We start from the raw sequence: 47,396 nt of genomic DNA, 5'->3' as shown, positions 1-47,396 counted from the left end.
CCATCCTCCCCATCCTCCCCATCCTCCCCATCCTCCCCATCCTCCCCATCCTCCCCATCCTCCCCATCTCCCCCATCTCCCCCATCCTCCCCATCCTCCCCATCCTCCCCAAGACCCCAAAAAGATTTTTTTAGAAAACAGTTGACAAAACCCGGTGGGTATCTGTTAGTATGTTTAAGGTCAGAGAAATGGGGCGTCGCCAAGCGGTAAGGCACCTGGTTTTGGTCCAGGCATCCGGAGGTTCGAATCCTTCCGCCCCAGTTGACTAAAGCTCTATTAATTTAGAGTTTACTTAAAAAAATCACTGAACTAAGGCGTCTGCTATCAGTGTTAACGCGTCTAAATAAAAGACCTACTTTTTAATAAAAAGTGGGTCTTTTGTTTTGGGAGGAAGCGGGACAGGCTGTCCCAATTCATGGGAAAATCGGCAAGGAGATTCTCTACCCTCAAATCCGATTGTGTCTAACCCTCCGACAATTCTAGCCCTTGATTTTGATGGCGTCATTTGTGATGGATTAATCGAATATTTCCAAACCACTTGGCGATCGTATTGCCAAATTTGGCCCAAGGCCGATCGCCTCCCCCCGGATGAAATAGCGCCCTTGTTTTATCAACTCCGACCGGCGATTGAAACAGGATGGGAGATGCCAGTCCTCGTGCGATCGCTCCTTCTAGGAACTAACCCCGAGATTATATTACAAGACTGGCCTGCCATTTGTTCGCAAATCGTTACCGCTGAAGGATTAGACCCGACGGATGTAGCGGCGATCGTCGATCGCGTCCGAGATGAATGGATTGCCGACAATCTCACCGATTGGTTGAGTTTGCATCGGTTTTATCCCGGAGTTATTGATCGCCTACAAACCTACCTCGCCTCCCATCAGCAACTGGTGATCATCACCACCAAAGAAGAACGCTTCGTGCGATCGCTGCTGCAAGAACAAGGTATCCAACTCCCAGAAGACTGTGTATTTGGTAAAAATGTCAAGCGTCCTAAACACCAAATCCTCAGAGAATTACTCGGAAAAATTACCCCAACCCCAACTATTTGGTTTGTAGAAGACCGCTTAAAAACCTTAGAATCAGTCCAAAAACAACTGGATCTGACTGGGGTCAAATTATATCTCGCCGACTGGGGATATAATACCCCAAGCGATCGCGCAGCAGCGAATAACAATTCTGGGATAGAACTCTTATCCTTGTCCACCTTCTGCCAAGATTTTTCACTGTGGCCTTAAATCGGTCCTAAATCATCCAAGGGTCCGGCCCTGGGTTGTAAAATAATACAGAGCAAAAGCAACAATGGGCTATTTGATACCCAGGGGGAACGGATGCTAGATTTGACCAAAATTGCAAGGCAAATGCAGGGAATCAGCGAACATCTTTCCAAAGAAGCGGAACAATCCCGTCAGCGGTTGGAAGTCGCCCAAAAATTGCGGAAAAAAGCTCAGGGAGAGCAAGAACAGTTGATCCAGGAACGAGAAATTTGGCGCGATCGCATGGGATTTCCCGTGGCTATTCCCGCCGAACCCTTGGACTTTACCCCCTACATTCCGACTCCCCCCAACGTCCAAACCGTAATCGCGACGGATGGGTCTCAGATTGCACCGTCCCATCATGAAATTGCCTACTGTTACTTAATTAATGTCGGGCGAGTGATTCTCCATTATGGTCAAAGTCGCCTCCCCTTGTTAGATAGTCTGCCGGAGGTATTTTATAAACCCGAAGACCTGTATATTTCTCGGCAATGGGGAATTAAAACCGAAGAATGGATGGGGTATCGCCGGGGGGTTTCCGAGGCGATCGCCCTCGCAGATTTAGCCATTGCCTTGCGAACCCCAGGCAGCGGTCAAATTGCTCATCCAGAAGCGCCTATTTTAGGCATGGTTGATGGGGCCTTAATTTACTGGTTTCTCGAACCCTTACCTACCGATGCTCGTCAGCTCATTCTCGGGGCTATTTTAGAAGCTTGGGAAAAAATGCGGCAAGTCAAGGTCCCGATTGTCGGGTATATCAGTGCCTCCCGCAGTAGTGAATCCCTCAGTTTCTTACGGTTAGCCGCCTGTCCCCATCCTCACCCCGACTGTTTTACCCATTGTCCCATTGAGGCAGATTCCGTCCTGCGTCCCTACGACCAAAAAGCGCCCTGCCAAGTCTTTGATCCTTTACGGGATACTACATTATGGGCTTCTGTACTTGAACCGGGTCAACGGAGTCCCCTCTGGCGGAGTTGTTCTCGAATTTTGGATTTATATCCCTCAGAACATCAAGTGTATTTCTGTTACCTTCATGTCGGTCCAGAAATTGCCCGAATTGATATGCCTGCCTGGGTTGCTCAAGATCCCTCTTTGTTAAGCATGGCATTAAGTATGGTTTTGTCCCAAGTGCAAAAAGGGTATGGCTATCCGGTGGTGTTAGCGGAGGCCCACAATCAAGCGGTAGTTCGGGGAGGCGATCGGGCTCGTTTCTTTGCGCTTCTCGAACAACAAATGATTAAAGCAGGATTGCAAAATGTCGGCACCTCCTACAAAGAAACCCGCAAACGCGGCAGTATTGCTTAGGAGGTAAGGCTTAAAAGCAAGATCAAGGGGGAGAGCGTTCCCATAGCCTATTCTCAGGGACAGGCTATGGGAACACCCTTCCCCTCCCGGTTAAGTTTTCCCGAGGATCATCCCGTTGAAATGCCTCTTTCAGCTTTACCCTCACCCCAAATTAAGTCCTCCTTTCCCCCTGATTCTTCAAAACTCAAAACTCACCTCATCCAGAGTTTCCAGTAATAAATTGACCTGTTGCTGTCGTTGAGAGAGGAACGATTCGCACTGGCGCAAATACTCAACAGCGATCGTGAATTGGTCGAAAACCTCTGCTAATTCCAGTTCCCCCGATTCGACCCGTTCAACGATCGCTTCAATTTGAGCTACCGTCGTTTCATAGTTCCAGTCCGGTTCGGGGGTAAAATCCTTGTTTTTAGAAATCGGAACTCGCCCTGAATTACTCATCTTCTGTTCGTCTGAAGGGACTCTTAATAAAATCTGCTTAATTTTAATAGATTCCTGAGACAAGTGCGAGCAAGGGACAAATTTCATCCCCATTATTCGTGAATTTTCGCTCAAAAAGGGTGATTTTTTTAGTGATATATACTCAATTTTTCCGGTTTAATGGCGGATTTATTCCTCAGAATAGAGATTCGGTCATGTTGCTTGATTTTGGGGACCTCTTGACGATCCAGCTTGGGTAGGCTAGGGTGGAATTAAAAAGTTTTATGCTATCTGTGCATGGAATTAACCCATGAAATCAACGGAATGGGGCTGAAGCGAGAAATTTATACAAATGGCACGAACTCTCAACCTAGAAATTAAGGAATCTTCAGAAGAACTGAAACACCTGCTAGACAAGCAGACCAGTGTGCAAATGAAAGAAAGACTGCAAGCATTGTACTTACTAAAAACAGGAACTCTCTCTAGTTTACAAGAGTTATCCTCAGTTTTAGTCAGAGACCCTTCAACCATTTATCGATGGTTTCAGAAGTACAAAGAAGAGGGATTAGAGGGATTACTTAAACCCTACAAAAGCCCGGGGAAAACCACAACTATTCCTTCAGCAGCAATGGGGAAATTAAAGCAATATTTGGAAGAGTATGAGGGAGTTATCAGCTACGGAGAAATTCAAACTTGGTTAAAGGAAAAATGTGGAGTTGATGTGAGTTATCACGTAGTTTATAGAGCAGTGTATCAGAAACTAAATGCCAAAATAAAAGGGTCTAAACCCCCAAAAAGAATTAGAAAAAAGAGTGGGATGGGAGAACCAAACCCATTCACAGAAAAGTCAGGGGAAGTGGAGTGGGAGGCGGAAGAACAGTCACCTGTTTCAAAGTGTTGAGTCTTAATTTAATTGAAAATTGGGGGAGAACCGGGCTTTAACCTTCATCATCAGGGAATCATCTGTGACCGCATCAGACCCCGGAGCTATTTTTTTGCCAAGCATGAAGCGATCGCCCCTTCTAGGTCCGGTTGACTTAATTCCGTAATGATAAAAACTTCTTGCACCGTTTTTCCCTGTCTGGCAATCACTTTATATCCGCCCAAAATAGGAACTGATATTTTTAACTTCATCTGGGGACAGTGACCTTTGGCGCGACCAATCACCCCGGGAGTAATCGTTTGAATGCCGAGGCAACCCGTTAACTTTTCCAGGATGGCGATTAAACCCGGAATATGGGTGGAGTGATTTAGAACCAAGCGACCGCCAGACGGTTTTCCCATGAGATGTTTACCAAATAGAATAGTGTTTCCTGGATAGTGGGGAACCAATCAGAGGCTAAGTACAGCCTAAAAATCAGCTTGGATACCCTAGACGCCAAATTTCGCGCCTGTCGTTCAGTATGCAACCTACTGGTTCATCTTAAGGGTAAATGGTTAACTCCTCCTCTTGAACCCTCAACTTAGACGCCTGATTCTGGTAACTGGATTAGGCTTTTTCTAAAGGAGCCATCGTTAATCCAGCGCGGCTGAGTTGCTGATGGTACAATTCCGCTTGCTCTAGGGGCCCCACCCAGACTGTGGCTTGTCCTTCAAAGTGAACTTGATTGGTGAGTTCCCAAGCTAGATCGCTCGTCATGTTGGGAATGTACTTCATTAAACAGGAGGAAACGTGCTGAAACGTATTAAAATCATCGTTCAGCACGATTACCTTATAATTCGGGTATGGTTGTCGGGTAACTTGACCAACTTTGTCCGGCGCAATAGTCGGCGCTGTCGCCATTGATCGAATGTTTACGGAAACTCCCCTAGTCATAGCCTTAGCCTTACCGAATTAAGTTAACAATAATAGTTCTGTACAGCGATTCTCAGTTAGTTTAACAAGGAACTGTCCGATCATCAATCCATTGAGTCAGAATAGGCGATAAATTGTCAAGGGCTAGGCTAATTTTTATCCCCGGGGGATGAACCTGGTTAAGGAGCGATCGCCTCTCAATCCCTCGGAATCCTAGCACTAATTTGAGGGAAACCGGGGACTGTACCGGATATTCTGGAAAGGGAAGAATCAGGGCGATCGCCGGGTCCAGAGGCTCCGGTTTGGGAGGCGATCGCCCCTGCAACCGCTTGAGGTCAAGAGCCGGAGCATCTCACCCTTGAGCGCGCAGTCACCCAGGAGAGGAAGCCGATGGATTTCGGGCTTTGATTCATCGCTTTAAAACCTAGAAAAACCTGATGGGTTTTAAATAATTATCAGCTTGAATTAAACTAAACAATAGGTTTTTTACCCATCAAGAGATAGGTCAACATTTCTCCTTTGCCTTTGACGGGAATCAGGCCCCGGTGTTCAAATAAAAAATCATTAGCCAGACATTCATAAGTGGAAGTTGTGACTTGAATCCGTCCAGGAATGCCATGAGATTCCATTCTTGAAGCCGTATTGACCGTATCCCCCCATAAGTCATAACTAAACTTTTTAGTGCCTATGACACCAGCTTCCACTGGGCCGGTACTGATCCCGATTCGCATAGCGATGGTTTCGCCATGATTCGTCCTTAATTGGGTTGTTGCGTCGAGCATATCGAGAGCCATTTGAGCGATCGCCTGGGCATGGTCCGGCCTAGGCATAGGTAATCCTCCGACTACCATATAGGCATCCCCAATGGTTTTAATTTTTTCCAAGCCATATTTATCCGCCAACTCATCAAACAACGAGAAAATATGGTTGAGAAACTCCACCAATTCCGGGGGAGACAAATGAGAAGAAAGCTGGGAAAAGCCGACAATATCAGCAAACAGAACCGTCACATCGGAAAAATTATCCGCGATCGTCCGTTCCCCAGCCTTCAGCCGTTCCGCGATCGGTTTCGGTAAAATATTCAACAAAAGCAGTTCAGATTTAGCCTGTTCATCTTGTAATTTTTGTAAAACCGCTTGTTCTTGGTCGCGTAGGCGTTTTTTCTCCAAAGAGGCACTAATCCGAGCTTTTAACAAGACCGGGTTAAACGGTTTAGAGAGATAGTCTTCTGCACCCAATTCAATGCATTTGACCACACTATCAATATCATCCACAGCGGAAATCATAATCACGGGGATATGACGCAGACTGGAATCAGCCTTAATTTCCTCTAAGACTTGATAGCCATTAAGATGGGGCATCATAATATCGAGTAGCACGAGATCGAAGGGCTCGGCTCGGATTAATTCGAGTGCCTTCAGTCCATCTTCTGCAATTTGGACATGGTAGCCTTGCCGCTTCAAGCGGCGGCAGAGGAGATCGCGGTTGGCTTCAACATCATCAACTACCAGCACCGAGGCTTGGTCAAGGTTCATGGCATCGACTCTTTAAAATCTAGCAGGCTCGAAATAGCAATCGGGCAGGGGTTTAAGGGGGTTAACCCGTGAGGAACCGGCGATCGCCTCTAGGAGACGATGGGGTTCCGTTAGCCCTGGGATCCTGGAGATCCGGCAGGAGGTAGAACGGATTGATACCAAATCCGGGGGTCAACGTTCTGTATTGAGGGTATCCCTTATCAGAGGGGCTTTGTCTGTGTCGTCCCACCCGGCATTGAGTCTAGGGGGGGTTAGACAAACCAGAACCGACGGGAATAGGAGAGGAGTTTTGGGCGATCGCATCATGGCATTAGTGTCCGCATAGCTGGGTTTACTGAGAGTGAAGGAGCAAATCAACCCCTGATGGCGTTTGCTCTCTTGCCGTGGTGCAAGTGATTCGGCGACATCCCGTTTCTCGATGGAAACTTCCTAGGATTCTACCTATTTCTTGGAGTTTCTATCCCCGGGCCCGAGAATTTCCCAGAGAAAATACTTCGTTGGACCATTTAGGGCTGAGGCTGAACTGAGACAGTCCGCAGACGGACTGTAAAAGTGGAACCCACTCCTACTTGACTGCTAACGGAGATTTCACCTCCCATCATCTCGCAGAATCGCTGAGAAATAGCTAATCCTAAACCTGTGCCGCCATACTTGCGCGTCGTAGAAGGGTCCGCTTGGGTAAAGGCATTAAAAATTTGATTCATTTGTTCCGGACTCATGCCAATTCCTGTATCCGTCACGCGAAAGACAATACAGGGAGACGGAGGCCCCAGGGGGTCTGGGGTGACCGGGGGGGGAGAATCGGTCCACATCCCATCCCCAGACTCCCCGAGACATGAATTTAAAGGGGTCTGAGGAATCCAGCCGAGGTCCCGGGAGACCTCAAAAGTAATGGTGCCTTGGGTAGTGAATTTAGCAGCATTACTCAATAGGTTTAATAACACTTGTCGGATTTTTGTCAAGTCTGCATATAAGGTTCCGATATCAGGGGGACAGATTGATTCTAAGGTATTGTTATTTTTTTGAATCAAGGGTTTGGCGGTAGCAATGACATTTTCAAGGAGGGTTGGAATCTCGAAGGTTTCTAAATAGAGTTCCATCTTACCCGCTTCGATTTTGGAAATGTCTAAAATATCGTTAATGAGGGAGAGTAAGTGTCTTCCAGCCAGTTGAATTTTTTGCAAATCGGGGATGAATTCTTCAGACCCTAAATCTTCCGATTCTTCGAGGAGAATTTCGCTGTAGCCGATAATGGCATTGAGGGGGGTTCGCAGTTCGTGGCTCATGTTGGCAAGAAAGGCACTTTTAGCGCGGTTTGCTGCTTCGGCGGCGGCTTTGGCTTCTTGCAATTGTTGGGAGACTTTCTTGCGATCGCTGATATCGTTGAGGGTTCCAGCCATGCCGATAATAGTTCCATCGGGAGAAAGTCGCAGTCTGGCATAAACATCCATCCAGCGGCGATCGCCTGTTTTGGTCAGATAACACGCCTCATGGCGGCAAGAGTCAGTCTGCCGCTGGACCAATTTCTGGAATTTTTGTTGAGTCTCTGGGTGCTCGTCGGGATGAATATAGTTTAAAAATGGCGTCCCGAGACTTTCTTCAATACTGTATCCTGAAATTTCAGTCCAAGCCGGGTTTAGGAAAGTCCAGCATCCCTGGGGATCAGTTTGAAAAATGACTTCTTGAACCGTATTCACTACCGAGCGATATTTTTCTTCACTTTCTTGTAAAGAGGCGATTAATTGCAGTTTTTCCGCCTCTGACCGTTTGCGGGCGGTAATATCTCGGACGATCGCTAATGCTTCCTTATCTCCACTGGCAACCACTCGGCTTTCATAACTATAGACCTCTTCATTAATGGTTAAGTTATACTCAAATATTTCAATTTCATGACTGGCTAAAGTTTTTTCCAAGGCATCAATACAATCGGCAACAACGTCTTCAGATAATAAATCACTTAATTTTTTTCCTAAAAATTGGCCGGTTAAGTTGCCAAAATCAATGCCTTTGACGGGTTTAAAGTCCAGAATGGTTTGTTTGCGATCAAAGCGAAACATTAAATCAGGCATCGCATTGAGCAAGGCGCGATTTTTGGCTTCACTTTTGCTCAATAAAGACATCGCTTGTAACATTTGGAACTCGGACCGCTTGCGATCGCTAATATCCTGCACCGACCCCAACACCTTCTTCCTCGGTTCTTCCCCTTCATTTTCAACGGTTCGTGCGGAATCGCGCAACCAACAAATATTACCGGATTTGGTAAAAATTCGGTATTCTAATACGGCCCCATTTTCCCCTAACATTTCTCGTTCAAATTGGCGAAACTTCGGCAAATCTTCGGGATGAATCACCCGATGCCAGCCGCCTTTTTGATTGATTTCCTCTCGGGTATAGCCGGTGATCCGTTTAAAAGATTCAGTAACCCATTCCGCGATCGGTTCACCGTTATCATTGAGGGTCATGGAATAGACAAAATCCGAAGCCAGTTCAGAAATGGTCCGATAGCGGGCTTCACTGTGACGCAAGGCTTCTACCGATTTCGTCCGTTCAGTGATATCGGTGAGGTAACCTTCTAGGGCAAATAATTCTCCAGTAACTGAAAAAATCCCTCGTCCTTGTTCCCAAATCCATTTGGTTTCTCCAGTCCGAGTGATGATTCGGTAAGCACATTCAAAGGGCTGTTGGTTTTGTAGACTGGCTTGGACCTTTTCCCATAGTTTTTCTTGGTCATCGGGATGGATAATTTTGGAAAAAGAAACCCGGCGATTCCCGATGATATCCTCGGGATTATATCCGGTTAAAGTGACACATCCATCGCTGACGAATTCCATTGTCCAATCTCGGTCATTTTTACAGCGATACACCATCCCAGGAAGGTTACTCATCAGGGTGGCTAGGGTTCGTTGATTTTCAGTCACCGTAGCAATCAGTAGTTTTTCGAGGTCTTGGGACCGTTTGCGATCGCTAATATCTCGCACCGCTGCCACTCGAACCCCTCCCCCGGAATGTAAAATCTCTTTCCCTTGAATTTCTACCGCCAAAATTGTGCCATTTTTTGTTAAAATTTGGACTTCATAAGGGGTTTCATCCCCTAAGTTAATCATTTTTAACGCAATTTTTTTAGAGTTATTTGTTAAAAAATCTAAAGCATTTTTGCCAATCAGTTCTTCTTCCGAATAGCCACTCATAGTCACGAGGGCTTGATTGACATCGAGAATTTTTCCTCGGATATGAATGATGATGCCTTCAAAGGTCGCTTCTGAGAGTCGGCGTAATCGGACTTCGCTATCGCGTAAAGCCGTTTCGGTTTGCACCTGCTGAGTAATTTCGCAAACTAAGGCAGCGACTCCGATGAGTTCACTTGACTGATTGAGGAGGGGAAGAACATTCCATTCACAAGTTAGGGTTTTGCCGTCGCGGGTGCGATTTTCTAACCGCCAACGTTGTTTACAGGGGTGGGTTAAGAACTGATTCCAGTGGTTTTGGAAATCAAGACGGGTATTTTTCGTGATGATTGCTGTCAGTAAAGGGGAGGCGATCGCTTCGCTGGCATGATAGCCAAAGAGGGTTTCTGCCGTGGAATTCCAAGTTTGAATCTCACCCTTGAGGTTCAATTCAATCACGGCGATGGGAAGATGATTCAGGTAACGTGCCAGTTGGTCTGCGGTGGGGGTTCCCAGGCAGGGAAAGCCAAAGCCGTCCCTTGGGACGGGACTGAGGAGTAAAGAGGCGGGGGGGGTTGTTTTCTGGGCGATTTTTAATTGTCCCAAGGTCCACCCCATCCAGCCGAAGAATAGAGGATTAAGGTCTAGGATCCAGTGTAGTGGATTGATAGTATGGACCTGGGCGATCGCCCCTAAAGACCAGTCTACCTCTTGAATTATGATATCCAGAATCCATGCACCGAATGGGATCGTGCAACCCAAGAGGATTCCCACCAGGGTGTAAGCTTGAATTAGCCCTGCCTGCTGATGTTCAGGGTTAGAGTTCCCCTCTGGATTGGGCTTCAAATTCTGGGCTGATAAATTAATAGGCATCTTGATGAGATCTCTTTGGCGAAGAGGGTTGGTTTGACTTGAACTGTCCTGTTTAGAGTTCCTGTCTTGTCATCAACGGGATAGTATCCACGACTTTCCTAACCGCTATTTTTGATTCTCGATACTAGACCATTTTAAGGAAGTGAAGCGCTGACCTAAATTTCCGACAATCGGCGGCAGTTAAATTTTCGTTTTTGATCACTAAAATTTCTGCCTAAACGGGCAGGTACATTGCATCATGGACTCACCTCTGTTTTCGCCTGATTTTATGACTCATGGATATTGATTAAAATTAGGGTGGAGATTAACCCAAAACTCAGGAAATAATCCAGACTCGCGGAGGGGGATGAATGATCAGAAAAAATCGAAGGTTGACGGATGAGGGCGGCTGCCCTTTGATTCAGATCTCTTGATTTTAAGATTGACCCAGAAACCCCCTCCCTTAAAAATCCCCAATTCGCGTCTGGAGAACTTGGACTACTTAAAAATATCGCTCAAAACTTATGTGGACTAATAGAAATCCCATGTATTGCTGTTCAAGCGTGAAGACATTGACCCCGTGGCGATCGCACCCCTGAAATTTTTCTGATCCCTTCTCCCCCTTCAGCCTCAGAATGCAAGCAGCATCCTAAACTGTGGGTTGCTTGGAAATATGTAACTGAATTTTCTCCAACAACCGAGGAAATTCCACGGGTTTGGTGTCATAATCATCGCATCCTGCCGCCAGACATTTCTCGCGATCGCCAGACATGGCATGAGCAGTTAATGCAATAATTGGGATCCACTGAGTATCCGGTGCCGCTTTGATCCGCCGGGTTGCTTCCCACCCATCCAGTACCGGCAAACTCATATCCATCAAAATCAAGTCAGGTGTTTCGGCATGGGCCATTGTGACGCCTTGTCCGCCATCAACGGCTACGATGACCTCATAGCCCCGACGCTTCAGACGACGCAATAGCATATCCCGATTCATCTCATTATCTTCTACCAACAGGATCTTATGCATTGCTTTCGGGTTCCCTTTGCTCCCCTTACTGTATGCCTTCCTTAAGGCTTTGTAGCATAACGCTCATTTCCGCGCATCGATATTATTGCCCAGTTTCAACGCCAAGGTTGCTTTTTGGCCCGAATGGCTTAAAATCTGAGCGAGGTCAGTCTGAATGCCCGGTTTGGCATTTTGCGTTGTGTTCTGTTCTCCCCTTGGCGATCGCCTCCCTAATTCGGGCAGAGATCTCCGGCTTAGGAGCCATTTTCTATAAACTTACAAACCTATCTCCCTCTGCAACCCTATTGCCCTAGCTTATTTTGTCCTCACAACGATCCGCTCCTCCTCCAGTGCCTTCCTTAATTTACTTTACTCGATCGCCACTCTTCCACCGTCACTCTTCCACAAGCTACAAAACAGTACAGCCCCCAAAACCCTCGAAGTCTTGCGGACCGCAATTCTCCCCCACCCCACCCCTCACTCCCCAGATCCATCGATCTATGTCCTTACCAAACCCCCCTGTTAACGATTCAGTTGTAGAATTTTGGGATGTCACCTTTCGGGTGAATCAGCGAAATTTAGTCTCCAATTTGAATTTTAAAGTCAATCGGGGTGAAGCCTTAGTTCTGATTGGACGCAGTGGCAGCGGCAAAAGCACCACGATCGCCCTGATGGATGCACTCCGAATTCCCACCACTGGCGAGGTCCTCGTTGAGGGCAAACCTACCACTCAATGGGACCCGATTCAGTTGCGCCGACGCATGGGCTATGTCATTCAGGACATTGGTTTGTTTCCTCATTTCACCGTGGCTAAAAATGTTGGTCTCGTCCCGTCTCTTCAGGGGTGGGACCGCGATCGCATCCAGAACCGAGTCACCGAACTCCTCGAACTCGTCGGATTAGAACCCCAACATTTCCTCCACCGCTACCCTCACCAACTCTCCGGGGGTCAACGCCAGCGCGTCGGCGTCGCCCGTGCACTCGCGGCGGATCCCCCCGTCTTACTCATGGATGAACCCTTTGGGGCGGTGGATCCGATTACCCGCCTGGAACTCCAACGGGAATTTAGACACCTGCAACAGCAACTCGGCAAAACGGTAATTTTTGTCACCCATGACATTCATGAAGCATTACGCTTGGCAACCCGCATTGGCTTGATGCAGGATGGCAAAATGGTCCTGTTAGGCACTCCCGCAGAATTTTTGCGATCGGAACATCCCGAAGCTCAAGCCTTTATCCGCTGCCTCCCCACTCCGACTTTCGAGGGCACTGCCGAGTTTTAGCAGTTCCTGGGGACAAGAAACCGGGTTTCGGGCGTAGATTTGCCAGTTATTACCATCAATTGGGACAAGAAACCCGGTTTATCAGCCGTTGCGCTATCAATCCAACGTCGTTAATTCTATCAGCCTGAATAATGGATGAGTTTTTTCTGATTCGATATAGTGAAGAAATTTTACGCCGTAGTGGTGAACATTTATTTTTAGTGGCGATCGCCATTACCATTGCCACTAGCGTGGGGATTCCCCTAGGCATTCTGATTACTCGAAAAACCCAGCTATCTTCTGCAATTTTGGGGGTTGCCAATATTCTGCAAACGGTTCCCAGTCTAGCCCTGTTTGGGTTTTTAATTTCTGTTCCTATCATTGGCGGAATTGGAGCTATTCCCGCTATTTTTGCCCTGACTTTATATGCCTTATTACCGATTATTCGCAATACTTATACGGGCATTGTTGGGGTAGATCCCGCCATTCGGGAGGCGGGAAGAGGAATGGGGATGACCGATTGGCAATTGTTGTCCCAAGTTGAGATTCCCTTGGCAATGGGGGTGATTTTAGCTGGGGTGCGAGTCTCAACGGCAATCTCGGTGGGAACGGCAACCATTGCGGCAGCGATCGGGGCCGGTGGATTGGGGGCATTGATTTTTCAAGGCATTTCAATGGTGAACAATCAACTCATTTTAGCTGGAGCCGTTCCCGCAGCGGCGATCGCCTTAATTGCCGATGGGGCGATCGGTTGGCTTGAACATCACTTAACGGTTAAAAAATGAAGGCAAAACAAGTTTTATTCTTAGCCCTTTGTACCCTCACTCTCGGGACAGTTGCCGGATGCCAACCTGACAACTCCCGCCCTAGCAGAAAGGCTGATATTGTAATTTGCTCTAAAAATTTCACCGAACAAAATATCCTCGGAGAACTCCTCGCTCAACAAATAGAATCCCAAACTAATTTAAAGGTCGATCGCCAGTTAAATTTAGGCGGGACATTCCTCTGTCATGATGGCCTCAAAACCGGCCAAATTGATGCCTATATTGAATATACGGGTACAGCTTTTACCGCAATTTTAAACCAGACCCCCATCTCGGACGCAGAAACTGTTTATCAGAAGGTCAAACAAGCCTATCAAGAGCAATTTAACTTAACCGTGATGCCTCCATTAGGGTTTAATAATACCTTTGCTATCATGGTCCGGGGAGAAGATGCGCGCAAGTTAAATTTAAAAACCCTCTCCGATGCGGCGGAATATACTCCCCAATGGACCGCCGGATTCGGCTATGAATTTATGAGTCGGGAAGATGGCTTTCCCGGCTTGGCGGCGACCTATCAGCTAACCTTTGTCCGCCCTCCCGAAGTCATGGATTTAGGATTAATGTACCGGGCTTTAGTTTATAAAAAAGTGGATTTAATCGCCGGGGATTCTACGAATGGATTGATTGATAAATTAGGGCTGGTTGTCCTAGAAGATGATAAAAATTATTTTCCCCCTTATCAAGCCGTTCCCATCATTCGGACTGAAACCTTAGAAAAATATCCGGAGTTAGAACCCGTTATTCTTCAACTGTCCGGGTTAATTTCTGAAGCAGAAATGCAACAAATGAATTATCAAGTGGATGGGGAATTTCGTCGATATGATGAAGTCGTTCGGGAGTTTTTGGCATCCCAACAGTCACCAAAATCCGGGAATTAGTCAGAATATAGGGCAGGAAGGCTTACGGGTGCCGATTTCCCTCTTTTTGGAAAATTAGGTTCGGCATTCTGGCGATCCAAAATAAGCGGGCTGCGGTTAAACCCATTAAGATTGCACCTGTGATGAAACAAGCACTATATCCATAAGAAACCGCGATCATCCCGCCTACGAGACTGCCGATAATTGTGGCAATTCCAATGAGGGAATTATAGGAACCCATTGCGATCGCTTCTTGACCTTTGGGGGCAAGGGTCGCAACAATCGTAGTGCTAGAAATGCTGATTGCAGCCCAAGTTAAGCCGGTTAAGAGGTGCGCGAGGCCGACAATGGGCAAACTCAGGGGATGGACAGGCATCACCGCCACCAGGGAGAAAATCAGGAAGACGACAACGCGGACGGCAGTGGCCCCAGCTTGGAGGTGAACCCCTTTGCGTTTTTGGATAAACCGCGCCATTGGCAGATAAAAGAATGCCTCGATCGCCGCTTTACCCATACTGATCAATAAAACTTGGGTGTTGGTTGCCCCTAAATGGGTGGTCAGAAAAATGGGAAAGGGGACAAAGACGACATTCACCGCAAAGAAAAAGACTGCGGCACAAGCATAGTAAACCAGCAGGGGACTAGAGAAGTTCTGAATCAGGTTAACCGGCCATGATGGATGCAGGATAAAATACAGCATTCGCGAGGAATAAAACATCGCCCGTCTTTCAATCACGGCCACAGAGATGACATGATGTAACTCGGGCTGATACTGGCGGTGTTCTGAACTCTTGCGCGGTTCTTTGACCCATTTCCAGCAGAGAATCAAGCTGAGTGTAGCGGCACAACTGGCTAAGAGTAACAGCGATCGTAGTCCGAGATTCGTCCAGTGAAGGGGAATGAAGGCTAACCAACTGGCCCCCAACAGAACGCCCCCGACAAAACTCCAGCCGGAAATCTGATAAAATCGCCCAAAAGCACTGGCCCAGCGCTCTTCTGGGTTGCCATCAATGACTAGGGCGGAAGCAACCGGGGTAATGGCGGCCATGAGAAATGCACCGAGGGTACAGAATATCATGACTTGCTCGATTCCCTGCGCAGTCGCCGTGAGGGCGGTACAGAGGGCAAACCCACAAAATCCCAGGATGAGGAAGGGTCGGCGCAGTTTGAGGCGATCGGAAAGATTCCCCCAAACCATAAAAGCAATGACACCGGCGAGGGAAGTCAGGGAATGGACTCGTCCGACATCCGTCACACTGCCATTGACGGTTTGAACGATAAATAAAGGCAGTAGGGTGATTAATAAGGCTTCGCCCAATTTATACGGGACAAAGCCAAAAAACCACAGGGGTACGGTGAGGCGCGATAACCGGAAGGGGTTGATCAAGGACAGATTCATCGGGTCAGTATGGGTTGTAGGGTCACAAAAAAAAGAGCCGACTGCACTCCTGAAGACTTGCAAAATAAAAGTAAATTTAATACAGATTGATGCTGCTTACCCACTCTCATCTGACGCAGATCTTTGGCTCAAAGTGCCATTAGTAGGAGGTCTCCGCAAAAATACGGAACTTTGGGGATCGCGGGTTGCATCTGGGGTTTATTTTTAATACCTGCAATCTTCTTTGCCTTCCATCCGGGGCGATCGCCTCATTCTTCCCTGCACCTCCCATCTAAAGTTGCTGCCATAAAAAAACCCGCCTTAGCGGGTTATAAGAATAAACACTCACAGGCTCAAGCCTGGGGCTACAGGAACAAAGCCCGCCTGCACAGGCTGAAGAGTATTATCTTAGGTCTTTAGCAACTGAATTTGGGATTAGATCAGCTTGACGGCACGCAATCCGAACATCAGGACCACGGCACTGACGAAGGCTCCACCGACAATCAAAGCATAAGCAAGGATTCCAGACATTGAGAAGTATCTCCATTTAAAATCGCTACCCACCATTGAATCATGGCTTGCGATACAATACAGCCCTCTAGGTTTAGTGAATGGGTTGTTTACCATGCCGTCTGTTATCCGCGTCAATCTGCCCCAGGACTCTTACGATATTGCGATCGCCCCTCAATCCTTAGATCAACTCGGGGCGCAAATGCAGCCCCTGAAGTTGGGGAAAAAAGTGTTAGTGGTGTCCAACCCCGTGGTGGATCGACGGTATGGCGATCGCCTACGGTCCTCTTTAACTGCCGCAGGATTTGACGTATCCACCTGCATCCTGATGGCAGGAGAACAATACAAAACCCTGCGATCCATTCAAAAAATTTACGATGCGGCCCTGGAACAGCGCCTAGAACGGTCTTCCACAATGGTTGCTTTAGGCGGTGGGGTCGTGGGAGATATGACCGGATTTGCGGCAGCGACTTGGTTGCGGGGGATTAATTTTGTTCAAGTTCCCACTACCCTTTTAGCGATGGTGGATGCTTCCATTGGGGGCAAAACTGGGGTGAATCATCCCCAGGGGAAAAATCTGATTGGGGCATTTTATCAACCCAAGTTGGTGGCGATCGACCCCGAGGTACTAAAAACTCTCCCCGTGCGGGAATTTCGAGCCGGAATGGCTGAGGTGATTAAGTATGGGGTGATTTGGGATTTGGAGTTATTCACCCAGATGGAACAGGCAAAACGGTTGGATCAGTTGCGCTATGTAGATGCCGGATTTTTGGAAGAAATTCTCGCCCGTTCTTGCCAAAGTAAAGCGGATGTCGTCGGCAAAGATGAAAAAGAAGCGGGATTGCGAGCAATTCTGAATTATGGTCATACCATTGGTCATGCGGTGGAAAGTTTGACGCACTATAAGGGAACAAATCATGGGGAAGCGGTGGCAGTCGGGATGGTGGCGGCGTCGCGGTTAGCGGTGGCGTTGGGACTCTGGGATGAGGAGTGCGATCGCCGTCAGTTTGCCTTGATTGAAAAAGCTGGGTTGCCGACAAAATTACCGGAAGGATTGAACCTTGAGGAAATTATTGACACCCTCCAAACGGATAAAAAAGTGAAAGATGGAAAAGTGCGGTTTGTGTTACCCACCCAAATCGGTGCGGCAACTGTCAGCGATCGCGTGACGTCAGATTTGATTCGCCAGATATTACCTGGAATGCAGTAACGCCGGTTCACTTTGGAGAGTTCGCAAGCGGGGGATGCCATGAGCAAGTATGACAAACTGTTCCAAACTTATGCGAAATCAACGGAAAAACTCACGCCTGTGGAAGCGTTGTTTGCCATTACGTTGATTGTGGTTTATGCCGATGGTCAAATGTCTGAACAACAATCGGAGTTACTCCATGAGTTGATGGCAAGTGGCGCGATGAAGGGGTATGCAGCAGAAGATATCCACAAAATTTCCGCCAAAGTCGATAAAATTTGGGACCGTCAAGGGACTTCGGCCTTGTTTAATGCCGCCATTGAAGCCCTGCCCGATGATATGGTTGAAGGTGCTTTTGCCGTAGCTGCCACCTTTGCAATTGTTGATGGCAAGGTGACGCCAGAAGAATCCCATTATTTGGATAGACTGGCTCAAGCGCTGAAAATTCCGGCAGAAACCGCACCCAGACTGATTGCAGAAGCGTGGGAAATTATCGGCGATCGGAATAATTAACCCTTGTGGGGTCCCCTCCCCGGAAATTGGGATGGGTAGGGGACCGATGGGACGGGAAGAACGACAGAGGCGATCGCCGATTCAATGCGATCGCCTCTAAATTTGTAACCCCAAAAGCACTACAATCCCAGCCCTGGGCTTCCTCCAGCCACAAGAAGGCGGGAGATGCGACTATCCAACCAGACTCTCTATACTCAGCGGCACCATATCGCCGCCGGTGGTTAACCCTAATAACATGGGTTCTTGGGGTCGAATCACTTTGCCGGTGAGGACACACCGTTCCTCTCGTTGGGCCGTCGCATCTAAACTGACTCGAATATCCTCTCTGGAAAATGAAGGTCGATACTCTCCTGATTTTTGCTGAACATAATTCCAGAGCACGTCTCGAATCAAGGCTTGATAGCCTTGATTCCCAGAGATGGCTTTGAGGCTTTCTTTCAGAGATCTCTCTAGGCGGATGCTGGTGACTTCCATTTCGGTGGTGGGTGTTCGAGTAATCGCAGACATAACTTTTTTCCTCAGAAGGGTTTACATTCTCTGTAATATTAGTGTAGTATGTTTGGTGGAGAATTCAAGTCCTTGCTTTCAAAAAATCTAACCGTGAACTTTTTACCCCCCCTTCCTATGAACACCGGACTGTATGCCAATGGCTTGGGCCGTGATGTTGCCGCAGGCGATCGCCTCGTGACATCGGCTACAGCTTTGGAGTCCATCGGGAAGGTTGAGTATCATAGTAATGCGGTCCAAGATTTACAGATGAGCGAGGAGTTTAAAACCCCGTTTGGTTACCGACCAGGATGGGCCAATATTCATACAAGAAGCGGCAGGGACAGCCATGAGATGCTGTACCCCCATAGGACGAGAAGACCCTAATAATAAGAGTTTTTTCAGCCCCCGCTTCCCCTAACGAATGGAAGTGGGGGCTGTTTTTTTTAAGGAGTCGAGTCGTGAATAGCATAACTGATGTGTTAGCAAAATCGGTGGTGGTGTTTTCTAAAAACTACTTACCGATTAGCCGAGTCAACATTAAACGAGCAATTGTCCTGTTAATTGCAGGCAAGGCAGAACCCTTGGAGTTAAGCGATGGCAGCAATAGTGAGGACTTTGGCCTAGAGCCCCCTCAAATGTATGAGGTGCGATCGCCCTCTCAAGTGGTGATGGTTCCTCCCCATATCCGCCTGACTATCACAGGGACTGAACGGATTTGGAAAGTGCCTCCAGTCAACCGTCGGGAAGTGCTTAAACGGGACCACCATGCCTGTCAATACTGCGGCAGTACGAAACATTTAACCCTAGATCATGTCTTGCCTAAATCCAGAGGCGGGAGTCACAGTTGGGATAATGTCGTAACCGCCTGTATGAGTTGCAATTCTCGCAAGGGCGATCGCACGCCGATGGAAGCCGGAATGTCCCTGAAAAGCAAACTCAAGGCTCCTATCCACCCAGCGATCTCATTTGCAGAACAATTCTGGAGCGATTTGAAGGGGTACGAGTGAGAGAAACCTGAGATTTGATGTACAATTTCTGCACACTCTTAGGAGAAAAGCTCAAGGGAAGACGTTAGATCGCGTGAATCTGAGATTGGGAATTGCCCATTGTTCAATCAATTTTTGATGTTTCACAATTCTGGATATAAACGCCCTTGGTTGTCAATCACATAAGTTCGGGCGACTCAGACTCTCACTCCAAGGCGAAGTAAGAATAACTCACAAAGACGAGAGATCACTGGCAATGCTGAAGTTCATTTATACTGAAACCGGCTTTAACCTAGAGCGTCTGCCTGACTCCATTGAGGAAGTTGTGGCGACCCGTGCTGTCGTGGCGATGCGAGTGGGTGAAAGCATCGCGATCGCCCCCTCTAGCGCGTCGTTTTTGCTGCCGACAGATTTGCCCGGACTGAAGTTTCTGGAAGCGGAGGCATTAAACGATCCAGGCGACATGATTTCCATCTGCGTTGCCGATAGCGAGTATGTTGAAGTCAGTCTACGCGGGACTTGGATCTCGACGGATTCTCAGAACGATTTTGGAGTTTTTCTCACCGCCTTGAGCGATCGGGCTGAGTTTTATATCGTCAAGTGTTCCGAGGAAGCGAATGCGGGAGTTTCCTTACTCAAGGAAGTCGATTAAAGCCGATGAACCCAGGTGATTTGAAACCACTGGGTTCATTCGGGGTGAACCAATCTTTCTCCCGTTAATTGGGTTACGCGATCGCCCTCCCTATTTGCCTACACTCAAACACAACTCTCTATCTTCTGTCAGCACTACATCCACACCCTTCCTATAACTGTTACTTCCATCCATAAATCGCCACTCATCTTTATTATTGGCATTATTGCCGCTGAGAGAGCAGGGATTTCATTCGGGCTTTAACTTCTGTAATTTCTGTCTCAGTGGGTTGGGTTTGTTGCCAACTCTCACGAGTCATCAAGCGATCGCACCAATCCTTTAACCGAGGATAATCTTCCAAGGGTAATCCCAGACTCGGCAAAAACGGGATGGCAGTTCCGGCAACAATATCCGCCAAGGTAAGCTGTTGATCTCCAAAATATAGGCGATCGGCTAATTTACTTTCAAAAAAGCGTAACACCCGAGCAACATTCTGTTTAGCTTCCTGCAACTTTTCCGGGCTTTCTTCCGAAAGCCCCATCGAATTCATCATCAAGGGCCGCATCGGTGGCATCATCTGATTTAAGGTCAAAAGTTCTATCATTTTCACAGTCGCTAACATCTGCGGATCCGAGGGCAGTAAAGAAGGAGTGGGATATTTTGCCTCTAAGTAATCCAAAATTGCCAAAGACTCCACGACTACAAATCCCTCATCTTCCAAAACCGGAATTTGGTGAAACGGATTGAGTGCAAGAAAATCAGGGTGGAACTGATCTCCATCGAGTTTCATCGCGACCAATTCAAACGGTAGTCCTTTTTCTAATAAGGAGAGACAGACCCCGCGAGAGTTAAAAGAAATCCGATTGTAGTATAGCTTCAACATAGACTTGTTTTTTGAGGATACCCTTCTGATTTTACTCGGTTTTAGGTCCAATCCCCGAACCCGGTAAGCGCCACTCTCCCCCAGACCAGAACCCCCCTTCCTCCTGTCCCATTGGGATCCAGTCCATACTTCAGGTTTTCTTCGTTGTAGTATGTCTATTTTAGGCAGTCCTCTTAGCAAAACCCTCCTATAAAATCCTTTCAGAGCAAGCGTTACAGAAAAAATTCAATAAAAAGTAAAAATTTTTTCTAAAACCCCTTGACAGTTTTGTAGTATGTATGTAGTATATAAATATGAAGCGAGAGGGACAGAGCAAAATGCTCCACCCAAACGCCCACCTTGAACCTTGAAAACTGAATAATCAAAGGGCCATTTAATGAAAACGGAAACAATGGCGGACTCAATCGGTGGGAATTATTCCCTTGAATGATTCCCACCCCCTTAACCGCCAAACTTTTCCAAATTCCATGTAATCCACTGCTGATTTCATGGGGGTGTAGCTCAGTTAGCGTAGAGCACTTGTCTGTCGAACAAGTCGTCGCGGGTTCGAGTCCCGTCACTCCCGTTCAGCAGGGATTAAATTTGGAAAAATCCCGATAAAAAATGCGGTGCAAATGGATATAACCTCATCATCAATGGTTAGGATATAGCCTTTTCAAGGCTGGAATACGAGTTCAATCTCGCAGTGTAACTTAATGGTAAAGTCCCCAGCTCATAACTGGGTGGATGCAGGTTCAAATCCTGCTGCTGCGACCAAACGTGGGGATAGTGTAACGGCTAACATGACGGTCTCCAAAACCGTTGATCTGAGTTCAAATCTCAGTCCCTGCGCCAACTGTGGTGCCGTAGGCAAATTGGTAAAGCCCCCGATCTTTCAAGTCGGCGTTTGCGGGTTCAAATCCCGTCGGCACTGCCACACACATTGTATGGGCTGGTATCCAAATGGGTGAAGGAGCTTGACTGTAAATCAAGTGCTATTGTGCTGAACATGGGGGTTCGAGTCCCTCCCGGCCCATTCTGGAGAGGTGGCCGAGTGGCTTAAGGCGCTTTCCTGCTAAGAAAGAGCGGTTTAACGACCGTCGAGGGTTCAAATCCCTCCCTCTCCGCCTTTTTGTATAATCTGGGTGTATGACACCCACCCTGGAGAGATGGCCGAGAGGCTGATGGCGCGGTCTTGGAAAGACTGATCGGATTGAACAGATCCGACGAGGGTTCAAATCCCTCTCTCTCCTTTATCCCCCGGTAGCTCAGTTGGTAGCAGCGCCTGTCTGAAGAACAGGAGGTCGTCGGATCGAAACCGACCTGGGGGACTGGTATTGCCTGGTGGACGATTGGCAAGTCGCTGTGACTCTGAATCACGGAGAGGTTGGTTCGACCCCAACCCAGGCATCCATCTCACAATGCCCTGTGGTGTAATTGGGTAACATTTCCGGCTTTGAATCGGAAGAGTCCAGGTTCGATCCCTGGCGGGGCATCCAATTTTTGCTCCTGTGGCGTAATTGGAAAACGCGATCGCCTCAAAAGCGATTTATTGTGAGTTCGAGTCTCACCGGGAGTACCTTGGTTCTCTCGCTCCTGTGGCGGAATTGGTAGACGCGGCAGACTTAAAATCTGTTTTTTAAAAAAGTGTGGGTTCGAGTCCCACCAGGAGTACCAACGGGATGTAATTCAGCGGTTTTAGAAGCCTTGGTTTGGGGCCAAGGAGTCGTGGGTTCAAATCCTACCATCCCGATTTTTTCTGCCCCTGTGACGTAATTGGAAACCGTCGCTCGCTTAGAACGAGTGTTTTACAGGTTCGAGTCCTGTCAGGGGTATTGGGTTTAATCCACCCAACTGATGGCCTGATTTAATATTTGCCCCTGTAGCCCAATTGGAAGAGGCCCTAGATTAAGGATCTAGGGGGTACTGGTTCGAGTCCAGTCGGGGGTATTTTGGTGATTTATGCAGGGATGGAGCAATGGTTGGCTCGTCAGTCTCATAAACTGAACATCAGCAAGTTCAAATCTTGCCCCTGCCACCAATTTTTGATGCTGGTGTGGCTCAATTGGCAGAGCGATCGCCTTGTAAGCGATGGGTTGCAGGTTCAATTCCTGTCACCAGCTTGTTGCGGGTGTGATGTAGTGGTAAGCATCTGAGTCTGCCAGTTTCAGTGCATGGGTTCAAATCCCATCACCCGCTTTTGTAGTCCTATAGCTCAATGGTAGAGCGCTTGCCTTACAAGCAAGATAGTGTCAGTTCAAATCTGACTAGGACTACCAATCAAAGAGAGTGTAACTTAATTGGAAAAAGTCCCGATTTTCTAAATCGGTTTATGTAGGTTCGAGTCCTACCACTCTTGTTGTTTTTTACTTAAAAAAGGAGGATTATCTTCTGAAATTCAAACCGGATAACTTAAGGCGATCGCGTCCAAGCGTGACCTAATTTTTGGAGCTTACATACTTGAGTACGAGAGGAAAAGTACCACATAATAACTGTGGGCGCGTGAGAACGAGGAATACGAAGAACCCGAGAGGTGGGCTTGAAAGTAGCCATCCTTTAAAGAGTGTGTAACAACCCATCGGCGGAGTCCCTCAAGTAACTGAGAAAGCGCAAAACGCTCCTCGCACTTGCACGAACAAACGCGATCGCCTCACATAAAGTCAATTGTCTACTTAATCTGGGTCTGTAGTTCTAATGGGAGAACGCTTCTCTTGCAAAGAAGAGGTTGCGGGTTCGACCCCCGCCGGATCCACTGATGGTGTCTGAAGTCCAAGCGGTCCAGACGCTGGTTTGTGAAGCCAGTCCTAGCGGGTTCAAGTCCCGTCAGACACCCTGCGGAAGATGCTGCTGAATGGACGGCAACTGGTCTCGAAAGCCAGAGTACAGGTCACTGTAGGGGTTCGATTCCTCCATCTTCCACCACCCACTAGAGGCCGAAAAGTGAGGCACCGTGCTGATAACACGGGGTTAGGAGGGGCAGTACCTCCCTGGTGGATTTCCCTTTGCCAGCGGATCTGGACCTGATGCTACGAACATCGGTGTGGGTGGTTCGACTCCATCCAAAGGGGCTTTCCCTTGCCTGTGAAATGCTTCGCGCATCATTTTAAAGTGAGGGACTATTCCTCGGTAGCTCAATGGTGGAGCGTCCGGCTGTTAACCGGAGGGTTCTTGGTTCGAGTCCAAGCCGAGGAGTTTCGGAGTTTTATTTAAGTGAGAGGTAGTAACATGAGGATGAAATAATTTAAGTCATGATTGATGGAAGCTGCTGCTGATTGGACGGCAACCAGCCTTGAAAACTGGGGTACGGTGGAAATCCGTAGGGGTTCGACTCCTCCAGCTTCCGGTGATCTGCGATAAAATGGGTGGTTGGCAGATCGGTTGATGCATCCGACTTTTAATCGGATCAAGAGAGGTTCAACTCCTCTACCACCCTTTATTTTAAGAGGTAAACAGTGATGATAACTTTAACTAAACGTTCCTATACTGGAGAAACGGATTTAGAGGCGATCGCCGATTTGATTCATGCTTGTGAGGCGGTGGATTGTCTGGATGAAGGAAGCTCGATCGCCGAACTGCGCCAAGAAATTGAAGCCCCTTGGGTCGATCGCGATCGCAATCTTCGCCTCTGGGAAACTACGGAGGGGACACTGATAGCATTCGCCCAACTTTGGATTCCTGAATGCGGTGAAGTGCGGGATGGTTTCCTCTGGTTTCGGGTGCATCCGATGTTCCGAGGCGGAACCCTGGAACGGGAAATTGTGGCATGGGGTGAGGCACGAATGCAGGAAGTGAGTCAGGAGTTTGGTGTGCCGGTGAGCTTGCGATCGGGCACGAGGGAAACTGATGGCGATCGCATTCGGTTTTTAGAAAGCTGTGGATTCGCCATCAATCGCTATTTTTTCCGCATGGAACGAGTCACGGCTGAACCGATACCCACTCCTCAGTTCCCCCCTGAATTTACGGTGCAGATTGGGGAACAGCAAAAGAATGGTGATGCTTGGGTTGAACTGTACAATCAGAGTTTTATTGACCATTGGAATTTTCACGCCTTAACTCGCGATCGCCTGGATCATGAATTAGAAAATCTTCCTTATCGGCCCGCCTTTGACTTAGTAGCCGTCTCTCCTGATGGGCAATTTGCCGGTTTTTGTTATTGTACAATTTATGCTGAAAAAAATCGCCAGACTGGACGAAATGAAGGCTGGATTACAGTCCTAGGAACCCGTCGGGGCTTCCGTAATCAAGGCATCGGACGGGCGCTTCTGTTAGCAGGAATGCAGCAGTTACAAGCGGCTGGGGTCGAAACTATTCTACTCAGTGTGGATGCCCAAAGTCCCACGGGCGCTTTGAAACTTTATGAATCTGTAGGGTTTCGCCAATCTTTCGCCAAAGTTTCGCTATTTAAAGCACTAGATAGCCTTATTGAAGCCGGTTGAATTTTTTTTAAAACCTCTTGACAAAGAATAATACGAGTGTTAAATTTAAAGAGTATAGCAAAAAAAAATTCCACCAGACTTCTCCTGTCTCCCGCTTAGAAACTGAATAAGTTCAGGGTATTCTAACCCGAAGCAATCCACGCTGTTTCGGAAACAGATGGAGGTATTCCTTTGTTATTCTACCTAAAACTGCTTCCCCTGAGTTGGGAAAATTCTCAGCCTCAAACTCAGCGGCAGCCGTTAAACCCAACCTCAAATCAGCCCAACGACATTAACGCCAACCCTGTTTATCCTGGCGAGCCAATCCGTTACTCTATCCAGGAAGTATATTACTTAGAACGGCGTTGTTTCTTGTAGAACAAGGAGAAGAGAACATGGTTCACATTCGTTTTGAAGGTCGTTCCTACGACAGAACAGAAAGTCAAGTTGGCATTACTGCATCCATGACTGATGCAGCTATTAAACAACAGCTTGCTCGTCACTTGGAAGTCAGCGAAAATCGCTTCGAGGATTACATCTGCGATCGGCGTCCTTCCGGTGATTTAATCGTCCGCCCAGAAGCGGTTTACGGTTAAGCTAATCAGAATTTAGGACTTAACCATGATTTCTTCTCTAAAAACTTTGCCCAGGTAGGTCTTTTAGAGACTGACCCTACCTCCCCGATTGGATAAAACTGAACACTTCGCGCCCTCACTTAAAAAGCTTACATACTTGCTCATAGGTTGAGCATTACTGTCTCCTAGTAATCCTAGCAGGTTCAACTCCTGCGTATGAACTAACGGCTTTCTTGACTTGCGCGAAGTGTTTTAATTTGCTGCTGTTCAAAACGGGTTTAATATCCAAGCACTTCGTATCCCAACGCAGAAAGCTTACATACTTTGGTAACGCTTTACTCTCATCAAGTAAATGCAGCAGGTTCGATCCCTGTGAATGACGCAACGGCTTTCTGGACTTATACGAGGTGTTTTAAATTTTCCGTGTTCCACTGTTTTGTGTACCCCCGCACTTCGCGCCCTAACTTAAAAAGCTTACATACTTGCTCATAGGTTGAGCATTACTTTAGGAAAGTAACACTAGCAGGTTCGATTCCTGCGTATGAACTAACGGCTTTCTTGACTTGCGCGAAGTGTTTTAATTTTCTTTTGTTCAAAATGGGTTTAATATCCAAGCACTTCGTATCCTCACTCAGAAAGCTTACATACTTTGGTAATGCTTTACTCTCATCAAGTAAATGCAGCAGGTTCAATCCCTGCGGATGATTCAATGGCTTTCTGGACTTGTACGAGGTGTTTAAATTTTCCAGTTTTCATCAGGCTTGTAGTATTCAAGCACTTCGCGCCCTAACTTAAAAAGCTTACATACTTGCTTACTGGCAAAAGCGCTTGATCCAACGATTGAGTACCCGAAAGGGTTTGTGGGTTCGACTCCCATGTGTGAAAGACAGGCTTTTTTAACTTGCGCGAAGTGTTCTTTTTTTAGGTTAAATCTGCAACTCATTTAAAGCTCACTTCTAGCGTTTCCCAGAGTTGTGAGGTGCATTGGGGGAGTGGGAGCAAAATGCTTGCACTCCTTTAAATATCTATACTTTATAAATTCGGGTACCGCGATAAAGCTCATTTAAAAAAATAATTTAGACTGAAGGAGGATGTTTATGGATGCAGCAGAACGTGATTTGAGACTGGAAATGTTGAATAGTTTGCTGACTACCCCTCACCGTAAACTGCAAGATGTGGCGGAATTACATCAACTGATGGTGGAAATAGACCCAATTTTTTACGGTCATTTAGGGGTTTGGTATAACAAAAATGGGGATGTGCGGGATCATAAAGAAGTCTTCATTGGACATTTACTCACCAGTCCGTTACCGGAACATCGAGAAGCCGGGTTCGTGATGCTGCAAGGGTTTGCACCGTATCAAGTTGGACGAATTGTAGACTTTATGAAGCAGCATCGGGGGAAAGTACCGCGTTCCTCACGCACGGCAGTGACTCAATACCTGCGCGATCGCGAAAAAAATGCCAGCTTTTTTGATCGCGCTGCACTTCGCAACCGGAGTGCTATGAAACATCTGTATGCCAGCTTGCATATCAAACCCAGCGATCGCGCCGATGCGGTCCTGTTTAAAAACACACCCCCCCAGGATTCTCTGGCTTATATCCTGAAGCAACTGGCAAAATCGCCCAATCCCACAGAACAAGCGGCGCTGATTGTAGAACATAATATCCCCTATCCGATCGCCGTTGGTGCCATTAAACAGTTAACTCCAACCGTCTTAGTCGCACTGATTAACTCCATGTCGGCGCAGGAAGTGATCAATAACCTGAAATCCCTGCAAGCGCGAGGTGCGATGGATCATCCCGATGTCAAAGCACTGATTGAGGAGAAATTACAAAAAGCGCAAACCAGCGATCGCGTCTCTGCCTACAAAGCGAAAGTCGCTGCTGAGGCAGCTAACCTGGATGCTGCCACCACCGCGCAGCTAGAGCAAATTACCAATGAACAAGTCAAAAAGCGCGGGAAAATTAGCAAACCCACAGGGTTGCTGGTGGACAAATCCGGTTCAATGGATTCGGCGATCGCTGTGGGTAAGCGTCTAGCTGCCATGATTTCTGGGATTTCCGAAGCGGCACTCTATGTCTACGCCTTTGATACCATGCCTTACCCAGTTACGGCTGAAGGGAGTGAATTAAGCGACTGGGAACGCGCTTTTGATCATATCAAAGCCGGTGGAGGAACCAGTATCGGTTGTGCCTTAGAAGCCATGCGTCGGAAAAAGCAGATGGTAGATCAAATCATCCTAGTCACAGATGAAGGTGAGAATGGTCATCCCCATTTCGCCGACGTTTATCAAACCTACTCTCGCGAACTGGCAGTGATGCCAAATGTACTGATTGTCCGAGTGGGACATTCTTGCAATTGGGTAGAAACCCAACTCAAGAAGAACCACCTGCCGGTAGAAACCTTTACCTTTGGTGGAGATTACTATTCCTTGCCGAACCTCGTCCCCTTGCTGTCTCGTCCCTCGCGACTGGATTTACTGATGGAGATTATGGACACTCCCTTGCCGGTGCGTCAAAATAAATAAAGGAAGTAGGATGCGCTACGGTGCATCCTACTTATTTATACCTATTCTACCTTGAATGCTATGCAGTGTGGACTCTGCCAACGAGAGATGGAGAACCTCACGGTTCATCACCTCATTCCGAAACAAAAAGATGGCGCAAAAGGGCCGAAGGTTGAGATTTGTTCAGCTTGTCATCGTCAGGTTCATGCACTTTTTGATAATACTCGACTGGCGCAGGAACTGAATACAGTAGAAAAACTCCAGGAAGAACCTCAAATGAAGAAGTTTCTAGCTTGGGTGAAGAAGCAAAAGCCGGATAAGAAGATTAAGGTGCATCGCGGTTAAGCACGATAGGTAAGGAAAGGAGACGGACTTCTATTGAAGCTTCCGTCTTTTTTTATGCGATTTTGGCTCTATTTAGATAGAGTTTCCCCTTTTTCAAGGGTAAGAACTAGAGAAATGGAAGCATCTTGCTCGCTATTTTTCTAGCGAGCAAGAATTATCTATTCCTTTAGGGAATTAGATAATTCTTGAAACACTCTAGCCCTGCTAAGTTAATCTTTAGATACTTTAAGCTCTAAAGATTAACTTTTTTTATTGAGAAATTGCCGGACTCTACTAAATTTTATTCATAAGTATATTCGGCTGTTTCACAAACATTAACACCAGTTTGGTAAACATCCCCGCTTCCAACTCCTTGCCCGGGTCCAAACGTTGCCATTAAGTCATAACTACAGGTCTCTAGGCCATCTTGAATGATAACAATTGTATCTCCTCCTGGCGGGAGCACTTGCTCTAGCAAAATATCGGGTCCCCAGTCATCGGACTCAGTAGGGGAAACGTAAAAATGCGTTAACGGGCGTTGGGTGTTATTAATCAGCTTAAATTCTACATCTTCAGCATCTTGAGCTTTCGCTGTGTTGATTCCTCCGGACAAAATTAAGGGAACTGACAGGAAAGCCACCGCTAATATTTTACGAACTGAATAGTTAAACATGGTTTGACTCCTTGGGACAAATGAGCTGAGTGTGAAAATATGGAACTTTGAAGAATGCAAGTGAGGAAGGATTTCATCGCGTTAGGGAACCGATCGCCTTATAAGCGACTGCAATTCTCTACTCAAATCACCTCTATCCAGTCGATATCGGACAACGGGTTAGTAGCGGGATACGACATTGAACCCGTGTTGCGGGACCCTAGGGAAACGGTTGATTCTCCCTAGCAGTAGCGGACCTTAAAACTGTGATTAGAGTTCGGGTGTGGCATATAATCCGATCGCCTGATGATGTATCAGTTCCTCGGCGATCACCCGATTTTTAGACCCGGCGATCGCTAAGATCTCTTTCCCCGATGGGGACTGCACGCAAGTTTTTCGTTACGAACTTACGCGACGGCTTCAAGTTAACCGATGTGATTCGGCTTTAGTAGTCTGGCTCCTTGCCCTGATGGGATTTCTCTCAATGGATAAGTTTTGAAAGTTATATCTTTTATGACACAAGGTTCGGCTAAATGTCAATCCCTATGGTTGATTAATTTTTTGCTAACCAATTGGGAAAATTGAGCCAATTTCACCTCAAAAATATATCATTGACGAGCAGCTATTCTAAAAAGTTCGGCGGAGTTAAAGAAGTCTTTCGGCAGGGGAAGGGGAGTCTTACCTCATGGGCGGTTTAGGTTGATTCTACCCTGGTCGGAAGCATAAAACCTGGACAGAGGCCATTTGTCGTCTCACGTCCCTTCTTACTTATTCTCACTTTTCAGGTTAAAGTATCTCACCTGGATTTACGATCGCCCTCGGACTCGATCGCAAAGAACTGTTTAGTTGCTGGTGCATAAGTCCAGGCAAATCCGGCGGGATCTTTCTCCCGACTCCAGTCCAGAAATTCCGGTTTGTTCTTATTTTTACTCACCGTAGTCGGATGCACCCCCAACCGGGTTGCCAGTTCAGTCTGATTCATCGGTGGTGGCAACACGATCCGGCGCTTTTTCGGGGCAACGGCTTTGGGGGCTTCCGGTTCCGAGATAGCGGGGACGCTGGCGACATCGATGGTTTGGTAGCGTTCCGGCAATTTAATACTGGAAAAACAGTAGACCATGCCCCCATTATCGGTGATTTCATATCCGGCGGCGAATTCGCGCGCCCGTTCTTCTAAATATTCTTGCGCTTCAGTCCCAGAAATGTCCCCATGCATGGCAAAATCTAGGGCCGTCAGCCGTCCCTGGTTATTTTGGATTAATTGATAAAACAGGGCATTGAGCTTGGCGAGTCGTTGTTGTTCCTTGTCTTGATATTGTTTCCAAGCCCATCCCAGTCCGGAGATCACGGCGACTCCTAGCAACATTCGCCATGCCGATAATACGACGGTGACGCCGACTAAAATAGGCACCAGCACAATCAGCCGGGATTCTAGGGTTCCGGTGGTTTGGGGTGGGTTGCTGGGGAGGGGGTCACGGTTCATCTCGCGATCGGCTGGCATTTTTACCTAAAGTTTGGGTTTAACCTTGGAGTTAGCATGGGCATGATTTGCCACAAATTGCATTATTGCATCTGGGTCTACGTTTCGTCACGGCGATCGCCATCCCAAGCGGGATTTTTTCAGGGTAGCCCTACCTGACGAGTACCCTAGTCAGGAATCAGGAGGCTTCTCTATCCCCAGATGGAAATGGAGGGTATTGAGTCAAGATCTCCCGGGGTCTACCTCAAGTTAGATTTTTGCCCGGTTTTAACCCTTTATACTTAGGGTGGCCCTATTCAGGATTTGCATAATTTTAAAAACGGTTCCAGAAATTTTACAGGCTAAAGGTTCGGACTTCAACGGGTTAAGCCGGGGATGATTAGCCCGGTCATAAATTCCTGGAAAAGCTAATAATATTGGGTTTATCCATTTGATATTAGAAAAAATTTTTGCTTACTTGTAGTGCTTTTAATAGCTACGATTATTCCCTTAAAGATTAAAGAATAGTTCTCTGTATTCCGAAGATATACCCAGAGGTATATTTTGAGTTAATTTCGCCTAAAATTGAGAATTCGCGCCGGATTGAAGATGTAAGACAATTCTCAAAATTGTTAACGTTGAACTATAAAACTGAACAACGTTTAACAGAGAGTGTGACATGAGTTTTTTTCCGACAAACCAACCCATTTTTTCTAAAAAACCCGATCCGAGTACGATTCAGGATTGCCAAGGATTATGGCGAATTCGGTGGAAGATTGGAGGGCGGAGTATCTTCAAGCAATTTTATACCCGCATTGATCAAAGTATGATGGTTTGGGCGTTGGTGACCGCAGCTATCTTCTTCACGGCCCAATTTTTTCCCATTAATTGGACAACGCAAGCGATCGCCTGGTCTATCCTCACTCTGGTGGCAACCGCAATCATGTGCTACTTAAGCTGGTTTTGGGTGACGGTAGAAGAAGTGCGCTGGACACTTTATTGGTGGGGATTCCTGATGGTGGGAGGAACGATTTTAACGGACGCCAGTATCGCTTATGGTTGGGGAGACATTTTGATCCGTCTATGTCCGTTATGGTTGGCATTATGTGGACTGGGATATGTGGGAACCGGATGGGCATTGCGATCGCGCAGTACCTTGTTGGCAGCAGGATTTCATTTTTTGGGGATAGCGATTTTACCGGCGTTCAGTGGATGGGAATATCTAGTGACCGGTTTGATTATGACGGGTACTTTGGTACTCTTTTTTGAAAGGCGGTGGGATATGCGTCCTCATCAGGAAGTTAAGACAACGGCACCGGATCGTCAAGTAGTGAAGCGCGATCGGCGACTACGGGAGAACTCGGTTTACGCCGCACAACTGGGCCACCTCTCTACTGCCAAGCAGAATTAATCCTCCTCAAGGGTTTCACTCGGAATGAGGGAGAAAGAAAGCCACGCTCATTCCCAGGTTAACCCCTCAATCCCCTAACATTTCAGAGTTCGCAGATATAGTATTGTTTATAATAATCCTACTCTATATCCTGGATTAAATCCCGTTGAGAAATCCTCTGGGTTTCCATCATCATTTGTCCAGTCCCCACCGGAAGAGCGCCGGTGGGGGTGACACTGACCGACCCTAGCTTAATCCCCAAGAAAGGGAATGGCTTTGGATGGCTAGATTAGGGTTTGCTGGACTCTTGTAACTCTCCTTAACTGTCCCTATTTTTAGGGTAGCAATTGTAACCACAAACCCTCATTGACGCGTAAAATTTCAAATCAAATTCCCTAAAAAAATCCAATCTGGGGCAGGTCCCTAAACCATTGGGCGAGTCTGGGTTAAAACCGAGTTTATTGAAAAAATAGGGGTTCATCCCTACCCTTGTTTAGGCCCGAAGGCCGGTGGATTGCAGGGGGTATCTCTACCCTACCCAGTTTTAGGAAGTGCTTTTGTAATGGCCTTTTTCTAGGGTCATGGGGCTAACTTGAGACTGAATCTCGGGAGTGAGACCTGGGTAAGGGTGACCCATCCATCCAGGAATTACCCCTTAAAATCCCAAGAAACTGGGTAAGATTTGTCTTGTCAACATTTCCTGATTTTATGTGGGCTTATTATAGCAAATTTTAGGAGATTTTTACCAAACAAATAAGCATTTCATGACTTTATGTAATTTTGTATCGTTTTGTAGAGTTTTTTAGCATTTTGATAGTTACATCTATCCGGAGAGGGATTCTATAAATAGAAGAAGAGATCGTAGGGAAGATTTTAGGCAAAATTTCCTAAAAGACTCATTTGCGATCGCCCCCTGGATGTAGAAACCTTCCCTGATTTGTTTTTACAGCCAAAACCCTCAAATAGTTAAGTAGAATTACCTGAGCGGATACCGATGTACGCAACCGATTGGACTATCACCGAACGCAACTTTGACCCAGCCAACGAACCGGATCATCACGAAACAGTTTTTACCCTTGGAAATGGCTATCTTGGCACTCGGGGAACTTTCGAGGAAGGACATCCCGGGTCCAAACCTGCCACCTTGATTAATGGCGTGTATGATAAGGTCGCGATCGTCCATACGGAACTGGCAAATTGTCCCGATTGGCTGCCGATGGTGGTGTCTGTCGGTGGCGAATACTTCAGCCTCGATCGCGGCGAAATCCTGCACTACGAAAGGCTACTGGATATGCGACGCGGCATTCTCAGCCGCCAAATTCGTTGGCGCAGTCCCCAGGGAAAAACCCTGGACCTCCATTTTGAGCGGTTTACCAGCCTTGCCGATCACCATATCGCTGCCATCCGACTGACGGTTACTCCCATCGATTTCTCTGATATCGTGGAAATCCAAGCGGGACTCGATGGACACCCGGATAACCAAGGAATCAAGCATTGGAAATGGATTAATCAAGGTTTAACCTCAGTTAGAACCGCTAAATCCAGCAATTCCCTCCCCTTTTCCCTCCTTCCGTCAGAAGTGGATGGGGTGTGGATGCAGTTGTCTACGTTACATAGTGGGATTGAATTGGGGATGGCAACCCAGCTTTCCGTTAAAAACGCGCAGCAGCAAGCCTTTCCGGTGTTTGCCATGACGACCCCGGGATATCCCTCCCTCACCACTCGCTTCGACGGCAACCGAGGAGAAACGGTGACGGTGGAAAAATTAGTAACCATTTACACCTCCCGGGATACGGAGGCCCCAACTCAGGCGGCGATCGCCAAACTGAGTCAACTCAAAGACTACGACACCCTGCGCAACGAACATACTGCCGCCTGGGAAGGACTTTGGGAAAAATCCGATGTGGTGATTGAAGGGGACCTCAAAGCGCAACAGGCAATCCGTTATAATTTGTTCCAATTGCTGCAAGCGGCCCCCCACCATGATAGTCATGTCAGCATTCCCGCAAAAACCTTATCGGGGTTTGCTTACCGGGGTCATGTCTTTTGGGATACGGAAATCTTTTTACTGCCGTTTTTAAGCTACACCCAACCGGCGATCGCCCGAAATGCTCTCACCTACCGCTATCACACCCTCCCCGGGGCTCGTCGCAAAGCGGCTGATTCGGGGTATGAAGGGGCGATGTTTGCCTGGGAAAGCGCAGCTACGGGAGATGAAGTTACCCCCCGTTGGGTCCCGGATGCAGAAGGGAAAGAATTGGTGCGGATTTGGTGTGGGGATATTGAACTGCACATCACCAGCGATGTTGGGTATGCCGTCTGGAACTACTGGCAAATCACCGGAGACGATCGCTGGATGGCAGACTATGGCGCAGAGTTAATCCTGGATACGGCGGTATTCTGGGGAAGTCGCGCCGAATGGAACCGCGATCGCAACTGTTATGAAATTCGCGACGTAATCGGACCCGACGAAAATCACGATCGCGTCAATAACAATACCTTCACCAACCGGATGATGCAATGGCATCTGGAAACCGCCCAACAGGTATTGAACTGGTTACAGGATTTTGCACCGGATCAGGCACAAGCACTGGTGCAGCGACTGAATCTCACTCCAGAACGCCTCACCCATTGGAACCGGGTGATTGAACTCATTTATCTGCCGACCCCCACAGAAACGGGGTTAATTGAGCAATCCGAAGGCTTTTTCGGGCTCAAAGATGTGAATTTGGCCGATTACGAACCGCGTCAGCAGTCGATGCAGGCGATTTTGGGAATTGAGACGACCAATCAATGCCAGATTCTGAAACAGCCGGATGTGTTGATGTTGCTGTATCTGTTGGGCGATCGCTATGATTCCCAAACCCTGCAAGCGAACTGGGATTACTACTGTCCCCGTACCGATCACGTTTATGGATCAAGTCTGGGTCCGGCAATTCATGCCGTTTTAGCCGCACAATTGGATCAACCGATGGAGGCGTATGAACACTTCATGCGGGCGGCATTAGTAGACTTAGAAGATGTGCGGGGTAATGCTTGTGAGGGAATTCACGCTGCCTCGACGGGAGGGGTGTGGCAAGCAGTCGTGTTTGGATTCGCCGGAATTCGTCTGACAGAACGGGGTCCGATCGCCAATCCTCACTTACCCCCCGGATGGACTCGTCTGAAGTTCAAACTCTCCTGGCGCGATCGCTGGTATGAGTTTGATATTAAGCAGGATACTCTCTCCCTAGAGTCCCAACAGACAACATCTCCTTTGTCCGAAATTACCGCAACGGCTTTACGCGACGGGTTGCGCGGGGTAATTTTTGATTTGGATGGTGTCCTGACGGATACGGCAGAATATCACTATTTAGGGTGGAAGCAACTGGCGGATGAGGAGGGAATTCCCTTTGATCGCGAGGCAAATGAAGCCATGCGCGGGTTAGCACGTCGTGAGTCGCTGTTAACGTTGCTAGGCAGTCGTCAAGTTCCGGAAGCGCAAATGCAGGAGATGATGGACCGCAAAAACCGTTACTATGTAGACCTCGTAGCGGAAATTGGTCCCCAAGATTTGTTACCCGGGGCGATGGAATTTTTGAAGGAACTGCAAGCAGCAGGGATTCAGGTGGCGATCGGGTCATCGAGCAAAAATGCTCACATGGTCGTGGAACGCTTGGGAATTGGGCATTTGGTTCAGGCGATCGCCGATGGATACAGCGTAGCGCGCTCAAAACCCGCCCCCGATTTGTTCCTTCATGCTGCCGAACTATTGGGGATTCCTGCGGCACAATGTATCGTCTTTGAAGATGCCGATTCCGGGGTAGAAGCGGCGAAAGCAGCGGGAATGTGGGCAGTTGGGTTAGGTCCCGTAGAACGGTTCCAGGATGCGGATTTGGTTCTGCCATCCTTAGAGTATATCCAGTGGAAGGATTTGCTGGACAAACTCGCACAAACCACCTTGTTACCTGGGGAGTTAGCGGCGATCGGCAACCCTATTGGTGCCGGATCTCCATAATTCAGGTTCCAGTTTTAGGTTAACTCGGGAATTGAGTTAACTCTGTAAAGAAGACACGGCAAAAAAGCCGTGTCTTTTTGTTGTAAAATTTCAACTTAAAATGTGCAAGGGTCAAGGTTCTATGCTACCAATTATTGAGACAATTCCCATTGTTCAACTCGCTTCAGGCGATCGCTTGTTTATCCAGGTTTATAAATTTATTGGAGACAATCCGGGTCCCAAAGCCTATATTCAGTCCAATTTACATGGGGCAGAAATCGCCGGAAATGCGGTAATTCATCAATTAATCGAGTGTTTGCACGGGTTAGATGCCAACCAAATCACCGGCGAGATTTGGCTGGTTCCAGTTTGTAATCCCTTGGGAATTAATCAGCGATCGCAACATTTTTCCAGCGGACGCTATCACAGCTATGATGGCAAAGACTGGAATCGAATCTTTTGGGATTATGAAAAAGTAGCCACTGATATTAATCACTTTGCCTCCTCACAAATTAATCTAAACCCCGAAGAAATCGCCGCCAACTATCGAAATATTATCCTAAAACAGTTCCATAAACTCCAAGAAGAAATAACCGCCGCTAGTGGCGTTCCCTTCGTCGAACAGTATCGCTATCAACTACAATCATTGAGCTTAGATGCCAATTATGTCATTGACTGCCACAGTTCCACCAATCAAGGACTAGATTATCTCTATTGCTTCAGTTCCCGAGAAGAAAGTGCTAAAGCCTTTCTGCTCGATTATGCAATTCTAATGAACGAATATGATGGCGATGCCTTTGATGAAGCGGGGATGAAACCTTGGCTGGCATTAGAGAACAGTTTCGCAAAACAGGGAAAATCCATCCAGTTTGATGTTGAATCCTGGACCCTTGAACTCGGGACCGGAATGCAGATGAATCCGCAATCCGTCGCCAAAGGAGTCCGAGGAATTCAGAACTATTTGGCGCAAAAAGGAATGTTAGATATTCCCGGATTTCCTCTACCAGAAACAGCTTTACATTCAATAAATTTTATACCCAAAGACCAAATTCGTAAATATTATGCCACCGCAGGGGGAATGATTCAGAACCGATTACCCTTGGGAACCGTGGTTAAAACAGGCGACTGTCTTTACCAACTCTTGAGCTTTGACAAAACTGGACAACTTCCCCAAATTATCGAGATTACTGCGGTAGAATCGGGCTTGATCGCTGATGTCAGTACAAATTATTCAGCAAATCAGGGGGATTATGTTTTATCAATTTTCCAGGGAAACCCTGAAAGATTTTGGAAAAATTAACCCTAATTTTTGATACAAAATAGCTTTAATGAAAGACTTTGATAGGCAGATTTCCTAAATTCAGTATCGCTAGAAACCAACTTCTTTAAAGCCTGTCTACTCTCCAGTTAATACTTCTCGAAACATCAGAAAAAGCCCACAAGTATTACAAATCTAAGCCCCCCTTAAGAAGGGGGGTTGGGGGGATCCATCCTTTTTATGCAAAATGTCTCTTATGCTTTAAAAATTTGTGCTGCTGTTAATTGTAATTCCGGGAAAGCCAAAGATTCAATTCTTTCATTATCATGAAATTGCCTGACTTCATACTCGCCATCGACCCTATAATAAACTGAAATAGTCGGAGATTTAGAACTACCAATAAAGCGCCGACCTCCTAAACCTAAATAGTCTACAATCCAGTATTCTGGGATTCCCATTAATTCATAATCCCCCGCTTTTCTTAGATAATCGTTTTGCCACTTGGTACTCACTAATTTTACCAATAACCGCACTGAACTTCCTAGGGTAATGATAGACTCTTTTTGCCAACGAGGTTCATTGGTTAGTTGCTCCCGATCCAGGACAATAATATCAGGCTGATAACCCGATTCATCCTCTAAAGGTTTCAGCAAGCAATCACCGGGAATAGAGTAAGGTAATTTCAGTCGTCTGATTTCCAAATGGAGTTCACCCGTAATAAAACCTATAATATTAGAGTGTGCACCCGTTCCTAAAGGCATTTCTACAATCCTTCCGTTGTGTAATTCATATTTGCCAACAGCATTTTCTGGATACCAGGCTACAAATTCATCAAAGGAGATGGGTTTTGTAAGGGTCTGAGTCATGGTTTGTTTACTCATGAGTAATTTAGGGAGGGAATTTGAGCGAGGCGATCGCCCATCTAAAAGCTCCATAAGGCTAGGGCTTAAAGATTGATTCGCTTTCTCATTGTAGCAAAGTGCAATATTGCCGAAGCATTTTGAGGTCGGAAAAATTTAGCTTTTCTAACCATTCTGCTGTGATTAGTGCTGGCAGTCGCCAATTTGCCAAGGAGAATCAAACGGTTCGAGAATTTCCCAGCGCTTGACTTGATGCACCGGATCTGCAAGACTATGAAAACTCCTAGCTTTAGGGCGGGAATCCCTGGACTCCCCCGCGTCAATTTTCGGATGGAGTCCGAAAAATTGACTAATTCGGAGCCTTTTAGTCTTCACGGCTCCGGCTTACACAATATATGACCTAATTTACGCGGGATCATCCTGTACGAAAGAGCAATGACGAACGGACTGAATGGGCAAACCGGACACAAGAAAAAGCTAGAAACACAGCTTTGGAATATTGCCGACTCGCTGCGGGGTAAGATGAATGCGGATGAGTTTCGGGATTACTGCTTAGGGTTCATTTTCTATAAATACCTGTCTGAGCGGCAGCATCTCTATGCTAATGAAGTCTTAGCAGCGGATGGGATTGATTTTCTGGAAATTGATGAAATTTCCGAGGAAGGGCAAGAATATTTAGAAGCGATTAAGGAAGAATCGATCGCCTCGTTGGGTTATTTTCTCAAACCGTCGGAGTTATTTAGTTCATTGGCGGAACGGGCGTTAGGAACTCAGAAAGCCCATGAGGAAAATCTAGCAGATGAGGATTTTGAGTCATCTAATTTTATTTTGGATGATTTGACTCAGGTACTCAACGGGATTGAACGTTCCACAATGGGGAAGGAAAGTGAAGAGGATTTTGATCACTTGTTTGAGGATCTGGATCTGACTTCAACCAAATTGGGGCGCACTCCGAAGGCAAAAAATGCGCTGATTGCCAAGATTTTAGTGCATTTGGATAAAATTGATTTTCGCCTAGAGGATACGGAGAGTGATGTACTCGGGGATGCCTATGAGTATTTGATTGGGCAGTTTGCCAGTGGTGCTGGGAAGAAAGCGGGGGAGTTTTACACGCCGCAGCAGGTTTCTAAGGTGTTAGCCAAAATTGTAACAACGGGAAAGCGTCGGCTGAAATCAGTCTATGACCCTACCTGTGGATCGGGTTCGCTATTGCTGCGGGTGGCGCGGGAAGTGGAGTCAGTTGGGGATTTTTACGGGCAGGAGATGAACCGCACCACCTACAACCTAGCTCGCATGAATATGATTTTGCATGGGGTACATTATCGCAATTTTGATTTGCGCCAGGAGGACACCCTAGAACATCCGCAACATGAGGGAATGCGGTTTGAGGCGGTGGTGGCAAATCCGCCGTTTTCCGCGAAATGGAGCGCTAATAAGCTGTTTGAGTCCGACGATCGCTTTAGTCAGTATGGCTCATTGGCTCCCAGTTCTAAAGCGGATTTTGCCTTTGTGCAGCATATGCTTCATCATCTGGATGACAATGGCATAATGGCGGTAGTGTTGCCTCACGGAGTTTTGTTTCGGGGCGCGGCAGAGGGGCGGATTCGTCAATATGTGATTAAGGAACGCAATTGGTTAGATGCGGTGATTGGGTTGCCTGCTAATATTTTTTATGGCACGAGTATCCCCACTTGTGTGCTGGTGTTCAAGAAGTGTCGGGAACATCCTGATGATGTTTTGTTTATTGATGCCAGTGCCTATTTTGAAAAGGCCAAAAATCAAAATTATTTGCGGGATGAGGATGTTGAGAAGATTATTAAGACCTATCGGGAAAGAACCCAGGAAGAAAAGTATAGTTATCGTGCTCCGTTAACGGAAATTGAAGAGAATGATTTTAATCTAAATATTCCCCGTTATGTAGATACGTTTGAAGAGGAGGAGGAAATTGATTTAGATGCAGTGGCGCGGGAGATCCGAAAGATTGATCAGGAGATGGTGGAAACGGACCGTCTGATTCGGGGGTTTTGCGAGGAATTGGGGATTGAGTCGCCTTTTTAAGGAATGGGGTAATAGAATAAAAGCATTAACGATTGAACGAAAGGAGGTTATCAAAGATGAATGTAAGGCTTACACCAGAGCAGGAGAGTCTAGTTCATGCGAAGGTTGCAACGGGTAAGTATCAATCGACTGAGCAGGTGATTGAGGTTGCTTTTCGATTGCTTGAGGAATACGAACGGGCAGAAAGTGAATGGGCTATGTTGGTTCGGGAAAAAGTCCAAGCGGCTATTGATCGGGTACAGGAGGAACCGTCCCTTGATGGGGAACTGTTTGTTTCGGGAATTTTAGAGCGGTTTAAAAAGGAATAGATGGCACGATATTTTAAAAAAATCAACAAAATGATTAGGGAATATGGCATAGGTAGGAGCCTCAAAAAATGGAACCGAGAATCAATCAGTCCTTTGTTAGGGTGAGGGGCGATCGCTTGTTGGGGTCTTCTTCTCGATTATACGGTAAATTTATTCAACAGCTTAGGGGATTAAGTCAACAGAAAGATTTATCCTTACCCGCTTTGATAACTCACTATTTACTTATGAATTATCAGCTTAAATTAGAGCAAATCGATAAACTCAAAACTTGGTTAGATGGCTTTAGACCGTTTGACCCCATGATGATTGCTGAACTCAAAAAACTTTATGATGTTCGCTTTACTTATAATTCTAATGCGATTGAAGGGAATACGTTAACCCAAAGTGAAACTGAGTTAGTGTTAACAAAGGGCATTACGGTGGGGGGCAAAACTCTCGATGAACATTTAGAAGTAATTGGGCATAAGGATGCGATCGACTATATTGAAGGGTTAGCCCAAAAAGATACGGAAATTAATCAATGGGAAATCAAACAAATTCATAATTTAATTATCCGAAAAATCAACCCTGATGAAGCGGGGAGTTATCGGAATCTGGATGTGATGGCGGCAGGGACAAATTATCGTTATCCTCCCCATTATTTACTGTCTCAATTAATGGCTGATTTTGTGGCCTGGCTCAATTCAGCTACTGCTTTAAAACTCCATCCTGTAGAATATGCAACAATGGCTCATTATCGTTTCGTTTCAATTCATCCTTTTCGAGATGGAAATGGGAGAACGGCTAGATTATTAATGAATTTACTATTAATTCGAGCGGGGTATCCCATTGTTGTGATTGATAATCAAATTCGGAATGATTATATTAATGCGTTAGCCTACGGACAACAAAATCAAGATGATTTAATCCAGCTTTTTGATTTGGTTTGTGATGCGGCGATTCGTTCATTGGTGGAAGTTTTAAGTTTATTGGTGACTGCAACCAGTAATATACAAAAGGGGCCAGGGTTTTATCAGGAATTGACTGATTTTATTGATAAAAATTTTAAAAATAGGTAATGAGTAAGAAATTGAAGAAAAATGTGCCGGTGTTGCGATTTCCTGATTTTATTGAGCCTTGGTTGATAAAATCAGTCTCAGAATTAGTCAAAGAAAACTTTATTTACAAGCCTCTTGACGGTAATCATGGAAATCTACACCCCACATCTTTTGATTATGTAAAAAGCGGAATTCCTTTTGTAATGTCTAATAATATTCAAAATGGGGTTATTAAGTATAGTGAATGTCCATATATATCAGAAGATTTAGCTAGAAGTTTGCAAAAAGGATTTTCTAAGGAGGGCGATGTACTATTAACACATAAAGGAACAGTCGGAGAGGTGGCGATTGTGGGCCCAACTCCGTTTCCTTTCATAATGCTTACTCCGCAGGTTACTTATTATCGTGTTAAAAATTTAAAATTATTATCTAATCTGTTTCTGGCATCTTTTTTTGTATCTTCTAACTTTCAAAAGATGCTAAAAGTTCTTGCGGCTGGCGGAACACGACCTTATATTGGAATAACTGAGCAAGGGAAGCTGAATATTTCGATTCCATCTGTAAAAGAACAAGAGAAGATCGCGAGTTTTTTGGGGGCAGTGGATACGCGCCTCAACCAACTCCGCCGCAAATTGGAAGACCTGCAAACCTATAAACGCGGCGTAATGCAAAAACTCTTCTCCCAACAAATCCGCTTCACCCAACCCGATGGATCCCCCTTCCCACCTTGGGAAAAGAAAAAGTTAGAGGATATTGTAGACAGCGTATCTTCAGGGCGTTCTAAAGCAATCAAAGAGGTTGGTGATTATCCTGTTTATGGATCAACTGGAATCATTGGAACATCAGAAATGGGCGACTATTCAGGGGAAGCTATTCTCATAGCTAGGGTTGGAGCAAATGCTGGGAAAATTTCTCATGCAAGTGGAGTTTATGGAGTGACAGATAATACGATTATTATAAAAGTAAAAAGCCCTAATAATGTCTATTTATTTAGAACACAGCTTGAAATAAAACGGTTAAATTCAATGGTATTTGGGTCTGGACAACCCTTGATTACAGGAACACAAATAAAGAAATTAGAAATTATTTTTCCGAGTTTGCATGAGGAACAAGAAAAAATCGCCAACTTCCTAACCACTATTGATTGCAAAATCGAAACCCTATCCCGCCAAATCGACCAAACCGAACAATTCAAAAAAGGGTTACTTCAAAAATTGTTTGTCTAAATTGTTAAAATCAAAACAAACATTCCAAACCACACTGACCCTATCCCCAACTATGATTGTAGCAAAAGACAATGTTCCACCGCTTACCCCAGAAGAATACTTTGCTTGGGAAGAACAGCAGCTAGAAAAATATGAACTGATTAACGGTCGAGTTTATGCCATGAGTGGCGGCAGCGTAAACCATAGCCGCATTGCCGTCAGACTCACAACCCTATTTGCCAACCATTTAGAGGGAAGTGGATGCGAAACAGGTAACTCAGACTTGAGAGTTAATATTGCTGAAACCAATCATTATATCTATCCAGATATTAGCGTCACTGGCGACGATCGCGACAAAACTGCCACCCAATATATCACCTATCCCTGCCTAATCGTCGAAGTCTTATCCAAGAGTACAGAAGCCTACGACAGAGGTAGAAAATTCCGAATGTACCGCCAAAACCCAGCCTTAATCGATTACTTATTGGTTAGTTCCACCAGCATCGAAATGGATTTGTATCATAAAAATGAGGCAAGCAGTTGGTTAATTATTAACTATCAAGCAGGGGATACCGTCGAACTGAAAAGCATCAATCTCAGGGTCCCGATTGAACAAGTCTATCGGGGTCTTGATCTAACTTTAGAAACCACAACCTAAAACGATGACTTTCAACGATTTAACCCCAACCCTAAGAGAACAGATTAAAGCGATCGCCGCCAAGCATGGAGCCTTTAATGTGCGGGTTTTTGGTTCGGTCGCCAGAGATGAAGCCGACCAAAATAGCGACCTTGATCTAATCGTAGACTATGACATTGACAAAATTAGCCCCTGGTTTCCTGTCCGTCTCATCCATGATTTAGAAAACCTGCTCGGTATTAAGGTTGATGTCGTCACCGCCAACGGACTCAAAGACAGAATCCGCGATCAAGTCTTACAGGAGTCGCTCACCCTATGAGAAATGACAGGGAACGCTTACTCGACATCCAAGAAGCGATCGGCAAAATCGAGAAATATGCCATCCAAGGCAAAAAAGAATTTTTTGCTAATGAATTGATCCAAGGCTGGATACTTCTACAGTTGCAAATTATTGGCGAGGCAGCCAGAGCTATGACTATTCAAACTCATCAGCAATATCCAGAAATTAACTGGCAAGATATTATCGGCTTCAGGAACTTATTGGTGCATGAATATTTTCGAGTTGATTTAAACATTATCTGGAAAATAGTCCTGGAAGATTTACCCATTCTAAAACATCAAATTAATACCATTCTTCAATAAATTATCCCCATGAGCCAATCTGAAGCACAACTCGAACAAAACCTGATTGAACGCCTTGCCAGACTGGGCTATGAACCTGTCACGATCCGCAATGCTGCTGAACTGACTGCCAACCTCAAAACCCAACTCGAAAAACATAATAACATCACCCTCAGCGACCAAGAATTTAAAAGCATCCTCAACCACCTCGACAAAGGTAATGTCTTCGATCGCGCTAAACGCCTCCGGGACAAAATGGAACTCAGGCGCGACGACGCCACCACTTTTTACCTAGAATTTTTAAACACCGAACACTGGTGTCAAAATCAATACCAAGTCACCAACCAGATTACCAACCAAGGCAGTTATAAAAACCGCTACGACGTAACTTTACTAATCAACGGCTTGCCCCTGGTTCAAATTGAACTTAAACGCCGGGGACTCGAACTTAAAGAAGCATTTAACCAAATTAATCGCTACCAACGCCACTCCTACGGTGCAGATAATGGACTCTTTCAATATGTGCAAATATTCGTAATCTCCAACGGGGTTAACACTCGCTACTACGCCAATAACCGGAAACAAGAGTATAAACAGACTTTCTATTGGGCAGACCAAGGCAATACGCTAATCACCGATCTCAATGAGTTTACCGATCGCTTTTTGGAAAAATGCCACCTCTCCAAAATGATTTGTAAATACATCGTCCTGCACGAATCTAATAAGGTGCTGATGGTGCTACGTCCCTACCAATATTATGCCGTCGAAACTATTATTGAGCGGGTCAAAAACACCCATAAAAACGGGTATATCTGGCACACCACCGGCTCAGGCAAGACCCTCACCAGCTTCAAAACTGCCCAAATTCTCACCGAACTTCCCACGGTTCATAAAGTGCTGTTTGTGGTCGATCGCGCTGATCTCGACTATCAAACCAGTCAAGAATTTAACTACTATAGCCCCGATTGCGTTGACACTACGGATAACACTCAACAACTCGTTACACAAATGTCGGGGAATAGTCGCCTAATCCTCACTACGATCCAAAAACTCAACCGGGCGATCACTTCCTCACGCCATGAAGCGGATATGTCTCCCCTACGGGATAAACGGATTATCTTTATCTTTGACGAGTGCCACCGCTCCCAATTTGGTGAAACCCACCGCAAAATCACCCGCTTTTTCCAAAATGCCCAACTGTTCGGCTTTACCGGCACACCGATTTTTGCCGAGAAAAATGTCTATGTGAAAGATGGCTTAAAACTATCGACTGCCTCTTTATTTACCGAATGTTTGCACCGATATGTAATCACCAATGCGATCGCCGATGAAAATGTCCTTAAATTTTCCGTCGAATATTGGGGCAAGTTGAAACGCAAAGACGGCACGATCATTACTGAACCAAAGGGCGATCGCGAGTTTTTTGAAAACCCCGATCGCATTGCCCTGATTGTAGAGTGGATTATTGAGAACCATCACCGGAAAACCCACCGTAAAAAGTTCTCCGCTATGTTCGGCGTCAGCAGTGTAAACGCCCTAATCACCTATTACGAGACATTTAAAGCCAAAAAACAACAGGGATTACACGATCTGCGCGTTGTCACCATCTTTACTCCCATTGATAACGAAAACGATGACGAAGCCAACGGACTGATTGGCGAACCGGATTTTAATATTGCCACAGATACCCGTCGCCGCCACCATAGCCGGGACAAGCTGAATGAATTTATCGCCGACTATAACCAGATGTATAAAACCCAACATTCGGCGAAAGATAGTCAGGCATTCTACGCTTATTATAAAGATATTTCCAAACGGATGAAGGACCGCGATCGCGAAGATGCCCCAGATGCTGAACGGGCAGATATTCTCTTAGTGGTTAATATGTTCCTCACCGGATTTGATGTCAAAAAAATTAATACCCTTTACGTTGACAAAAATCTCAAGTATCACGGGCTGATTCAAGCCTATTCCCGTACTAATCGCATACTAGGCGAACTCAAATCCCAGGGAAATATCGTTTGCTTCCGCAACCTCAAGGAGAATACAGACGAAGCCGTTATGCTGTTCTCCGATGAAAACGCCAAGGAAGAAATTTTTATTCAACCCTATGAGTATCATGTAGAACAATTTAATGAGGGGGTTCAAGCACTGAGGGCGATCGCTAAGATTCCCAACGATGTCAATCAATTGATTAATGAAGATGACCAAATTAAATTTGTTAAGGCTTTTCGGAATATCATTCGCTTTTTAAATGTGAGTCAATCATTCACTGAGTTTAGTTTTTCCGACTTAAATTTAGATGAACAAACCTTTGAAGATTATAAGAGTAAATATCTGGATATCTATGAGAGAACGCGCTTAAAATCTGATGAACAGAAAGAAACTTGGGTCGAGGAAATCGATTTTGAACTGGAACTGATCCAGCGAGATGAAATCAATGTTTCCTATATCCTCAAACTCCTGGGCAACCTCCAGCGCGATCGCCAAACCGATGTCACGTCAGAAGAGTACCAGAGCCAGAAAGCCTCTATCCTGGAACTCATTGGCAACGAAGCGCAATTACGCAGCAAACGGGATTTACTAGAGAAATTTATCGACGAGCGATTACCCACCCTTGACCCAGACGAAAAAATCGAAGCCGTTTTTCAGGACTTCTGGACTCAAGAGCGGATAACCGCAATTGAGCAATTTTGTCAAACAGAAAACTTAAAAATCAAAGCAGTTAATCAAATGATTGCGGATTATCAATTCTCCGGGAAAGAGCCACTCAGAGAAACCGTGCTGAGTGCTTGTAACCAAACACCCAAGTTATTAGAACGTAAAAAAGTGTTTACACACGTGGTCTCCAAATTACTCAACATCATTAACAAGTTTGATGAGGCGATCGGGGCACTGGATGAGGAAGAATAGAGCGCTTGCCAAATAACCGATTGATTCCCCCACCCCCTTAAAAACACCAATCAGCTTTTCAGAATTTGGCAATCGGTTTAATCAATATGGCTCACCCCGGAACAGGATATTACTCTGAAGTCACGCGATCGGCAGCGAGATTGAGTTGATAGGATGCAGACTCTTTCTCATTGGATATGACAATAATTTCATAATAGCCCGATTCGGGTAAAACACCACTCCAAGACTGTTCTGAAGAATCTTCCAAGAGGGGGTCTGTTGTACTGGTTGGCGGATAAAGAGAGATTTGTAGATTACGATTGGCTTGCAAAGATAAGCGAAGAATTTGACCTTTGGATAGATAGGCCGTATAGGCTTTTCCTGCACC

Annotated in this window: 42 protein-coding genes and 26 tRNA genes (1 of these 68 only partly in view); 53 read left to right on the top strand and 15 right to left on the bottom strand. The window is 46.3% G+C overall.

Going from position 1 to position 47,396, the window contains the following annotated elements:
* The first annotated feature begins 189 nt into the window (after window positions 1-189).
* The 3 genes from NG796_RS15955 to NG796_RS15945 all read left to right on the top strand — a co-directional run bounded on the left by NG796_RS15955 (window position 190) and on the right by NG796_RS15945 (window position 2,561).
* A tRNA-Gln gene (locus NG796_RS15955) sits at window positions 190-261 on the top strand.
* Window positions 262-458: 197 nt separating this feature from the next.
* Window positions 459-1,238 (top strand): HAD family hydrolase, encoded by a 780-nt coding sequence (locus NG796_RS15950; RefSeq protein WP_411268814.1) that lies wholly within the window; start codon window positions 459-461, stop codon window positions 1,236-1,238.
* A gap of 93 nt (window positions 1,239-1,331) precedes the next feature.
* Window positions 1,332-2,561: a DNA double-strand break repair nuclease NurA gene (locus NG796_RS15945; RefSeq protein WP_261207818.1), complete on the top strand. Its 1,230-nt coding sequence runs from the start codon at window positions 1,332-1,334 to the stop codon at window positions 2,559-2,561.
* 177 nt (window positions 2,562-2,738) lie between these two features.
* Here the strand turns inward: NG796_RS15945 and xseB are convergent, their stop codons facing one another.
* Window positions 2,739-2,999 carry an exodeoxyribonuclease VII small subunit gene (gene xseB / locus NG796_RS15940; protein ID WP_261207817.1) on the bottom strand — a complete coding sequence of 87 codons (261 nt, stop codon included), beginning with the start codon at window positions 2,997-2,999 and terminating at the stop codon, window positions 2,739-2,741.
* A gap of 331 nt (window positions 3,000-3,330) precedes the next feature.
* Between xseB and NG796_RS15935 the strand changes: the two genes are divergently transcribed.
* The gene (locus NG796_RS15935) at window positions 3,331-3,879 is read left to right on the top strand and encodes a helix-turn-helix domain-containing protein (protein WP_261207816.1); all 549 of its coding nucleotides are present in this window, start codon (window positions 3,331-3,333) and stop codon (window positions 3,877-3,879) included.
* Window positions 3,880-3,965: 86 nt separating this feature from the next.
* Here NG796_RS15935 and NG796_RS15930 read toward each other — a convergent pair whose 3' ends face one another.
* The 6 genes from NG796_RS15930 to NG796_RS15905 form a co-directional block, all read right to left on the bottom strand.
* Window positions 3,966-4,262: a DUF2103 domain-containing protein gene (locus tag NG796_RS15930; RefSeq protein WP_015148445.1), complete on the bottom strand. Its 297-nt coding sequence runs from the start codon at window positions 4,260-4,262 to the stop codon at window positions 3,966-3,968.
* A gap of 205 nt (window positions 4,263-4,467) precedes the next feature.
* Window positions 4,468-4,761: an ATP-dependent Clp protease adapter ClpS gene (gene clpS / locus NG796_RS15925; protein ID WP_317619320.1), complete on the bottom strand. Its 294-nt coding sequence runs from the start codon at window positions 4,759-4,761 to the stop codon at window positions 4,468-4,470.
* Between the two features lie 94 nt (window positions 4,762-4,855).
* Window positions 4,856-5,098 (bottom strand): hypothetical protein, encoded by a 243-nt coding sequence (locus tag NG796_RS15920; RefSeq protein WP_261207814.1) that lies wholly within the window; start codon window positions 5,096-5,098, stop codon window positions 4,856-4,858.
* Window positions 5,099-5,243: 145 nt separating this feature from the next.
* Window positions 5,244-6,308, bottom strand: coding sequence for an adenylate/guanylate cyclase domain-containing protein (locus NG796_RS15915; RefSeq protein WP_261207813.1), 1,065 nt, complete (start codon window positions 6,306-6,308; stop codon window positions 5,244-5,246).
* A gap of 506 nt (window positions 6,309-6,814) precedes the next feature.
* Entirely contained in the window at window positions 6,815-10,345 is a 3,531-nt protein-coding gene (locus NG796_RS15910) for a PAS domain S-box protein (RefSeq protein WP_261207812.1), read from the bottom strand.
* Between the two features lie 628 nt (window positions 10,346-10,973).
* A complete protein-coding gene (locus NG796_RS15905) occupies window positions 10,974-11,351 on the bottom strand; it encodes a response regulator (RefSeq protein ID WP_015148449.1) in 378 nt (125 codons plus the stop codon).
* Between the two features lie 479 nt (window positions 11,352-11,830).
* Here NG796_RS15905 and NG796_RS15900 point away from each other — a divergent pair, with 479 nt between their 5' ends.
* The 3 genes from NG796_RS15900 (at window position 11,831) to NG796_RS15890 (ending at window position 14,294) form a co-directional block, all read left to right on the top strand.
* Window positions 11,831-12,613 (top strand): ATP-binding cassette domain-containing protein, encoded by a 783-nt coding sequence (locus NG796_RS15900; protein ID WP_261207810.1) that lies wholly within the window; start codon window positions 11,831-11,833, stop codon window positions 12,611-12,613.
* A 131-nt stretch (window positions 12,614-12,744) separates the two neighbouring features.
* Window positions 12,745-13,377 carry an ABC transporter permease gene (locus NG796_RS15895; RefSeq protein ID WP_261207809.1) on the top strand — a complete coding sequence of 211 codons (633 nt, stop codon included), beginning with the start codon at window positions 12,745-12,747 and terminating at the stop codon, window positions 13,375-13,377.
* Entirely contained in the window at window positions 13,374-14,294 is a 921-nt protein-coding gene (locus NG796_RS15890) for a glycine betaine ABC transporter substrate-binding protein (RefSeq protein WP_261207808.1), read from the top strand. The genes NG796_RS15895 and NG796_RS15890 overlap by 4 nt, the downstream gene beginning before the upstream one ends.
* A gap of 22 nt (window positions 14,295-14,316) precedes the next feature.
* On the opposite strand, the gene NG796_RS15885 is transcribed toward NG796_RS15890, so the two are convergent.
* Window positions 14,317-15,672, bottom strand: coding sequence for an MFS transporter (locus NG796_RS15885; RefSeq protein ID WP_261207807.1), 1,356 nt, complete (start codon window positions 15,670-15,672; stop codon window positions 14,317-14,319).
* 414 nt (window positions 15,673-16,086) lie between these two features.
* Window positions 16,087-16,182, bottom strand: a complete 96-nt coding sequence (locus NG796_RS15880) for a cytochrome b6-f complex subunit PetL (protein ID WP_015148453.1) — start codon at window positions 16,180-16,182, stop codon at window positions 16,087-16,089.
* Between the two features lie 94 nt (window positions 16,183-16,276).
* Here NG796_RS15880 and aroB point away from each other — a divergent pair, with 94 nt between their 5' ends.
* Together aroB and NG796_RS15870 are read left to right on the top strand one after the other, a co-directional pair.
* Window positions 16,277-17,371, top strand: coding sequence for a 3-dehydroquinate synthase (aroB, locus tag NG796_RS15875; RefSeq protein ID WP_261207806.1), 1,095 nt, complete (start codon window positions 16,277-16,279; stop codon window positions 17,369-17,371).
* 39 nt (window positions 17,372-17,410) lie between these two features.
* Window positions 17,411-17,863: a tellurite resistance TerB family protein gene (locus NG796_RS15870; protein WP_261207805.1), complete on the top strand. Its 453-nt coding sequence runs from the start codon at window positions 17,411-17,413 to the stop codon at window positions 17,861-17,863.
* A 171-nt stretch (window positions 17,864-18,034) separates the two neighbouring features.
* Here the strand turns inward: NG796_RS15870 and NG796_RS15865 are convergent, their stop codons facing one another.
* Window positions 18,035-18,370 carry a hypothetical protein gene (locus NG796_RS15865; RefSeq protein ID WP_261207804.1) on the bottom strand — a complete coding sequence of 112 codons (336 nt, stop codon included), beginning with the start codon at window positions 18,368-18,370 and terminating at the stop codon, window positions 18,035-18,037.
* 93 nt (window positions 18,371-18,463) lie between these two features.
* Here NG796_RS15865 and NG796_RS15860 point away from each other — a divergent pair, with 93 nt between their 5' ends.
* From NG796_RS15860 to NG796_RS15850, 3 genes are all read left to right on the top strand, one after another.
* Complete coding sequence (locus NG796_RS15860) at window positions 18,464-18,736, top strand: hypothetical protein (protein ID WP_261207803.1); 273 nt, start codon at window positions 18,464-18,466, stop codon at window positions 18,734-18,736.
* A 74-nt stretch (window positions 18,737-18,810) separates the two neighbouring features.
* On the top strand, window positions 18,811-19,359 hold the full coding sequence (locus tag NG796_RS15855) for an HNH endonuclease (RefSeq protein ID WP_261207802.1): 549 nt from the start codon (window positions 18,811-18,813) through the stop codon (window positions 19,357-19,359).
* Between the two features lie 235 nt (window positions 19,360-19,594).
* Window positions 19,595-19,990 carry an alr0857 family protein gene (locus NG796_RS15850; protein ID WP_261207801.1) on the top strand — a complete coding sequence of 132 codons (396 nt, stop codon included), beginning with the start codon at window positions 19,595-19,597 and terminating at the stop codon, window positions 19,988-19,990.
* Between the two features lie 202 nt (window positions 19,991-20,192).
* On the opposite strand, the gene NG796_RS15845 is transcribed toward NG796_RS15850, so the two are convergent.
* Window positions 20,193-20,852 carry a glutathione S-transferase family protein gene (locus tag NG796_RS15845; protein WP_261207800.1) on the bottom strand — a complete coding sequence of 220 codons (660 nt, stop codon included), beginning with the start codon at window positions 20,850-20,852 and terminating at the stop codon, window positions 20,193-20,195.
* 490 nt (window positions 20,853-21,342) lie between these two features.
* On the opposite strand from NG796_RS15845, the gene NG796_RS15840 reads away from it, so the two are divergent.
* From NG796_RS15840 to NG796_RS15700, 29 genes are all read left to right on the top strand, one after another.
* A tRNA-Asp gene (locus tag NG796_RS15840) sits at window positions 21,343-21,417 on the top strand.
* Between the two features lie 116 nt (window positions 21,418-21,533).
* Window positions 21,534-21,608: transfer RNA gene (locus NG796_RS15835), tRNA-Ile, on the top strand.
* 3 nt (window positions 21,609-21,611) lie between these two features.
* Window positions 21,612-21,686, top strand: a tRNA-Trp gene (locus NG796_RS15830).
* A gap of 5 nt (window positions 21,687-21,691) precedes the next feature.
* Window positions 21,692-21,768 (top strand) — tRNA-Glu (locus NG796_RS15825).
* A 12-nt stretch (window positions 21,769-21,780) separates the two neighbouring features.
* A tRNA-Tyr gene (locus NG796_RS15820) sits at window positions 21,781-21,867 on the top strand.
* Between the two features lie 4 nt (window positions 21,868-21,871).
* A tRNA-Ser gene (locus NG796_RS15815) sits at window positions 21,872-21,958 on the top strand.
* A 36-nt stretch (window positions 21,959-21,994) separates the two neighbouring features.
* Window positions 21,995-22,084 (top strand) — tRNA-Ser (locus NG796_RS15810).
* A 4-nt stretch (window positions 22,085-22,088) separates the two neighbouring features.
* Window positions 22,089-22,162: transfer RNA gene (locus NG796_RS15805), tRNA-Phe, on the top strand.
* 7 nt (window positions 22,163-22,169) lie between these two features.
* A tRNA-Gln gene (locus NG796_RS15800) sits at window positions 22,170-22,245 on the top strand.
* A gap of 8 nt (window positions 22,246-22,253) precedes the next feature.
* Window positions 22,254-22,330 (top strand) — tRNA-Gln (locus NG796_RS15795).
* A 6-nt stretch (window positions 22,331-22,336) separates the two neighbouring features.
* Window positions 22,337-22,410, top strand: a tRNA-Leu gene (locus tag NG796_RS15790).
* A gap of 13 nt (window positions 22,411-22,423) precedes the next feature.
* Window positions 22,424-22,508 (top strand) — tRNA-Leu (locus NG796_RS15785).
* A gap of 1 nt (window position 22,509) precedes the next feature.
* Window positions 22,510-22,584, top strand: a tRNA-Pro gene (locus NG796_RS15780).
* Between the two features lie 8 nt (window positions 22,585-22,592).
* Window positions 22,593-22,666: transfer RNA gene (locus NG796_RS15775), tRNA-Leu, on the top strand.
* Between the two features lie 41 nt (window positions 22,667-22,707).
* A tRNA-Leu gene (locus NG796_RS15770) sits at window positions 22,708-22,781 on the top strand.
* 13 nt (window positions 22,782-22,794) lie between these two features.
* A tRNA-Met gene (locus NG796_RS15765) sits at window positions 22,795-22,872 on the top strand.
* A gap of 9 nt (window positions 22,873-22,881) precedes the next feature.
* Window positions 22,882-22,954: transfer RNA gene (locus NG796_RS15760), tRNA-Thr, on the top strand.
* A 4-nt stretch (window positions 22,955-22,958) separates the two neighbouring features.
* Window positions 22,959-23,030 (top strand) — tRNA-Gly (locus NG796_RS15755).
* A 5-nt stretch (window positions 23,031-23,035) separates the two neighbouring features.
* Window positions 23,036-23,110 (top strand) — tRNA-Val (locus NG796_RS15750).
* A 6-nt stretch (window positions 23,111-23,116) separates the two neighbouring features.
* Window positions 23,117-23,190, top strand: a tRNA-Arg gene (locus tag NG796_RS15745).
* 320 nt (window positions 23,191-23,510) lie between these two features.
* Window positions 23,511-23,583 (top strand) — tRNA-Ala (locus tag NG796_RS15740).
* A 6-nt stretch (window positions 23,584-23,589) separates the two neighbouring features.
* Window positions 23,590-23,663, top strand: a tRNA-His gene (locus NG796_RS15735).
* A gap of 288 nt (window positions 23,664-23,951) precedes the next feature.
* A tRNA-Asn gene (locus tag NG796_RS15730) sits at window positions 23,952-24,023 on the top strand.
* 65 nt (window positions 24,024-24,088) lie between these two features.
* Window positions 24,089-24,174: transfer RNA gene (locus NG796_RS15725), tRNA-Ser, on the top strand.
* Window positions 24,175-24,191: 17 nt separating this feature from the next.
* Window positions 24,192-24,264 (top strand) — tRNA-Lys (locus NG796_RS15720).
* A 22-nt stretch (window positions 24,265-24,286) separates the two neighbouring features.
* Entirely contained in the window at window positions 24,287-25,267 is a 981-nt protein-coding gene (locus tag NG796_RS15715; protein ID WP_263012222.1) for a GNAT family N-acetyltransferase, read from the top strand.
* 374 nt (window positions 25,268-25,641) lie between these two features.
* Complete coding sequence (locus NG796_RS15710; protein ID WP_261207798.1) at window positions 25,642-25,842, top strand: hypothetical protein; 201 nt, start codon at window positions 25,642-25,644, stop codon at window positions 25,840-25,842.
* 1,070 nt (window positions 25,843-26,912) lie between these two features.
* Window positions 26,913-28,352, top strand: coding sequence for a vWA domain-containing protein (locus NG796_RS15705; protein WP_261207797.1), 1,440 nt, complete (start codon window positions 26,913-26,915; stop codon window positions 28,350-28,352).
* A 60-nt stretch (window positions 28,353-28,412) separates the two neighbouring features.
* Window positions 28,413-28,676 carry an HNH endonuclease gene (locus NG796_RS15700; protein WP_261207795.1) on the top strand — a complete coding sequence of 88 codons (264 nt, stop codon included), beginning with the start codon at window positions 28,413-28,415 and terminating at the stop codon, window positions 28,674-28,676.
* Window positions 28,677-28,956: 280 nt separating this feature from the next.
* Here the strand turns inward: NG796_RS15700 and NG796_RS15695 are convergent, their stop codons facing one another.
* Entirely contained in the window at window positions 28,957-29,328 is a 372-nt protein-coding gene (locus NG796_RS15695; protein ID WP_261207794.1) for a hypothetical protein, read from the bottom strand.
* A 54-nt stretch (window positions 29,329-29,382) separates the two neighbouring features.
* Between NG796_RS15695 and NG796_RS15690 the strand changes: the two genes are divergently transcribed.
* Entirely contained in the window at window positions 29,383-29,553 is a 171-nt protein-coding gene (locus tag NG796_RS15690; RefSeq protein ID WP_261207793.1) for a hypothetical protein, read from the top strand.
* 550 nt (window positions 29,554-30,103) lie between these two features.
* Here the strand turns inward: NG796_RS15690 and NG796_RS15685 are convergent.
* Window positions 30,104-30,808 (bottom strand): hypothetical protein, encoded by a 705-nt coding sequence (locus NG796_RS15685; protein WP_261207792.1) that lies wholly within the window; start codon window positions 30,806-30,808, stop codon window positions 30,104-30,106.
* Window positions 30,809-31,445: 637 nt separating this feature from the next.
* Here NG796_RS15685 and NG796_RS15680 point away from each other — a divergent pair.
* The 3 genes from NG796_RS15680 to NG796_RS15670 all read left to right on the top strand — a co-directional run bounded on the left by NG796_RS15680 (window position 31,446) and on the right by NG796_RS15670 (window position 37,432).
* Complete coding sequence (locus tag NG796_RS15680; protein ID WP_261207791.1) at window positions 31,446-32,177, top strand: hypothetical protein; 732 nt, start codon at window positions 31,446-31,448, stop codon at window positions 32,175-32,177.
* Window positions 32,178-33,150: 973 nt separating this feature from the next.
* Window positions 33,151-36,153 carry a beta-phosphoglucomutase gene (gene pgmB / locus NG796_RS15675; RefSeq protein WP_261207790.1) on the top strand — a complete coding sequence of 1,001 codons (3,003 nt, stop codon included), beginning with the start codon at window positions 33,151-33,153 and terminating at the stop codon, window positions 36,151-36,153.
* A 121-nt stretch (window positions 36,154-36,274) separates the two neighbouring features.
* On the top strand, window positions 36,275-37,432 hold the full coding sequence (locus NG796_RS15670) for a succinylglutamate desuccinylase/aspartoacylase family protein (protein ID WP_261207789.1): 1,158 nt from the start codon (window positions 36,275-36,277) through the stop codon (window positions 37,430-37,432).
* 212 nt (window positions 37,433-37,644) lie between these two features.
* On the opposite strand, the gene NG796_RS15665 is transcribed toward NG796_RS15670, so the two are convergent.
* Window positions 37,645-38,256: a Uma2 family endonuclease gene (locus tag NG796_RS15665; RefSeq protein ID WP_261207821.1), complete on the bottom strand. Its 612-nt coding sequence runs from the start codon at window positions 38,254-38,256 to the stop codon at window positions 37,645-37,647.
* A 429-nt stretch (window positions 38,257-38,685) separates the two neighbouring features.
* On the opposite strand from NG796_RS15665, the gene NG796_RS15660 reads away from it, so the two are divergent.
* From NG796_RS15660 to NG796_RS15625, 8 genes are all read left to right on the top strand, one after another.
* Window positions 38,686-40,308: a type I restriction-modification system subunit M gene (locus tag NG796_RS15660; protein WP_261207788.1), complete on the top strand. Its 1,623-nt coding sequence runs from the start codon at window positions 38,686-38,688 to the stop codon at window positions 40,306-40,308.
* A 56-nt stretch (window positions 40,309-40,364) separates the two neighbouring features.
* Entirely contained in the window at window positions 40,365-40,616 is a 252-nt protein-coding gene (locus NG796_RS15655; protein WP_261207787.1) for a type II toxin-antitoxin system ParD family antitoxin, read from the top strand.
* Window positions 40,617-40,684: 68 nt separating this feature from the next.
* The gene (locus tag NG796_RS15650) at window positions 40,685-41,674 is read left to right on the top strand and encodes a Fic family protein (protein WP_261207786.1); all 990 of its coding nucleotides are present in this window, start codon (window positions 40,685-40,687) and stop codon (window positions 41,672-41,674) included.
* Window positions 41,674-42,879 carry a restriction endonuclease subunit S gene (locus NG796_RS15645; RefSeq protein WP_261207785.1) on the top strand — a complete coding sequence of 402 codons (1,206 nt, stop codon included), beginning with the start codon at window positions 41,674-41,676 and terminating at the stop codon, window positions 42,877-42,879. The genes NG796_RS15650 and NG796_RS15645 overlap by 1 nt, the downstream gene beginning before the upstream one ends.
* A gap of 52 nt (window positions 42,880-42,931) precedes the next feature.
* Window positions 42,932-43,516: a Uma2 family endonuclease gene (locus NG796_RS15640; protein ID WP_261207784.1), complete on the top strand. Its 585-nt coding sequence runs from the start codon at window positions 42,932-42,934 to the stop codon at window positions 43,514-43,516.
* A 4-nt stretch (window positions 43,517-43,520) separates the two neighbouring features.
* Complete coding sequence (locus tag NG796_RS15635; RefSeq protein ID WP_261207783.1) at window positions 43,521-43,814, top strand: nucleotidyltransferase family protein; 294 nt, start codon at window positions 43,521-43,523, stop codon at window positions 43,812-43,814.
* Window positions 43,811-44,137 carry a DUF86 domain-containing protein gene (locus tag NG796_RS15630; protein ID WP_261207782.1) on the top strand — a complete coding sequence of 109 codons (327 nt, stop codon included), beginning with the start codon at window positions 43,811-43,813 and terminating at the stop codon, window positions 44,135-44,137. The genes NG796_RS15635 and NG796_RS15630 overlap by 4 nt, the downstream gene beginning before the upstream one ends.
* A gap of 9 nt (window positions 44,138-44,146) precedes the next feature.
* Entirely contained in the window at window positions 44,147-47,029 is a 2,883-nt protein-coding gene (locus NG796_RS15625) for a type I restriction endonuclease subunit R (protein ID WP_261207781.1), read from the top strand.
* 109 nt (window positions 47,030-47,138) lie between these two features.
* Here the strand turns inward: NG796_RS15625 and NG796_RS15620 are convergent, their stop codons facing one another.
* Window positions 47,139-47,396, bottom strand: the end of a protein-coding gene (locus NG796_RS15620) for a serine/threonine-protein kinase (protein WP_261207780.1). 1,887 nt of this gene lie beyond the right edge of the window; the window shows 258 of its 2,145 coding nt (coding positions 1,888-2,145); its start codon lies off the right edge, out of view; the stop codon is at window positions 47,139-47,141.

Origin of the sequence: Laspinema sp. D2d (assembly GCF_025370755.1) — a bacterium.
GTDB lineage: Bacteria > Cyanobacteriota > Cyanobacteriia > Cyanobacteriales > Laspinemataceae > Laspinema.
This window is presented reverse-complemented; position numbering and strand designations above follow the sequence as displayed.

What these genes read in the sequence shown, in the direction of transcription:
- NG796_RS15705 (WP_261207797.1), top strand. Translation starts at nt 26,913, where the DNA reads ATGTTTATGGATGCAGCAGAACGTGATTTGAGACTGGAAATGTTGAAT.
- NG796_RS15895 (WP_261207809.1), top strand. Translation starts at nt 12,745, where the DNA reads ATGGATGAGTTTTTTCTGATTCGATATAGTGAAGAAATTTTACGCCGT.
- NG796_RS15660 (WP_261207788.1), top strand. Translation starts at nt 38,686, where the DNA reads ATGACGAACGGACTGAATGGGCAAACCGGACACAAGAAAAAGCTAGAA.
- NG796_RS15640 (WP_261207784.1), top strand. Translation starts at nt 42,932, where the DNA reads ATGATTGTAGCAAAAGACAATGTTCCACCGCTTACCCCAGAAGAATAC.
- NG796_RS15680 (WP_261207791.1), top strand. Translation starts at nt 31,446, where the DNA reads ATGAGTTTTTTTCCGACAAACCAACCCATTTTTTCTAAAAAACCCGAT.
- NG796_RS15890 (WP_261207808.1), top strand. Translation starts at nt 13,374, where the DNA reads ATGAAGGCAAAACAAGTTTTATTCTTAGCCCTTTGTACCCTCACTCTC.
- aroB (WP_261207806.1), top strand. Translation starts at nt 16,277, where the DNA reads ATGCCGTCTGTTATCCGCGTCAATCTGCCCCAGGACTCTTACGATATT.
- NG796_RS15645 (WP_261207785.1), top strand. Translation starts at nt 41,674, where the DNA reads ATGAGTAAGAAATTGAAGAAAAATGTGCCGGTGTTGCGATTTCCTGAT.
- NG796_RS15885 (WP_261207807.1), bottom strand. Translation starts at nt 15,672, where the DNA reads ATGAATCTGTCCTTGATCAACCCCTTCCGGTTATCGCGCCTCACCGTA.
- xseB (WP_261207817.1), bottom strand. Translation starts at nt 2,999, where the DNA reads ATGAGTAATTCAGGGCGAGTTCCGATTTCTAAAAACAAGGATTTTACC.
- clpS (WP_317619320.1), bottom strand. Translation starts at nt 4,761, where the DNA reads ATGGCGACAGCGCCGACTATTGCGCCGGACAAAGTTGGTCAAGTTACC.
- NG796_RS15900 (WP_261207810.1), top strand. Translation starts at nt 11,831, where the DNA reads ATGTCCTTACCAAACCCCCCTGTTAACGATTCAGTTGTAGAATTTTGG.
- NG796_RS15630 (WP_261207782.1), top strand. Translation starts at nt 43,811, where the DNA reads ATGAGAAATGACAGGGAACGCTTACTCGACATCCAAGAAGCGATCGGC.
- NG796_RS15910 (WP_261207812.1), bottom strand. Translation starts at nt 10,345, where the DNA reads ATGCCTATTAATTTATCAGCCCAGAATTTGAAGCCCAATCCAGAGGGG.
- NG796_RS15935 (WP_261207816.1), top strand. Translation starts at nt 3,331, where the DNA reads ATGGCACGAACTCTCAACCTAGAAATTAAGGAATCTTCAGAAGAACTG.
- pgmB (WP_261207790.1), top strand. Translation starts at nt 33,151, where the DNA reads ATGTACGCAACCGATTGGACTATCACCGAACGCAACTTTGACCCAGCC.
- NG796_RS15845 (WP_261207800.1), bottom strand. Translation starts at nt 20,852, where the DNA reads ATGTTGAAGCTATACTACAATCGGATTTCTTTTAACTCTCGCGGGGTC.
- NG796_RS15905 (WP_015148449.1), bottom strand. Translation starts at nt 11,351, where the DNA reads ATGCATAAGATCCTGTTGGTAGAAGATAATGAGATGAATCGGGATATG.
- NG796_RS15685 (WP_261207792.1), bottom strand. Translation starts at nt 30,808, where the DNA reads ATGCCAGCCGATCGCGAGATGAACCGTGACCCCCTCCCCAGCAACCCA.
- NG796_RS15870 (WP_261207805.1), top strand. Translation starts at nt 17,411, where the DNA reads ATGAGCAAGTATGACAAACTGTTCCAAACTTATGCGAAATCAACGGAA.
- NG796_RS15635 (WP_261207783.1), top strand. Translation starts at nt 43,521, where the DNA reads ATGACTTTCAACGATTTAACCCCAACCCTAAGAGAACAGATTAAAGCG.
- NG796_RS15625 (WP_261207781.1), top strand. Translation starts at nt 44,147, where the DNA reads ATGAGCCAATCTGAAGCACAACTCGAACAAAACCTGATTGAACGCCTT.
- NG796_RS15690 (WP_261207793.1), top strand. Translation starts at nt 29,383, where the DNA reads ATGCAAGTGAGGAAGGATTTCATCGCGTTAGGGAACCGATCGCCTTAT.
- NG796_RS15670 (WP_261207789.1), top strand. Translation starts at nt 36,275, where the DNA reads ATGCTACCAATTATTGAGACAATTCCCATTGTTCAACTCGCTTCAGGC.
- NG796_RS15695 (WP_261207794.1), bottom strand. Translation starts at nt 29,328, where the DNA reads ATGTTTAACTATTCAGTTCGTAAAATATTAGCGGTGGCTTTCCTGTCA.
- NG796_RS15865 (WP_261207804.1), bottom strand. Translation starts at nt 18,370, where the DNA reads ATGTCTGCGATTACTCGAACACCCACCACCGAAATGGAAGTCACCAGC.
- NG796_RS15700 (WP_261207795.1), top strand. Translation starts at nt 28,413, where the DNA reads ATGCAGTGTGGACTCTGCCAACGAGAGATGGAGAACCTCACGGTTCAT.
- NG796_RS15930 (WP_015148445.1), bottom strand. Translation starts at nt 4,262, where the DNA reads ATGGGAAAACCGTCTGGCGGTCGCTTGGTTCTAAATCACTCCACCCAT.
- NG796_RS15880 (WP_015148453.1), bottom strand. Translation starts at nt 16,182, where the DNA reads ATGTCTGGAATCCTTGCTTATGCTTTGATTGTCGGTGGAGCCTTCGTC.
- NG796_RS15665 (WP_261207821.1), bottom strand. Translation starts at nt 38,256, where the DNA reads ATGACTCAGACCCTTACAAAACCCATCTCCTTTGATGAATTTGTAGCC.
- NG796_RS15850 (WP_261207801.1), top strand. Translation starts at nt 19,595, where the DNA reads ATGCTGAAGTTCATTTATACTGAAACCGGCTTTAACCTAGAGCGTCTG.
- NG796_RS15655 (WP_261207787.1), top strand. Translation starts at nt 40,365, where the DNA reads ATGAATGTAAGGCTTACACCAGAGCAGGAGAGTCTAGTTCATGCGAAG.
- NG796_RS15650 (WP_261207786.1), top strand. Translation starts at nt 40,685, where the DNA reads ATGGAACCGAGAATCAATCAGTCCTTTGTTAGGGTGAGGGGCGATCGC.
- NG796_RS15715 (WP_263012222.1), top strand. Translation starts at nt 24,287, where the DNA reads ATGATAACTTTAACTAAACGTTCCTATACTGGAGAAACGGATTTAGAG.
- NG796_RS15915 (WP_261207813.1), bottom strand. Translation starts at nt 6,308, where the DNA reads ATGAACCTTGACCAAGCCTCGGTGCTGGTAGTTGATGATGTTGAAGCC.
- NG796_RS15710 (WP_261207798.1), top strand. Translation starts at nt 25,642, where the DNA reads ATGGTTCACATTCGTTTTGAAGGTCGTTCCTACGACAGAACAGAAAGT.
- NG796_RS15945 (WP_261207818.1), top strand. Translation starts at nt 1,332, where the DNA reads ATGCTAGATTTGACCAAAATTGCAAGGCAAATGCAGGGAATCAGCGAA.